A 56,628-nucleotide genomic window follows, 5' to 3' on the forward strand; every position below is an offset into this window, starting at 1 on the left:
ATAAGGGAGCGGCCATGATGTTTGCGATGCGCGCATATATTTGCCTGACTGCCCTCGCCATGCTCGTCCTGCCCTTTCCTGTCTGCGCTGCGGATCAGGAGGCACAGCCCTGGCTCAGCACCGGCGGTGTCGCGCAGATCGACGATAATGACCGGATTGGCATCGACCTAAGCTATCGCCTGCGGCCGGCCGACGACCAGCTGCTGCAACGGATCACCCTGGACCATCGGATCGCCGATGGCGTGCAACTGGGCGGCGGCTTTGCCTTCGTCACCAGCCGGAAGCAGAAGGAGATGCGCTTCCACCAGCAGCTGATCGTGGATCTGGGCGTGCTGCAGAGCCGCACCCGGCTGGAACAGCGCTACATAGACAGCGCCGCGCAGCCAGCCTGGCGCCTGCGCGAACGCATTCAGCTCGACATCCCGCTGGAAAAGCAGCGCAAATGGTTCCTCCTGACCTCCGCCGAATTTTTCTTCGAACTGCACAAACCAAGCGCGGTCCAGGACAGCGAACTTGTCACCACGCGGCAACTGATCGGCCTGCGTCATGTGCTGACGCCGCGACTCGGCATCCAGCTCAGCTATATGCGCCAGCATAGTTTCCCCGACGACCGACCCAATGAGGTCGTCCATGTCCCCTGGCTGGCGATCGCCTGGCGGCTCTGACGATTTGCCAGAACGGCAAGAGCGGTTAAGGACGCTCCATGGCCCGCGCTCGTGTCCTCCTGCTCAATGCCGCCCTCGGCCCGCTCGACTATCGCATCCCCCATGGCATGACGGCCAGGCCGGGCAGCATCGTGATCGCCCCGCTGGGCCCGCGCCAGCTGGTCGGCGTGGTGTGGGACGAAGAATCCTTCCCGGATGTCGAAACGGTTGGCGACAATCGATTGCGCAACCTGCTGGAAGTGCTGGACGCGCCGCCGCTGCCCGAAACGCTGCGCCGGCTGATCGAATGGACTGCCGACTATTATCTCGCCCCGCCCGCCGCCGTACTGCGCATGGCGCTGGCGTCGATGTCCGCGCTGGAGGGCACGCGCACCGTCATCGAATATCGTGTCACCGGCCAGTTGCCCGATCGCATGACCGAACAGCGAACCCAGGCGATGGAACGGATCGGCGACCGGCAGGGGCTGGTGCGCGAACTGGCGATGATCGGCGGGGTCAGCGACACGGTGATCCGCGGTCTGGTGAAGGCCGGCGCGTTCGAACCGGTCGAGGTCAGCGTCGACACCCCTTTCCCCGAACCCGATCCAGATCATGCCCCGCCGGCTCTGTCCGACCAGCAGATGGCCGCAGCCACCGACATGGCAGACGCGGTGCGCGCCCACGCCTTCGCGCCCTTCCTGCTCGACGGCGTCACCGGATCGGGCAAGACCGAGGTCTATTTCGAGGCGATCGCCGCAGCCATCCGCGCCGGCAAGCAGACCTTGGTGCTGCTGCCCGAAATAGCCCTGACCGAACCCTTTCTGGAGCGGTTCGAGAAGCGCTTCGGCACGGTGCCGGTCAACTGGCATAGCGGCCTGCGCCAGAGCGAGCGACGCCGCGCCTGGCGCGCGATCGCCGCGGGCGAGGCCCGCGTCGTCGTCGGTGCCCGCTCCGCTTTGTTCTTGCCCTATCCCAATCTGGGCCTGATCGTCGTCGACGAGGCGCATGAAGCGAGCTTCAAGCAGGAGGAAGGCGTCCATTATCATGCACGCGACGTCGCCGTGATGCGGGGCCTTATCGAACATTTCCCGGTCGTTCTGGCCTCCGCCACGCCGGCGATCGAGACACGGCACCAGGTCGACCTTGGCCGCTATCGCGAGATCAAGCTGCCGGCCCGTTTCGGCGGCGCACAGATGCCCGATATCGAGGGCATCAACCTGCTGACCGATCCGCCCGAGCGCGGCCGCTGGATCGCGCCGCCGCTGGTGGTGGCGATGGAGGAAGTGCTGGCCAAGGGCGAGCAGAGCCTGCTCTTCCTCAACCGACGCGGCTATGCCCCGCTGACGCTTTGCCGCCATTGCGGCTATCGCTTCCAATGCCCCAATTGCACCAGCTGGATGGTCGAACATCGGCTGACCAAGCGGCTGGCCTGCCACCATTGCGGCCATGTCATCCCGGCGCCGCGCTTCTGCCCCGAATGCAAGGAAGAGGACAGCCTGGTCGCCTGCGGCCCCGGCGTCGAGCGCATCGCCGACGAGGTGAAGGCGCTGTGGCCACAGGCGCGGGTCGCCATCGCCACGTCAGACACGCTGCACTCGCCCGCCCGCGCCGCCGATTTCGTGAAGTCGGTCGAGGCCGGCGACATCGACATCATCGTCGGCACCCAGCTCATCACCAAGGGCTATCATTTCCCAAACCTGACCCTGGTCGGCGTGATCGACGCGGACCTTGGGCTGGAGGGCGGTGATTTGCGCGCGTCCGAACGCACCTTCCAGCAGATCATGCAGGTCGCCGGCCGCGCCGGGCGCGGCGAAAAGCCGGGCCATGTCTTCATCCAGACCCGCATGCCCGATGCCGAAGTGATCCAGGCGCTGATCGCCGGCGACAGCGAGCGCTTCTATCTGATCGAGACCGAAAATCGCCGCCGCGCCAATGCCCCGCCCTTCGGCCGTTTCGCCGCGATCATCATCTCCAGCGAGGATAGCGACGAAGCCGCCCAGACCGCGCGGCTGATCGGCAAGTCGGCGCCGCAAGTGGAGGGCATGCGGGTCTATGGCCCCGCCCCTGCGCCGCTTTCCGTGCTGCGCGGCCGCCATCGCCACCGGCTGCTGATCCATGCCACGCGCCAGATCGACATCCAGTCGGTGATCCGCGAATGGCTGGGCAATCTGGTGTGGAAATCGACCACCCGCGTCGCGGTGGACGTCGATCCCTACAGCTTCATGTAATGGTCGCGCCGATCGAGAGCCCCTGCCGCAATCTCTGTTCGCTCGATGCGGAACGGAGAGGCTGCACCGGCTGCGGCCGCACCCTCGGCGAAATCGTCCACTGGCGCAGCATGACCGACGCCCAGCGCGCCGCCGTCATGGCGCGGGTGCAGGATTTCGAGCCAATCCGTCGTTAAAGCGGCATGGCGTCACGCGGCGCAACGATGATCACCACGCGGCGGTTTTCCTGACGGCCGACCTCGCTATCGTTGCTTGCCACCGGCACCCGCAGGCCCATGCCCACCGGATGCAGCGCCGCCGGCGCCATGCCCCCCGCCGCCAGCGCGTCGGCAACGGCCTGCGCCCGCTTCTGCGACAATTGCTCATTATAGGCGGCCGTGCCGGTATTGTCGGTATGCCCCTCCACCTTGGCGCCGCGCACTTCGACGGCGACCAGCGCGCTCGCGATTCGGCTGATCACGTCGCGCTGCGCCGGGATCAGCACGCTCTGGTCGGTAGCGAACAGCAGCCGGTCGGCCATGCCGAATTCCCAGTTGCTGCCGACCGGCTGGAAACCATTGGCGCGCAACACCGTCTTCTGTGCTTCGGTGAAACCATCACTCGGCTGCACTGTCTGACAGGCCGCCAGCAGCGTCAGCGCCAGGAGGGAAAGAAGCTTTCGCATATTGTTCCTCATCATCAATTCCTGCCGCCGCTCCGCGCCTTGGCCGCATACATGGCCGCGTCAGCGTGGCGCAGCAGTGCGCGCGGATCGGCGCTGTCCTGCGGATAGAGGGCGCTGCCGATGCTCAGCGACGATCGGATGCTGGCGCCGTTCGGCAGCATGATCGGCTGGGTCATGCCAGCCCCGATCTGCGCCGACATCTGATCGGCCTCGGCTTGGGTTGCTCCTGCCGCCAGGATCAACGCAAACTCGTCACCGCCCAAACGGAAGGCCATGTCGCCCGATCGCAAGGCCATGCGCAACCGCGCGGCGATGACGATCAGCATGACGTCGCCGGCATCATGGCCATGGCTGTCATTGACCTGCTTGAAGCGGTTCACATCGACATAGATGACCGCGAAGGATGTGTCATCTTCATCGGCCCGCGCCATGGTTGCCGCCAATTCCCGCTCGAACATCGCACGATTGCCAAGGCCGGTCAGCGGATCGCGCGTCGCCTGGCGCTCCAGGATACGGTTCTCGTTCAAAATGCCGGTGTGCCATTCGTCCAGCTCGTCCAGCTCGTCCAGCAGGGCGTTGAAATCGCGTGCGAACTGATCGATTTCATGGATGCCGGCCACGGGCACGCGACGATCGAACTGGCGGTCGGTGCGGACCGCATGGGCGACTTGTGCGATATGGGCCAGTGGCCCCGTCACGTCGCGCTGCAAGCGCCGGGCCAGCAACTGGGTCGCAACGATCGTCAACCCCAGGCAGGCCAGCGCAGTGGCAATTCCCGACAGGATATAGCGCCCCAGGCCACCGGCATCGCCGAATACCTGCACTTCGGCCACGACGACCGGCCCATGATGGACCGGCACTCGCACAGGGCTGGGCCAGAACAGAGCATCCACAGTCCGCGAGAGTCCCCCGGCCATTCCGCGATCGGGCCGGTTCCAGGCCGCGATCAGCCGTCCATCGCGATCATGGAGTTCGACCGATCGCACGCTTTCGGAGGCAGCGACCGTGGCGATCCCCCGCCGCGCCGCGTCGATATCATCGAACACCAGGGCCGGCTCGACCGTATAGGCGACGGTCTGCGCGATCAGGGTCAGGTTGCGGGCGGCATAGCCGCGAATGACCGTGACGCCTGTCACCATCAGGGTCAGACCCGCCATCAGCACGGCAAACAGGATCAGGCGCAGATGCGCCCGCGCCAGCAACTGGCGCAAGGTCGGTATCCCGGTCGGGCTTGGTTCGGCCATGGTCAATAGCCCCCCTTCGCCACGCGCAGCACGCGCGGATCGACCCGCACCGCAGACCGCGACACTGCATCGATGTTGAGCTGGAAGGACAGGGTCTGCGGCGCGAACAACAGGCAGAACATAGCCCCGCCCGCGCAGTCGCGATCATTCTCCGCGATCGTCACCACCGCATTGCCGCGCACGGCGGCAATCAACCGCTGGCGCACCAGCGCATCCAGGCTTCCAAGGTAAAGCGCATCACAGCGCGCGGCCGGCGCGGCCTCGTCGGCGGCCAGCGCCACCGTGGCGATCCGTGCCCCGTTCGTCAGGCTGATTTCGCCCAGTTGATCACCATGAGCGACAGCCCCTGCCATGCACATGCGCACGACCGGCCGATCGGTCGGCCAGCGGGTAAATTCCAGGATCGACCCGACCATGCGCGCGACGCCAGCGGCCATCCGGTCCGGACCGGGGCCGATCGGCATCGCCACCGGCCGTGCCAGCGGCAATGCCACTGTCATGGTCGGCGTCATCAGCAACAGCCAGAACAACAGACTACGCAAGCCCAACCGCCCCCATCGAAGAAGGCGCGAGCCTATAGTTAATCAAAAGTTAAATTACGAGAATATTGTGACGCAAGCGGATCGAGAAAGGATCATTCACCTGTCGCCTTCGCTGTCATCTTCACGCGTCGTTCCCGGTCCAGCAGACTGCGCTTGCGATCGACTCCATAGGCATAGCCGCCCAGGCTTCCATCGCTGCGCAACACACGGTGGCACGGCACCAATATTGCCAGGCCATTGTCGCCACAGGCCGTCCCGGCCGCCCGCATCGCCCCCGGCCGGCCGATCGCAGCGGCGATCTCACCATAGCTGCGGGTCTCGCCAGCCGGGATCGCCCGCAAGGCGGCCCAGACCGCTTGCTGGAAGGCCGTTCCGCCGACATCGGTCGGCAGGTCAGCGCCCGCCCCCGGATTGTCCACCAGTGCAGCCACGGCACTCGCCCAGCGATCCAGCGCGGCGTCCGAGGGCAACAGAGTCGCGTTGGGGTATCGGCGGCGCAGGTCTGCCTCCCCTTCGTCAAAGGCGATGCGGCACAGGCCGCGCTCGGTCGCCGCGACCAGCAGCGCGCCCAGGCTCGTCTCGATCACGGCATGGCGGATATCGACGCCGCGCCCGCCCTCGCGCCAGGCGCTGGGCGTCATGCCCAGATGCCGTTCCGCATCGGCATAGGCCCGGCTCGGCGCGTTATAGCCGGCCTCATAGATCGCATCGGTCACGCTGCCGGGCGTCGCCAGCGCCGCCTTCAGCCGCTCGGTGCGCAGATCGCGGGCATAGGCGGCCGGGGTCAGGCCGGTGATCCGCTTGAACAAGCGATGGAAATGATGCGGCGCATAGCCGACATGCTCGGCCATCTCCTCCAGTCGAGGCGGCATTTCGGCGGCGCGGATCAGGCGGATCGCCGCCTCCACTGCCTGCTGGTCGCGCCCCACCTCATCCGGCCGGCAGCGCAGGCAGGCGCGGAAGCCCGCCGCACGGGCCGCCGCCCCGTCGGGCAGGAAGATCATATTCTCCCGCTTCGGGTGCCGGGCCGGGCAGCTCGGCTTGCAATAGATGCCGGTGGTCAGCACCGCCCCGACGAAGCAGCCATCCTGCCGGCGATCGCGCGCCAGAAAGGCGGTCCAGCAGTCTGCGGCATCGGGCATGGCGGCCGGGACAGGTTCGGGGCGTGTCATCTGGTTCATGAATATGGGGTAATCGAAACGGCTTGGCGAGGCTTCCCGTCGCTTGCGGTCAAAAGCACACGGCCCGTCGCATCCGCTTTTTCCCGATTGCCTAAAGCGGGCCTTCGCATATGTATGCGCCTCCTATGGTCGCCCTTTTCCGTCGCCTTCGCCCGATCGCCGCGCTTGTCGCGTCCCTCGTCCTGCTCAGCCCCGCACGGGCCGAACAGCAGGATATCACCGCCGCCGCGCGCAGCGTGGTGCGCGTCGCCCTGGTCGCGACCAATGGCGCGGACGCCTATTTCGTGGGCCATGGCAGCGGCATCGCGATCGCCCCGGACAAGGTGCTGACCAACGCCCATGTCGTCGAACTGGCGCGCGAGGAGAAGGATCTCGTCATCGGCGTGATCCCGTCGGAGGGCAAGAAAAGCTATGGCGGGCGGATCATCGCCTATTCGCCGGGCAACGACCTGGCCCTGATCCAGCTGGAGGAAGGCAGCCTGCCGGTCGCCACCTTCTATGCCGGGGCGGTCGATGACGGCCAGCATGTCACCGCCATCGGCTATCCCGGCACCGTCGATCGCGCCCAGGGCCTCAGCCTCAAGCAGCTGGTCGAACCGCTCGGCACGGTGAAGACCAGCGGCAGCATCTCGTCCGGCCGCTCCAGCCAGAGCTTCGACACCATCCTGCACACCGCTCCACTTGCCGCCGGCAACAGCGGCGGCCCGCTGGTCGACGATTGCGGCCGGGTGCTGGGCGTCAACAGCTTCGGCTCGATCTCGGACGGCAATGATGCCGAATTCGGCTTTGCCGTATCCTGGCGCGAAGTCGCCTCCTTCCTGCGCCAGGCCGGCGTGTCCTCGCTCCACACCGTCGTCGCCTGCCGCACCATGGCCGAAGCCGACGCGGCCGAAGCCTCGATCACCCAGCGCGAATCGCAGCTGACCGAACAGAATGACCGCGCCGCCGCCGACAAGCGCGAGCAGGCGCTGCAGCAGGCCCGCGACACCGCCGAGCGCGACGTCATTTCCGGCCGCGAAAATGCGATGGCGGGCGCCGCCGTGCTGCTGGCCCTCGCCGTGTTGGGCCTGGGTGCCGGCGGCCTCTTCTACAGCCAGGGCCGCGAAAAGCGTGCCACCTGGTTCATCGCCGGTGGCGGCATCCTGCTGATGGGCGCGCTTGGCCTGTTCGTCTTCAAGCCCAGCTTTGCCAGCATCGACGAGCGGGTGAAGCTGCCCGAGGACCAGAGCGTGGTCAGCAACAAGGCCTTTGCCTGGGCCGGCGACAATATCTGCCGGATCGACCTCAACCGCAGCCGACTGACCGTGTCGCAGCCCAATGATGTCGGCCTGAACTGGGCCGAGGGCGGCTGCGTCAACGGCGACACCCAATATCAGGCGACCGGCACGACCTGGCAGCGCGCCCATGTGCCCGACGAGGGCAATTATGTCAGCCGCAGCGAATTCGACCCGGCCACCGGCCTGTTGCGGGTGCAGCGCTGGCTGCCCGACGGCGACACGATGGACAAGGCCCGCGCCCTGCTGAAGGATGGCGCGATCAAGGGATGCAGCAGCGATTCCACGATGTTGACCCGGATCGCGACGCTCCAGTCAGACCTCGCCGCGCTGCTGCCGCCCCAGCCGAACGAGCGGCTGGTCTATCATTGCCAAAAAGGACGGCTTGCCCCCGCAGACCCCGCCCCCTAGCCTGTCCGTTTTCCCGAAAAACTCAGTCAAATTGGCTTGATTTCGTCGATGCGATGGAATCGTGTCACATGACTTGCATAGTCATATTGGCACTGCTAACCGGCCCGACAACAGGGGACGGTTATTACTGCTCCCCCTCTTTTTGCATGACCGGCAAATCAAGTTGGAGGACGGTAAGCGCGTGGAGACTACCGGCGGTATTCAGGCCAGCCTCAGCGGCCGCTATGCGGTGGCGCTGTTCGATCTGGCCCGCGACGGCAAGACGCTCGACACCGTCGCAGCGAGCCTCGCGGCAATCAAGGCGGCGATCGCAGAATCGTCTGATTTCAAGGGCCTGATCAATAGTCCCGTTCTCAGCCGCGACGCAGCGGGTAAGACGATCGCGGCGGTTGCATCCGCCATGTCGATCGATCCGCTGACGACGAATTTCCTGGGCGTGCTCGCCCAGAACCGTCGCCTCTCGCAGCTTCCCGCGGTCATCCGCGCCTATGAGACGCTGCTGTCGAATCACAAGGGCGAGGCCCGCGCCGAAGTGACGAGCGCGCATCCGCTCACCAAGACTCAACTGACCGCGCTGGCCAAGGGCCTCAAGGCGCGCGTCGGCCGCGACGTCGCCGTCGAGGCCAAGGTCGATCCCGCGATCCTGGGTGGGCTGGTCGTCAAGATCGGCAGCCAGATGATCGATTCCTCCATCCGCACCCGTTTGAATAGTCTCGCCCTGGCGATGAAAGGCTGAACATGGATATCAACGCCGCAGAAATTTCGAAGGTCATCAAGGACCAGATCGCCAATTTCGGCACCGAAGCGCAGGTCAGCGAAGTCGGTTCCGTTCTGACCGTGGGTGACGGCATCGCCCGCGTCCATGGCCTCGACAACGTCCAGGCGGGCGAAATGGTCGAGTTCGCCAATGGCGTTCAGGGCATGGCACTCAACCTCGAAGCCGACAATGTCGGTATCGTGATCTTCGGCTCGGACGCCGAGATCAAGGAAGGCGACACCGTCAAGCGCACCGGCACCATCGTCGACGTTCCCGTCGGCAAGGGTCTGCTGGGCCGCGTCGTCGACGGCCTCGGCAACCCGATCGATGGCAAGGGCCCGATCGAATATACCGAGCGCAAGCGCGTCGAAGTCAAGGCGCCGGGCATCATCCCCCGCAAGTCGGTGCACGAACCCGTGCAGACCGGCCTGAAGGCGATCGACGCCCTCGTCCCCGTCGGCCGTGGCCAGCGCGAGCTGATCATCGGTGACCGCCAGACCGGCAAGACCGCCGTCGCGATCGATACCTTCATCAACCAGAAGGGCATCAACGCGGGCGACGACGAGAGCAAGAAGCTCTACTGCATCTACGTCGCCGTCGGCCAGAAGCGTTCGACCGTCGCGCAGATCGTCAAGCAGCTCGAAGAAAATGGCGCGATGGAATATTCGATCGTCGTCGCCGCGACCGCTTCGGAGCCCGCTCCGCTCCAGTATCTGGCGCCCTATACCGGCGTCACCATGGGCGAGTTCTTCCGCGACAACGGCATGCACGCCGTGATCGTGTATGACGACCTTTCCAAGCAGGCCGTCGCCTATCGCCAAATGTCGCTGCTGCTGCGCCGCCCGCCGGGCCGTGAAGCCTATCCGGGCGACGTCTTCTATCTCCACAGCCGCCTGCTGGAACGCGCTGCGAAGATGAACGACGCCAATGGCAATGGCTCGCTGACCGCGCTGCCGATCATCGAGACCCAGGCGGGCGACGTGTCGGCCTATATTCCGACCAACGTGATCTCGATCACCGACGGCCAGATCTTCCTCGAAACCAACCTCTTCTACCAGGGCATCCGTCCGGCCATCAACGTCGGCCTGTCGGTGTCGCGCGTCGGCTCGGCCGCGCAGACCAAGGCGATGAAGAAGGTTTCGGGCTCGATCAAGCTGGAACTGGCCCAGTATCGCGAAATGGCGGCCTTCGCCCAGTTCGGCTCGGACCTCGACGCCTCGACCCAGAAGCTGCTGAACCGCGGCGCGCGCCTGACCGAGCTGCTGAAGCAGGGCCAGTTCTCGCCGCTGCCGTTCGAAGAGCAGACCGCGTCGATCTTCGCCGGCACCAACGGCTATCTGGACGGCATCCCGGTCAAGGACGTGACCCGTTATGAAGAGCTGATGCTCGCCTATCTGCGTCACGACCACCCCGAAGTGCTGACCGCGATCCGCGACAGCAAGGATCTGGGCGACGACGCCAAGGGCAAGCTGAAGGCTGCGCTGGACTCGTTCGGCAAGACCTTCGCTTAAGACGCTGTGCTGACCGCCCATTCCCTTCTTGCCTGGACCGTGATGTCGATCGGTCTGGTGCTGCTGCCGGGGCCGGACACCATGTTGGTGGCCGGCCACGCGGCGCGCCGCGGCTTCAAGGCGGGAATGGCGGCGATCGGCGGCATCCAGCTCGGCGGCCTGTTCTACATGCTGTTGTGCGGCTTCGGCTTCCTCAGCGTGCTGAATGCGGTGCCGGGGCTGTTCTTGGGCGTTAAGATCGCCGGTGCCCTCTATCTGGCCTGGATGGGCTTTGGCCTGCTGCGCGGTGCGATCAAGCCGGCGCCGGCAAGCGAAACGCCCAAGGTCCGGATCGGCGGATCGCCCTTCGCCCAGGGCCTGGTCAGCACGGTGCTGAACCCCAAGGTTGCGATCTTCTTCCTCGCCGCGCTGCCGCAGTTCGTGGGCACTGGTCCGGATGCGCCGTGGCAGGGCATGCTGCTGATCGCAATCGTCTATGGGCTCGGTTTCCTGTGGTGCGCCCTGCTCGCGCTGCTCGCCACCAAGGCAGGCCGCAAGGTCGGTCAAAGCAGCGCGATGCGCTGGTTCGAAGGCGCCATGGGCGTCGGTTTCTTTGGTCTCGCGGGCCGTCTGGCCCTTGCTCGGAATATTTGAACTATGGCTAGCCTCAAGGAACTGAAGCTGCGCATCGGGTCGGTGAAGTCGACCCAGAAGATCACCAAGGCGAAGCAGATGGTCGCCGCGGCCAAGCTGCGCAAGGCGCAGGCCGCTGCCGAAGCTGCCCGCCCCTATAGCGAGCGACTGGAAGCGGTCGTCGCGAGCCTGGCGACCAAGATCGCCGGCGGCTCGGGCGAAGGCGCTTCGCCGCTGCTCGCCGGCACCGGCAAGAACGAAGTCCATCTGCTGGTCGTCGCCAATAGCGATCGCGGCCTTGCCGGCGCGTTCAACGCCAATATCGTGAAGGCCGCGCTGGCCAAGGCCCGCGCGCTGGAGCTGGATGGCAAGAAGGTGCTGTTCTACCTGATCGGCCGCAAGGGCCGTCCGGTCATCAACCGCACCTATCCCGGTAAGATCGTCGCCAATTACGACACCACCGGTGCCAAGGAGCCGGGCTTTGCCCAGGCCCAGGCGGTGGCGCAGGAACTCAGCCAGATGTTCCTCGACGGCAAGTTCGACGTCGCCCATCTTTTCTATTCGCGCTTCAAGTCGGCGCTCGCGCAGATCCCGACCGAACAGCAGATCATCCCGGTGAAGATCCCCGCCGACGCCGACCGCAACGCGATCGCCGCGACGGTGGAATATGAGCCGAGCGAGGAAGCGATCCTCGACGACCTGCTGCCGCGCAACGTGACGGTGCAGCTCTTCAAGGCGCTGCTGGAAAACAACGCGTCCGAACAGGGTGCGTCGATGACCGCGATGGACAATGCGACCCGCAATGCCGGCGACCTCATCAACAAGCTGACGATCCAGTATAACCGCAGCCGCCAGGCCGCGATCACCACCGAACTCGTCGAAATCATCTCGGGCGCCGAAGCCCTCTAAGGACAAGCAGGCAAGGACATAGTCATGGCAACCACCAACAATGTAGGCCGCATCTCGCAGGTCATCGGCGCCGTCGTCGACGTGACCTTCCCCGATGCGCTCCCGGCGATCCTTTCGGCGCTGGAAACCAGCAACAACGGCCAGCGCCTGGTGCTGGAAGTCGCCCAGCATCTGGGTGAGAACACCGTCCGCACCATCGCGATGGACTCGACCGACGGTCTGACCCGCGGCCAGGAAGTCACCGACACCGGCGCGCAGATCTCGGTTCCGGTCGGCCCGGCCACCCTCGGCCGCATCCTGAACGTCGTCGGCGAGCCGATCGACGAACGCGGCCCGGTCGCCACCGAACTGCGTTCGCCGATCCATGCCAAGGCACCCGAGTTCGTCGACCAGTCGACCGACGCGTCGATCCTGGTCACCGGCATCAAGGTCATTGACCTTCTGGCCCCCTATGCCAAGGGCGGCAAGATCGGCCTGTTCGGCGGCGCCGGCGTGGGCAAGACCGTTCTCATCCAGGAACTGATCAACAACATCGCCAAGGGCCATGGCGGCACCTCGGTCTTCGCGGGCGTGGGCGAACGCACCCGTGAAGGTAACGATCTGTACCATGAATTCCTCGACGCCAACGTGATCGCCAAGGATGCCGACGGCAACGCGATCAGCGAAGGTTCGAAGGTGGCCCTGGTTTATGGCCAGATGAACGAACCGCCGGGCGCCCGTGCCCGCGTCGCCCTGTCGGGCCTGACGATCGCCGAATATTTCCGCGACGTCGAGAACCAGGACGTGCTGTTCTTCGTCGACAACATCTTCCGCTTCACCCAGGCGGGCGCGGAAGTGTCGGCTCTGCTCGGCCGTATTCCTTCGGCCGTGGGCTATCAGCCGACCCTGGCGACCGACATGGGTCAGCTGCAGGAACGCATCACTTCGACCAACAAGGGCTCGATCACCTCGGTCCAGGCCGTCTACGTCCCCGCGGACGATCTTACCGACCCGGCGCCGGCGACCTCGTTCGCGCATCTTGACGCCACCACCGTTCTCAACCGCGCCATTTCGGAACTGGGCATCTATCCGGCGGTCGATCCGCTGGACTCGACCAGCCGCGTTCTGGAACCCCGCGTCGTCGGCCAGGAACATTACGACACCGCCCGTGCCGTCCAGTCGATCCTGCAGAAGTACAAGTCGCTGCAGGACATCATCGCGATCCTGGGCATGGACGAGCTGTCGGAAGAGGACAAGATCACCGTCGCCCGCGCGCGCAAGATCCAGAAGTTCCTGTCGCAGCCGTTCCACGTCGCCGAAGTCTTCACCGGCATCTCGGGCAAGTTCGTCCAGATCGAAGACACGGTGAAGTCGTTCAAGGCCGTGGTCGATGGTGAATATGACCATCTGCCCGAAAACGCCTTCTACATGGTCGGCGGCATCGACGAAGCCATCGAAAAGGCGAAGAAGCTGGCTGCCGAAGCAGCCTAAGCAACAAACCCTCCCCTCCCTTCCAAGGGAGGGGATTGAGGAGTGGGTAGCGAGCCAAGCGCGCTTCCTGCCTCTCGGCTAGGGCGCAGGCCATCGCATCGCGATGGCACCCACCCCCGGCCCCTCCCTGGAAGGGAGGGGGGAGATTTTAGAATGGCACTGCATTTCGAACTCGTGACCCCTGAAAAGCTCGTCCGCTCGGAAGAGGTCTATCAGGTCGTCGTTCCCGGCACCGATGGCGACTTTGGCGTGCTGGAGGGCCATGCGCCCTTCATGTCGACCGTGCGCGATGGCGCGATCCAGATCTTCGCATCGGCTGGCGCCGCACCAGAAATCATCCCGGTCGAGGGCGGCTTTGCCGAGGTCAATGAAAAGGGCCTGACGGTTCTCGCCGAAAAGGCGGGCTAATCACCCTGATGTGCGGGAACTTGGAAGAGCTCTTCTCTTTCCAGCCCACCGCATTCATGCCAGACAAACGGACCAAGGGGCGCGCTTTGCGCCCCTTTTTCTTGTGAGTGCCGTGCGCCGATGACCGCCCTCCCCTTTACCGCACCCTCCCAGGATGAACCCGCCTTCACTCCGCCGCCGGCGAGCGAATCGCCGTCTTGGCTGGCACACCAACTACCCGCGGGCTGGCTCATCGCAGCGCTGCTTTTGTGGCTTGGGCTGGACCAGCTTCTGCTGTGGCGGTTTCTCGATATCATGCCCGTCTGGGCCTATCCGCTCGGGATGCTGCTGATCGTCGGACTGTGCGTCGCGACCGTGCGCGCCATGCCCGATCACCGAGGGCCAACAGTCGCGATTCTGATCGCCTGCCTGGCCGTCGCATTGATCCTGCTGATGCTGGGGGGCGAAGGCCACTTCTTCTACGCTAATATCGACTGGCAGGTTCGCTTTGCGGTGCTGCGCGATATGGGCCTGCATCCTTGGCCGTTCGTCTATGGCGATCAGCCGGTGCCCGCATTGCTGCGCGCGCCCATCGGCATGTTCCTGGTCCCGGCGCTGGCAGCCAAGGCAGCGGGCGACCGCGCCGGCGACCTCGCCCTGCTGATCCAGAACAGTCTGATGCTCGCCGCCATGCTCAGCCTCGGCGCCACACTGTTCGATACCCGCCGTGCCCGGCTGATCGCCCTCCTCATCTTCCTGGCATTTAGCGGCCTGGACGCCCTGGGCCGGATGCTCTTTCGCGGTGGCCTGTCGGACCATCTCGAAAACTGGGCCTATCTCCAATATAGTTCCACCATCACCCTTGCCTTCTGGGTGCCCAATCATGCGCTGTCCGGCTGGATCGGCGCGCTGGGCTATCTGTTATGGCGACGCGATCGCCTGCCCCTCGCCACCTATCTCAGCCTGCTGCCGCTGACCGCCCTCTGGTCGCCGCTGGGACTGATGGGGGCGATGCCCTTCGCCGCACTGGCGGCAATTCGCACATTGCGCCAATGTGCATTGGCGCCCGCCACCCTCCTCTATCCTGCCTTGGCCACCCTGCTGGCGGTGCCCGGCCTGGCATATATGAGCGCGGCGCCCGCCGATGTCGGTGCCAGGATCGTGGCGCTGGCGCCGCTGCAATGGGGGCTGTTTGAACTGCTGGAGGTGCTGGTCTACGCCCTGCCCCTGGCATGGCTGGGCCGATCTAACCGTTTTGGGCTGGACACGCTGCTGGTCGCGACAGCTTGGCTATTGCTCATTCCCTTCGTCCAGATCGGCTGGTCGACCGACTTCATGATGCGCGGTTCGATCAGCGCGCTCGCGATCCTGGCCGTCATGCTGGTCGATGCACTGGGGCAGGGCGGCATGGGCCGTCGCTGGCTGATCGCCATGCTGTTGATCGGCAGCATCACCGGCCTTGCCGAAATTCGCCGTGCATTGGCCTATCCGGCAGCGCCGCAGGTCCGATGCAGCTTTTCCGGGGCCTGGGACCAGAGCTTCGGCAGCTTCCCCAAAGGGTCCTATCTGGCCCCCCTGCCCGCGATGCCGGCCTGGGTTCGTCCGGCCAATCCCGCGCGCATCCACAGCGTCGATCCCACTCGATGCTGGGATGGGGCATGGCACCATCCGGACAAGCCGGATGCGCCGACCTCAGACCGACAGGATCGCGTAGAGTGACAGGCCGATCGGAAAGCGGATGCGCCCCAGCAGATGCCGTTCCCAGGCAAAGATGCGCCGCAGCAATCCGTTGACCGGCGGCGAGGGCTGGACATCACTCTCGCTCTTGCGCTTCAACAGCCGCTGCGCCATCCGCGTGGTCATCGCCAGCGGAAACAACAGGCTGTTGAAATAGCCCACGGCCTCGACCGTCAGACCGGCTTCACGTGCCACCCGGACCAGGCTGGCCCGCGTATAGCGGCGCTTGTGATGATGCAGAACATCATGATCCGACCAGAGCCAGGGCACGGCCGGCACCGTCAGCAATATCCGCCCACCCGATGCGAGCCGCGTCCGCAATGCGGCCAGCGATGCCCGATCCTGCTCGACATGTTCCAGCACATCGAGCACCGCGATCAGATCATAGCTGTCTTCATCAAAGCCGATCTTATGGGGCAGCATGCCCGGTTCGACCCGGCCGATCCCGCGCGCGCGCGCCAGGGCTCGGGCGCCGGCATCATATTCCAGCGCGTCCACTGTACCGTGTGCCGCCAGCATCGCCAGATTGCCGCCAGTGCCGCATCCCGCCTCCAATATTCGGGCACCTTGCGGGGGCGCAATGCTCGACCGGATCAGCGTTTCCAATATGGCCCGCCGGGCCACGAACCACCAATGTTCGCCTTCCTGGGCGCTCATGCTCGCATAGGCTGATTGGTCCATGTCCCCTGATCCTCCCCAGATAGCGCCGCAACCGACACCGGCGCGGGCACGCCGCTGCCCTGCTCGTCCGCAATCACATAGAGCGGCCGCTGCCGCACTTCGCGTGCGACACGGCCCAGATATTCGCCGATGATTCCCAGACTCATCAGATTGAGCCCGCCCAGCCCCAGCACCGCCACCATGATCGATGCATAGCCGGGCGTATCGACCCCGGTGACGAGCGTATGCACGACCAGGAAGGCCGCATAGGCAAAGGCCAGCAACGCGATGCCACCACCGATATAGGACCAGATGCGCAGCGGCATGGTGGTCGACGCGGTAATGCCGTCCACCGCCAACGACCAGAGCTTGCCCAGCCGCCATTTGGTGGTGCCCGCTTCCCGGCGCGCGCGGCTATAGTCGACCGTCGCGACGCGAAAGCCGATCCAGCTGAAAAGCCCCTTGTTGAACCGTGCCTGCTCGCCCAACTGCTTGACGACATCGACGGCCTGTCGGTCGAGAAGTCGGAAATCGCCGACATTTTCAGGGATGGGATAATCGGACAGGCGATTGAGCAGGCGATAGAAGCTGCGCGCGCTCCAGCGCTTGAACCAGCCGTCGGTCGACCGATCGACCCGCCGCGCATTGACGACCTGCGCGCCGGCCAGCCAATATCGCACCATCTCCACGATCACCGCCGGCGGATCCTGCAGGTCGACGTCGATCGGGATGACGGCGTCGCCCCGAGCATGGTCGATCCCGGCGGCCAAGGCCGCTTCCTTGCCGAAATTGCGGGACAGGGTGATGCAGCGGACATCGCTGTTCAGGCGCGACAGGATCGCCAGTACGTCGGCTGTGCGGTCCGTGCTGCCATCGTCGACGAACAAATATTCAGCCTGCGCGCCCGGCCCGATCAGCGCCAACGCATCGGCAAGCGCAGGACGCGCCGCATCCAGAAACAGCGACAGGCTGTCCTGCTCGTTGAAAACGGGAATGACGATCGACACGGTTCGCATGGCGCGTGGATATCCTGCCAGACACTTATGCTCGCTATCGGCCAGAATGGTTAATGACGGGTAACCGCCAAACAGGACTTACGCTTCGTTTACCCTATTGCGGCATCAGGGCGGTCATGCGCTTCGCCTCCGGCCTTCTTCGTCACCCCATGGCCATATTGGCCACGCTGGGCATTCTGTTGATGCTGCCCTCCTTCCTGTTCGGCCCAGGGGCCAGCCATTCCTATCTCTATAATTATATGTGGACCGGTCATTTCGGCGAGCAAATGGCGGCAGGGCATGTGTATGAACGCTGGCTTCCCCGTAGCTTCGAAGGACTGGGCAGCCCGACCTTCTATTTCTATCCGCCGCTCGCCTATTGGCTGTCCGGCGGCCTCGCGGCGATCGGCCTTTCGGTTCTCCAGGCGATCAATGTCGCCGCGCTCCTGCTGCTGGTCGCATCGGGCATGGCGATGTATCGCTGGCTCGCGTCGCGCGGCACACATCCGCTGCTGGGCGCCGCCCTCTATATGCTGGCCCCCTATCATCTCCATGATTTTTATGTGCGCGGCGCCCTCGCCGAATTTGCCGCCTTCATCTGGCTGCCGCTGATCGCCCTGGGGATTGCGCGCCTGCCCTCTCGCGGCGGCATCGCGCTGCTCGCACTCAGCTATGGCGCGCTCATTCTCACCCATCTGCCGGTGGCCACCCTCACCGGTCTGTTCCTGATCGCGCCGCTCATGCTGCATCGGATATGGCAGGATCGCGCGACGCTGGTTCCCGGACTGATCGCGGGCATCCTGGCCTTTGCTCTGGCCGCCTTCTACCTGTTGCCCGCCGCCACGCTGCAGGCGCATATGTCGACTGCCTTGCTGTGGACCGGCAAATATCACGCCGCCAACTGGTCGATCTGGCGCGAAGATTTTGTACTGTTCCCCTGCATCGCGCTGGGGCTGGGGCTGTTGGCCTGGCCCGCCCGGTCAATCTGGTCGGGGATCGCCATCGTCACCGCCCTGGCGTCGATCAACCTCATCCCGTTCCTCTGGCAGATCGGCCTGCTGGACAAGACGCAATTCCCCTGGCGGACGCTGGGCATCGTCGAATTTGCGACCGTCACCGCGCTAGCGTCCTATCGCCCTCGCCCCGTCCTGCTGGCGGGTGCGGGCGTGCTGCTGCTGTTCCCCTATCTGGTAAGCGGCGCCATCACCCGCGCCAATCTGCGTCTGCCGATCGACTATGGCCGGCTCGACCGGACCGTCCCCGATGCCCCCGAATATCTTCCGTCCGGTTTCGACATTGCCCGCGTCAATCGCTATGACCGCTCAACCGACCTGCGCCCCTGGCGCGCTCTGCCGCGCGGCGACCGGATTGTCGTCACCCATCCCGGCCCCGTGACCATGGGGCATGCCGCCTTCCCGATCTGGCAGGTGACGCGCAACGGTCAGCCAGTACCTTCCCATGGCCCGCTCATCAGCTTCGATGCGCAACCCGGCACCTACCGGATCGAACGCGTCCGCCTGTGGCAGGAATATCTCGGCACGGCCATCAGCCTAGCCGCCGCGCTGATGCTGGCGCTGCTTCTGTGGCGCCGGCCCATTAGCCATTTGTCAAAGTTTCCGGCTTATTCACCTTTTCCAGCCATGTTGAATCGGCCCATTTTGGGGTGGCTGGCCCGATCGCAAAATTCTGGCGGAGAGTTATGAGCGCATTTGGACGGAAAAATGGACCTGCCGGTATCAAGCCGGGTTTCGGCGTCGCCCGACCGATGCACAGCGCGGGCGGCGCCCGTGAGGACGCACCGCGTGGTGGCGACCAGTTCCCCCCGCTCGATCTGGCCACCTTGCCCGGTGACGCGCCGCTCGATCCGCTGTCGGCACCGACCAGTCAGATGCAGCGCAATGCGGACGCCATGTCGCGCCTGTCGGAACGCGCCAATGCCGAACATATCGCCGATGCCGGCCCGCAGGGGTTCGAGGCGTCGGTTCACAAGATCAAGGAACAGGTGCTTCCCCGCCTGCTCGAACGCGTCGATCCCGAAGCGGCCGCGACCCTCACCAAGGATGAACTGGCGGAGGAATTCCGGCCGATCATCATGGAAGTGCTGGCCGAGCTGAAGCTGACGCTCAACCGGCGCGAGCAGTTCGCGCTGGAAAAGGTGCTGGTCGACGAGCTTCTGGGCCTTGGCCCGCTCGAGGAATTGCTGGCCGACCCCGATGTCAGCGATATCATGGTCAACGGCCCGGAACAGACCTATATCGAAAAGAAGGGCAAGCTCCAGATCGCGCCGATCAAGTTCCGCGATGAAGAGCATCTGTTCCAGATCGCCCAGCGCATCGTGAACAAGGTCGGCCGCCGCGTCGACCAGACCACGCCGCTGGCCGACGCCCGCCTGCCCGACGGTTCGCGTGTCAACGTGATCGTGCCGCCGCTCAGCCTCAAGGGCACGGCCATCTCGATCCGTAAATTCTCGGCCAAGCCGATCACCATCGACATGCTCGCCCAATGGGGCGCCATGAGCCAGAAGATGGCGACGGCGCTCAAGATCGCCGGTGCGTGCCGTTTCAATATCGTCATTTCGGGCGGCACCGGTTCGGGCAAGACGACGATGCTCAATGCGCTGTCGAAGATGATCGATCCGGGCGAGCGCGTGCTGACCATCGAGGACGCGGCCGAACTGCGCCTGCAGCAGCCGCACTGGCTGCCGCTCGAAACCCGCCCGCCCAATCTGGAAGGCCAGGGCGCGATCACCATCGGCGACCTCGTCAAGAACGCCCTGCGTATGCGTCCTGATCGCATCATCCTGGGCGAAATTCGTGGCGCGGAATGTTTCGACCTGCTCGCCGCGATGAACACCGGCCATGACGGCTCCATGTGTACGCTCCACAGCAACAGCCCGCGCGAATGCCTGGGCCGTATGGAGAACATGATCCTGATGGGCGACATCAAGATCCCGAAGGAAGCCATTTCCAAGCAGATCGCCGACTCGGTCGACCTGATCGTCCAGGTGAAGCGCCTGCGCGACGGTTCGCGCCGCGTCACCAACGTGACCGAGGTGATCGGCATGGAAGGCGACGTCATCGTCACCCAGGAACTGTTCAAGTTCGAATATCATGACGAGGATGACAGCGGTAAGATCATCGGCGAATATCGCTCGATGGGCCTGCGCCCCTATACGCTCGACAAGGCCCGCATGTTCGGCTTCGATCAGCCTTTCCTGGAAGCCTGTCTCTGACCCTCAGGGAATAAGGGCGCCCGCTCCCGCGTAGACGGGATGTGAATCCTCACATCCTCATCGCGGGAGCAGCCTTTCTTGTCCGTTCGATCCCTTTCCCGCCATGGTCTTGCCGCCATGGCGAGCGCCTTTCTGGGCGATGCCGCACTGGCGTCCGACGCCTATCCCGACGTGCCCGAGCCGATGATCTTCGACATGATGCGGCCGCTGGGCGCCAAGCGCGGCGAACTGGAGGTCAATACGCTGGCGACCGTTCCGCTGTCGGGCAATGACGACGCCGTCCATTGGGCACCGGAAATCGAATATGCCTTTGCCGACGGCTTCGCGATCGAGGGCGAACTGCCCTTCGTCAACGGCCGGCTTGCTGAACTGAAGCTGGGCCTGCAGGCGAGTTTCGGCACCACAGGCGGCGGACGCACCGGTCATGGCGTCCAATATCTCGGCATCTATAACCGCCGCGCCAAACAATATCGCAGCAGTTTCGCCTATATGGTGGCCCATCGCTACAACAGCCGCTGGAGCAGCGTGACGATGGCAGGGCTTGCCGACGTAAAGCTGTCGGGCGGCCATGGCCGCAACGGCGTGATCCTCAACCACTCTGCCTTCTATGACAGCCGCGAAGGCCAGGTATTGGGGCTGGAGATCAATTATCAGGGCGGCAGCGAGGGCGGCCTGCTGCTGATGCCGCAATTGCACCAGCAACTGGGCGGCAATTTCGCCATGCAGGCGGGCCTTGGCGCGGAACGGCCGCGCGGCGATGTCTTCCGTCCCACCGCCGGCCTGCGCATCATTCGTCAATTTTAATTGGCCATCGATGGAATAGGCGCGATCCGACAAGCGTATGCGGGGCATGACGCTGCATTCCCCGCTCTCTTCCCTTCGCGCCCATATTCATGCCGCCCTGCCGGTCGCCGCGGCGCCGGCATCATCCCGGCCGCTGAAGATCGCGCTGTTTTCGGGCAATTATGATTGCGTGCGCGATGGCGCGAACCGGGCACTCAACCGTCTGGTCCGGCATATGCTGGACGAGCACAAGGCAGAGGTGCGCATCTATTCGCCGACCGCACCGACGCCGGCCTTCGCCTCGGCCGGCGATGTCCGATCAGTGCGCTCGCTCTGCATTCCCGGTCGCCCGGAATATCGGCTCGCGATCGGCCTGACCCGTGCCGCCCGCGCCGATCTGGAGGCGTTCCAGCCTGACATCGTGCATCTGTCCGCGCCCGACCTGCTCGGCCGGCAGGCGCTGAACTGGGCGCGGCGCAACGCCGTACCGACCGTCGCCAGCCTGCACACCCGGTTCGAGACCTATCTTGCTTATTATCGCCTCGCCTTCCTGCGCCCGAAGGTCGAGGCCTATCTCGATCGCTTCTATGGCGATTGCGACCGTATCCTCGCCCCGACCCCGCCGATCGCTGCGGACCTCACCGCCATCCATGGCGCCGAGCGCATTGCCCTCTGGAGCCGGGGCGTCGATCGATCCGTCTTTCATCCGGCGATGCGAGATGAAAGCCTGCGCGCCCAGCTTGGCTATGCGCCCGACGATGTCGTGCCGCTCTTCTTCGGCCGGCTGGTCCGGGAAAAGGGGCTCGACATCTTCGCCGACGCCATCATGGCGGCGCGCGCCAACGGCCTGTCGCTGCGCCCCCTGATCCTGGGTGATGGCCCGGCGCGCGATGCCCTCGCCCGCCATCTGCCCAATGCCGGCTTCGCCGGCCATGTCGAAGGGGCGCGTCTCGGCGCGCTGGTCGCCAGCGCCGACATCTTGGTCAATCCCAGCGTCACGGAGGCGTTCGGCAACGTCAATCTGGAGGCAATGGCCAGCGGTCTTGCCGTCCTGTCGGCCGACGTCCCCAGCGCATCCGCCCTGATCGATAATGGCGTCAACGGACTGCTGGTGCCGCCGGGCGACGTTGGCGCCTATGCCGGCGGCCTGGCTTCCCTCGTCCGCGACACCGGCCTAAGGCGGCGGCTTGGCCACGCGGCGGAGGCTACGGCAGGCGACTATCGCTGGGACCATGTCCTGGATTCGGTGGCGCGCGTCTATCGCGAACTGGCGGGCGCCCCAATGGAATGATGTGGATGACGGGCAAGCCGACGGACATGGAAATGGAGGCGGACCTGCGCGCCATGCGCCGCTATGCCCGCGCCCTGTCGCGCGACCATGTCGTCGCCGACGATGTGGTGCAGGACGCCGTGATGCGCGCGATCGAACGGCGCGACCAGTTCCAGCCCGATCGCAGCCGCCGCCGCTGGCTGCTGGCCATCGTCCACAATGTCTTCATCTCGGCCAAGCGGCGCGAGGCGGCGGAAACGCGCCGCAATCTGGCCTTTGCCCAGATCCAGGTCGATCATGCCGATCCCGACCAGGAGGTGCGCGCCGACCTGATGCAGGTCGCCCGCGCCTTTGCCGACCTGCCCGACCATCAGCGCGCCGTCATGCACCTGACCGTGGTCGAAGGGCTGAGCTATCAGGAAAGCGCCGACCTTCTGGGCATAGCGGTCGGCACGGTGATGTCGCGCCTTGCCCGTGCGCGGGCGACATTGCGACAGGACAGGGACAGGCAGCCGCGCGATCGGCTGCGCATCGTGGGAGGACAGGATGAGTGAGGATCCTTCGGAGATCGAACTGATGGCCTATGTCGACGGCCAGCTCGATCCCGGCCGACGCTTTGCGGTGGAAACCCGCCTGTCGCGCCGGCCCGACCTCGCCGCGCAGGTAATGGGCGACCTCAGCGCCCGCACCGGACTGCGCCTGTTGGCGCAGGACCGCGCGCCCCTGTCCGAAGCCATGGCGGCACAGGCGAGCGCGCTCCACCCGCCCGCCACGCGCCATCGTCGCTTTGCGATCAGCGCCGGCGGCGGCCTTGCCCTGCTGGCGGCAAGCTTCGTTGCCCTGCTCATGGTGCGCGACGGGCCGCCCGCCTATGTCGTCGATGCCGCGACCTCCCACCGCGTCGCCATGATCCGCGCCCGGATGCAGGGGCAGATCGAATCGCCCAGCTTCGACCCGCGCGAGATATTGGCCAGCACCCATATCGACATTCCCGGCCTGCCCGCCGACTGGCGCGTGACCGATGTCCAGCTCTTCCCCGGTGAACGCACCCCCGCGCTGCTGATCGCGCTGCGCACGCCCGAAGGGCGCGACCTGTCCATCTATGCCATGCACCAGCGCACCGACGCGCCCGAGCGGCCGGATTCGGTGCGCGAGGGCGCCCAGTCGGTGGCCTATTGGCGGCGCGGCGACATGTCCTATGCCCTGACTGGCGAGGATGAACCGGCCGCGATCGACGCCACGGCGGAATCGATCGCGGGCAGCTGGTCCTGACCGGCCCGTCCCTAACCACCGGATTTCCTTGCCAGTGGGACGCGGGCACGGCACACCCTGCGCTCCAGATCCGTTGAGAGGTTGCCCATGTCCGCTTTCCCCCGCCGATCGATCGCGCTTGCCGCTGCCCTTGCCCTCCTGCCGCTGGGCGCGGCTGTCGCCCAGCATGCCGGCCATGGCGCCGATCCGGTGGCAGCCGCCATCGGCGCGTCCAGCCGCACCCCGGCCAATGTCGCCCGCGACAAATATCGCCATCCGCAGGAAACATTGGCCTTCTTTGGCGTGACGCCGACCCAGACGGTGGTGGAATGGGCGCCGAGCGGCGGCTGGTACACGGAAATCCTGGCGCCGCTGCTGCGCGACAAGGGCAGCTTCTACGCGCTCCAGCCCACCGGCCGCTATCTTGACGGCTACAAGAAGTTCCTGGCCGAAAAACCGCAGGCCTATGACAAGGTGAAGCTGGTCGCCTATCCCGAGGAAGTCGCCAGCATCCCGGCCAACAGCGTCGACACCGTGCTGACCTTCCGCAATGTCCACAACATGGTCATGGGCGGCAGCGAGGATGCGACCTTCAAGGCCTTTTTCGCCATGCTCAAGCCCGGCGGCACGCTGGGCATCGTCGACCATCGCCTGCCCGAAGATCGCGACACGGCGCTGGAAAAGAGCAGCGGCTACCTCAAGGTCTCGACCATCCGCCGTATCGCGGAAGGCGCGGGCTTCGAATATGTCGGCGCATCGGAAGTGAACGCCAATCCCAAGGACACGGCCGACTGGGAAAAGGGCGTCTGGACGCTGCCGCCTACGCTGCGTAACGGCGAAGTTGACAGGGCGAAGTATCTTGCGATCGGCGAAAGCGACCGCATGACGCTGAAATTCCGCAAACCCAAGTAACTGGCCGCTCAAGTAAGAAACCGCATCCAGCCCGGTTGCGCCATCGCGTAACCGGGTTAAGGAAACGGCGTGTCCAGCGCCGCCGCCCCGTCCCGCCCGCATCGCCCGCTCTTCGCCATCGGCCTGCGCCTGGTCGCGGTCATCTGCCTGGCGGTGATGTTCGTGACCGGCCGGGTCGCCGACGCCCATGGCGTCCATCTGGTCGAAACCCTCTTCTACCGTCAGGCGCTTGCCCTTCCCGTGGTCTTCGCCTGGCTGGCGATGAGCAGCGGCATCGGCGCCATCCGCACCCGTCGGATCAGTGTCCATGCGACCCGCATGGTCATCGGCCTCACCGGCATGGCGCTCAATTTCCTCTCCTACATCCTGTTGCCGCCGGCCGAGGCGACGACGATCGGCTTCACCATGCCGATCTTCGGCACGATCCTGTCGGCGCTGATCCTGCGCGAGCCGACCGGCATCCATCGCTGGGCCGCGGTACTGATCGGCTTTCTGGGCGTCCTCATCATGGTCCGGCCCGAAGGCGGCCATTTTCCGCCCATGGGCGTTGCCGTCGCCATCACCGCCGCGCTGGTGACGGCCAGCGTCAGCCTGGTGCTGCGCGAGCTTGGACGTACCGAGAGCGCGGGAGTCGTCGTCTTCTGGTTCACCGCCCTGTCGGTGCCGCCGCTCGGCATCGGCATGCTTTTTCATGGTCAGGCGCATGACGCGCAGACCTGGGGCCTGTTGCTGATGATCGGCCTGTTCGGCGGCATCGCGCAGCTTTGCCTGACCGCCGCGCTGCGCTGGGCACCGGTGTCGGTGGTGCTGCCGATGGATTATAGCTCGATCCTGTGGACCACCCTGCTGGGCTGGGCCATCTGGGGCGACTGGCCGATGTGGACCACCTGGGTCGGCGCCGCGCTGATCATCGCCAGCGGTCTCTATATCGCCTGGCGTGAACATCGCCACGCCAGGCGTATCGCCGCGGGTTAGACCAGCAGTTCCGCGTCCAGGCTGATATCGGCCTTCAGCAGTTTCGATACCGGGCATCCGGCCTTCGCCTTGGCGGCCAGTTCCTGGAAAGTCGCGTCGTCGGCGCCGGGAATCTTGGCCTTCAACGTCAGCTTGCTCGCAGTGATGGCAAAGCCGCCCTCCCGCTGCTCCAGCGTGACGACCGCGCTCGTTTCCATCTTCTCCGCCGTCAGCCCGGCTTCGCCCAGGATCAGCGACAATGCCATGGTGAAGCAGGAAGCATGAGCCGCCGCGATCAGTTCTTCCGGATTGCTGCCCGGCATGCCCTCGAACCGGGTGGCGAAGCCATAGGGATAGGCGTCGAGCGCGCCGCTCTGGGTCGAGATCGTGCCCTTGCCGTCCTTCAGGCCGCCGCTCCAGGCCGCCGAACCGCTGCGATTGATCTTCATGCCGATGCTCCTTGCTGTGAAGCGGAGGAACCCCAGCGGTTCCCCATGGTTGCATCAGAATAGAATGTTTTTGCAGGAGAGTGACAATGGCCGAGATGATGAGCGCGCATCGCCATGACCTGATCGCATCCGACCGGGTCGAGGGCACCGCCGTCTACAACCGCCAGGGCGACAGGCTTGGCAAGATATCCCATTTCATGGTCGACAAGCGCAGCGGCCATGTGCGCTATGCCCTGCTGTCCTTCGGCGGCTTCCTGGGCATGGGCAATGAACATTATCCCCTGCCCTGGTCGATGCTGGCCTATGATATGGACAAGGGCGGCTATGTGATCGAACTGGCCAAGGAGGTGCTGGAACAGGCGCCCCACTATCTGGACGAGGACCGGCCGGCCTTCGACGATGCCTATGGCCGCAACGTCTACCAATATTATGGGCTGATCTACCCCTGGTAGTTTTCCCTGCCCGTTCAGGGGCTTGATGCGGGCGCGCGGCCATGGGGTCGACGCGCCCGTTTATCTGCCATTCAGGTTGCCCAGATTCTGACACATTTCGGCGCTCGCCCATTGTCTACCATATGAATAGTATTATTTTGGGAGGCTCAGAATATAGGACGAGGATAAGGATAATGGAGCGATTCGGACATTCGGGTGACGCGCGCCAGCCGGTCGTGCTGACCATCCCCGGCCTCAACAACAGCGGCCCGGATCATTGGCAGACATTGTGGGACAGCGGACGCGGCGATTGCCAGCGCGTCGATCTGGGCAGCTGGGCCAGCCCCAATCGCAATGCCTGGGTCACGCGGCTCGACGCTGCCATTCGCCAGGCGGACGGCCCGGTCATCCTGGCGGCGCACAGCCTGGGCTGCCTCGCCGTCGCCTGGTGGGGCGCCCTGCAAAGCCAGGCCTATGGCTGGCCGGTGACCGGCGCGCTGCTGGTCGCGCCGCCCGATTGCGACCGGATGGAAACGCCCGAGACGATCGGCGGATTCGGCCCGACGCCGCGTACGCCCCTGCCCTTCCCGTCGATCCTCGTCGCCAGTCGCAACGATCCCTATATCTTTTTCGAACGCGCTCACAGCATCGGCAAGAATTGGGGCAGCCAGTTCGTCGATGCCGGCCATAGCGGCCATATCAACGCGGATTCGGGGCTGGGCGCCTGGGGCTTTGGCCAGGCGCTGCTGGAACGGCTGATCGACAATGCGCAGGAACAGGCGTCCGCCGTGCGCCAGATGCGCCCGGCCATGCCGATGGCGCGGCTCGATCGCCCGTCCGACGGGCTGCGCATGACCAGCTGATATCGGCCCCAGACATCGCCGGGGCGCGACAAGAGAATCTTGCGCGCCCCTTATATTTGCTTTTTTGTCTACTAATGCAGTTGAGTTAAAACGCGGCCAGAGGGATGAACATGACCGAACATAGAACCATCGAACTTCGCCACAGCCGCGCCGAAGGCCAGCGCCCCGACATCATCGCCAGCATCGACAAGGTGCGCGACGTGCTGGAAGGGCTGCGCTTCGGCTCCATCACATTGACCGTCCACGACGCCCGCGTCGTGCAGATCGACGTCACCGAAAAGACGCGCCTGACCGCCTGACCGATCAAGGGAGGGCAAGCGCATAGATCAGGGCTGTCGGGGATGGCATGCCGATGCGGCACTGGGGACGCCGCATCACCAGAAACGACCCCAGCACGGCTTTGACCGGACCACCGGAAACGCCGCGATCAAAACTCACCGGACCTCCGGAACCAAGGGGAAGAACATGATTGCGCGTTTTCTGTTGCTCGCCAGCGTGGCGAGCGCGTCATTCGTCACGACTGCCGCCTTTGCGGCTGAAGCCGCCCAACCCGCCGTTGACGGCGAAGAGCAGGCAGCCAATCCGCGCGGCGACGTGATCGTCGTCACCGCCCGCCGCCGCCAGGAGACCGCGCAGGAAGTGCCCCTGGCCATTTCCGTGGTCAAGGGCGACAGCATCGAGGCGACCGGCAATTTCAACATCGTGAAGCTGCAGCAGCTCGCGCCGACGCTGCAGGTCTACACCACCAATCCGCGCAACACCTCGGTCAACATCCGTGGCCTTGGCGTGCCCTTCGGCCTTACCAGCGACGGCTTCGAACAGGGCGTCGGCATCTATGTCGACGATGTCTATAACAGCCGCGTCGCCGCCGCGACCTTCGACTTTCTCGACGTCAACCAGGTGGAAGTGCTGCGCGGCCCCCAGGGCACGCTCTATGGCAAGAACACCACGGCGGGCGCGATCAACATCACGACCAACCAGCCGACCTTCGACTTCGAGGGCCGCGCCGAACTGACGGTCGGCAATTTGAACTACAAGCAGGCGAAGGCCGCCGTCTCTGGCCCGCTGACCGACACGATCGCCGCCCGCATCGCCGTCGCCGCCACCAGCCGCCGCGGCACACTCTACAATGTGACCAGCCAGCGCTGGATCAACGAGCAGGACAATCTGGGCATTCGCGGCCAGTTGCTGTTCCAGCCGACCGAGGATTTCAGCCTCACCTTGTCGGGCGACTATAGCAAGCAGGATCCAGAATGCTGCGGCACCACCTTCGTTCGCGTCGGCAAGACCCAGCGTCCGCTCAATCGCCAATATGATGCGCTCGCCGCTGCGCAGGGCTATGTCGTGCCCAGCCGCAACCCCTATGACCGGCTGACGGATCTCGATTCCAACCTCAATGCCGGCAACAAGATTGGCGGCGTGTCGGCCAAGATCAAATGGGATGTCGGCCCCGGCACGCTGACCTCGGTCACCGCCTGGCGCTTCTGGGACTGGAAGCCGGAAAATGACCGCGACTTCACCGGCCTGTCGATCGTCTCCAAGTCGCAGAACCCGTCGCAGCAGGACCAGTATAGCCAGGAATTCCGCTATAATTACGAGAGCAAGGACATCGACTTCGTCGTCGGCCTGTTCGGCTTCAAGCAGCGGATCGACACCCAGGGCACCGAACAGCAGGGCGAAGATGCCGCCCAGTGGAGCCTTGCCCCCTCGACCGACCCGAACAACCCCGCCAACATTCCGGCCACTCTGGCCGGCCTGACCGCCAGCAACACGCAATGGCTCAAGGCCGACAGCGCCGCCCTGTTCGGCCAGCTCAGCTGGAAGGTCACGGACGCCCTGACCATCCAGCCCGGCGTGCGCCTGAACTATGACAAGAAGTCCGGTTTCTACCAGCGTGTCGTCACCAATGCGCAGGGCCAGGCCATCAGCTGCACGACGGTCGCGGAACCCGGCACCATCAAGGGCACAACCCAGCAGTGCGGCGTCTATCAGCCCCAGGTCAGTTCCCCGTCCGACAGCGCCTGGAACTTCACCTATGACTTCAACGTCAACTACAAGATCGCGCCGGACGTGCTGGCCTATGCGACCTATGCGAAGAGCTTCAAGACGCTGGGCATCAACCAGAATGGCCTGCCGCTCAACGCCGACAACACGGTCAATTACGACGCCAGCACGGTGAAGCCGGAATCGGTCAATCATTATGAGATCGGCCTCAAGACCCAGTTCCTGGATCGCCGGGCGACCTTCAACCTCACCGCCTTCCGCACCGACATCAAGAATTTCCAGGCGACCGTGAATGGCGGCCAGTTCGGCACGGTGCGCGGCTATCTCGCCAATGCCGGCAAGGTCCGCTCGCAGGGGATCGAGGCAGATTTCAAGATCGTCGCCAGCGACCGCTTCACCGCCTATGCCAATGGCGCCTTCACCGACGCCAAATACAAGAAGTTCGTCGACGCCCCCTGCCCGCCCGAATTGTCCGGCGGCACCTACCAGCCGTCGGGCGCCACCCCGGATTATTCGCAGCCCGGCGTTCCCGGCGCACTCAGCCCGCGCCAGTGCGACATTTCCGGTCAGGATCTGCCCGGCGTGTCGAAATGGGCTTTCTCCTACGGCGCGGAATATAACATCCCGGTCACGCTGCTGGCGAAGGACGGGCAGCTCTATCTGGGCGTCGACGGCAATTATCGTTCGCACTGGAACAGCAATGCCTCGCCATCCATCTACACCGAAGTGAAGGGCTATGCCCTGACCAACGTCCGCGCCGGCTTCCGCGGCGAAGGATTCGATGTGTTCGGCTGGGTGCGCAACGCCTTCGACGTCAACTATATCGAAAATCTTCAGGTCGCGCCGGGCAATACCGGCCTGATCGCCGGCCAGGTCGGCGATCCGCAGACCTGGGGCGGCACGATCAAATTCTCCTTCTGATCCGATCGGACACGGACAGGACGGCCGGCCGGCGCGCGCATCATGCCGCACCGGCCGGTCTGGCATTTGCACGCCGCCCCGCGCTGGGCTAGACCGCGCCCATGTCCACGACCTTCACGCTCGACACCGCGACCAGCCGCGCCAATCCCACGCCCGCGCCGATGAAGCGGCTGACCGTGCCCCAGATCCAGCGCCGCAAGTTCGAGGGCAAGACCGACGAGCCGCTGGTGATGCTGACCGCCTATACCGCGCGTCAGGCGCAACTGCTCGATCCGCATTGCGACATGCTGCTGGTCGGCGATTCGCTGGCGCAGGTCATCTATGGCCTGCCCTCCACCCTGCCGGTCACGCTCGACATGATGATCGCCCATGGCGCCGCCGTGGTGCGCGGCAGCTATCACAGCGTCGTCCTGGTCGACATGCCGTTCGGCTCCTATGAGGCATCGCCCCAGCAGGCCTTTGCCAGTGCCAGCCGCGTCATGGCCGAAACCGGCTGCGCCGGCGTCAAGCTGGAAGGCGGCGAGGCGATGGCGGAAACGATCCGCTTCCTCACCCAGCGCGGCATCCCGGTGATGGCCCATATCGGCCTGACGCCGCAGGCGGTGAATGCGCTGGGCGGCTATGGCGCGCGCGGCAAGAGCCAGGAGGAACATGCCAAGATATTGGGCGACGCCAAGGCCGTGGCCGCCGCCGGCGCCTTCGGCATGGTGGTCGAAGGGGTGATGGAGGAACTGGCCGACATCATTACGACCAGCGTCGACATACCCGTGATCGGCATCGGCGCATCGGCCCGGTGCGATGGCCAGGTGCTGGTGGCGGAGGACATGCTGGGCATGTTCGAACGCACCGCGCGCTTCGTGAAACGCTACGCCAACCTTGCCGAAACGATCAGCCAGGCGGCGGAAAGCTATGCCGCGGAGGTGCGCAATCGCAGCTTTCCGGGCGATGATCAGGTCTATCGGCCGAAAAAGTGATTTGCGAGTCTCTGCCACGCCGCTAATGATCCCGCCTTCCGGCTGCCCCTAATGACCATTTTTCGGAGATTCCCGTGGCCCTGACGCCGCAAAACAGCGAAGCCTTCATGCGGGAGGTCGATGACGCCGTCCGCCAGGACCAGCTCCTGACCTTCTGGCAGCGTTATGGCCGCGCCCTGGCCGTCCTGCTGATCGTCGGCCTCGCCGCCTTTGGCGGCTGGCTCTACTGGCAGCATTACAGCAAGACCCAGTCGGAAGCCGTGTCCGAACAGATGGACAAGATGCTGGCGACGGCGGTCGGTGGTGGCACGCCCGATGCCAAGGATGTCGATGCCCTGGCCAAGGCCAGCCAGCCCGGCTATCGCGCCTCCGCCCTGCTGGTGAAGGCCGGCCTCGCCGCGCGCAAGGGCGACAACAAGGCCGCGATCGAAGCCTACAAGGCTTTGGCGGCAGACAGCTCGCTCGACCAGCCCTATCGCGACCTGGCCCTGATCCGTCAGACCACGATCGAATTCGATGCGCTCAAGCCGCAGCAGGTGGTCGATCGCCTCAAGCCCCTCGCCGTCGAGGGCGCGCCCTGGTTCGGCAGCGCCGGTGAACTGGTTGCCATCGCCTATATGAAGATGCGCAAGCCCGAACTGGCCGGCCCGATGTTCGCGGCCATGGCCAAGGACGAGAATGTGCCCCAGTCGATCCGTTCACGTGCGCGACAGATGGCGGGGCTATTGGGAATTGATGCGGTCGAAACGCCCGCCGAACCGGTACAGGGATAAGCAAGCGCATGGCTAAGCACAGCATCACGAAATTCGGCTCGATGGGCCGTACCCTGACCACCGTTGCCCTGGTAGCGATGCTGGCGGGCTGCGGCGTGGTCGGCGGCAAGAAGGGCGGCCCCAAGACCCCGGTGGTCGGCAACCGCACCTCTATCCTGTCGAACGAGCAGGGGATCGAAGTCGATCCGACCCTGGCCGACGTGCCCGTCACCCTGCCCGAATCCTACGCCAATGACCAATGGTCGCAGCCGGGCGGCGATCCGTCCAAGGCGATGGGCCATCTGGCGCTGGGCGCAGCGCCGCAGCAGGCCTGGACTGCATCGATCGAAGGCAGCACGCCCCAGGCGCGCCTGGCCTCCGCCCCCGTCGTGTCCGGCGGCAAGCTGTTCGTGATCGACGCCGGCGCCCATGTCATCGCCATGGATGCCAACACCGGCCAGAAGCTGTGGCAGACCAGCCTTCCGGCCGAAGGCAATGGCCGCGCCCTGTTCGGCGGCGGCGTCAGCGTCCTGGGCGACAAGCTGTTCGCCAGCACCGGCGTGGGCGACGTCGTGTCGATGAACGTCGCCGACGGCTCGATCGGGTGGAAGGTCCATCCCGGCGGCCCGCTGCGCGGCGCCCCGACGCTGGAAAATGGCCATGTCTATGTGATGGGCCAGGACAACCAGATCTTCGCCCTCAACCAGAGCGACGGCGCCACCCAGTGGACCGACAGCGGCACACTGCAGGTGACCGGCATTTTCGGCGTGGCCGCTCCGGCCGCCGCGCAGGGCACGGTGATCGCAGGCTACAGCTCTGGCGAAATCAACGCCTATCGCTATGAAAATGGCCGTACCCTGTGGGGCGATGCGCTCTCGCGCACCAGCATCTCCACCGCCGTTGCCTCGCTGACCGACATCGACGCCGATCCGGTGATCGACCGCGGCCGCGTCTTCGCGATCGGCCAGGGCGGCCGCATGGCCTCCTATGAACTCACCAGCGGCCAGCGCCTGTGGGAAATCAACATCGCCGGCATCTCCACTCCGTGGATCGCGGGTGAATGGGTATTTGCCGTCACCAGCGACGCCAAGCTGCTCTGCGTCGCCCGTGCGACCGGCAAGATCCGCTGGATCAGCCAGCTGCGCCGCTGGCAGAAGGAAAAGAAGAAGGACAAGGCGATCCGCTGGACCGGCCCGGTCCTTGCCGGTGGCCGCCTGATTCTGGTATCGACCCATGGCGATCTCAACTATGTCGATCCGGCGACCGGCACCATCCAGCAGGCAGTGGACATGAACAAGTCCATGTCGCTCTCGCCGGTGGTCGCCAACAACATGCTCTACATCCTTGCCGATGACGGCAAGCTGACGGCGCTGCGTTAAGGGCAGCGATAGAAAGGAAACGGGCCCACATCATGCTGCCCACAGTTGCCATTGTCGGGCGGCCCAATGTGGGCAAGTCCACCCTGTTCAACCGCCTGGTCGGCAAGAAGCTGGCGCTGGTCGATGACCAGCCCGGCGTCACCCGCGACCGGCGCGAGGGCGAGGCTCATCTTCTGGGCCTCGACTTCACCATCATCGACACCGCCGGCTATGAGGATGAGGATCCCCACAGCCTGCCCGGCCGCATGCGCATGCAGACCCAGGCGGCGGTCGAGAATTGCGACGTCGCCCTGTTCATGGTCGATGCCCGCGCCGGCATCACCCCGCTGGACGAGGAAATCGCCCGCTGGCTGCGCGAGGGCGATGCCCCGGTGATCCTGGTCGCCAACAAGGCCGAGGGCAAGGCGACCGAAGCCGGCGTCATGGAAGCCTTCATACTGGGCCTGGGCGAACCCATCCCCTTCTCCGCCGAACATGGCCAGGGTCTGGCCGACCTGTTCCAGGCGCTGCTCCCCTATCTCGAGCGCGAGGATGGCGAAGAGCATGAGAAGGAATTTTACGAGGACGAAGAGAGCGCGCCGCTCAAGCTCGCGATCGTTGGCCGCCCCAATGCCGGCAAGTCGACCCTCATCAACCGGCTGCTCGGCGAGAATCGCCTGCTGACCGGCCCGGAAGCCGGCATCACCCGCGACAGCATTGCCGTCGACTGGATGTGGACCAGCTATGAGGGCGAGGAACGCCCGGTCCGCCTGATCGACACCGCCGGCATGCGCAAGCGCGCCAAGGTGCAGGACAAGCTGGAAAAGCTGGCCGTGTCCGATGGCCTGAACGCCGTGAACTTCGCCGAAGTCGTGGTGCTGCTGCTCGACGCCACCCGCGGGCTGGAGGCGCAGGATCTGCGCATCGCCGACAAGGTGCTGGAGGAAGGCCGCGCCCTCATCGTCGCCCTCAACAAATGGGATACGGTGGAACATGGCTCGGCCCTTTATCAGGGCATCAAGCAGGCGCTGTTCGACGGCCTGGCACAGGTGCGCGGCGTGCCGATCATGACCGTGTCGGCCGCCACCGGAAAGGGGCTCGATGACCTGATCAAGGTCGCGTTCGAAACCCGCACCGCCTGGTCGCAGCGCATTTCGACCGGCGTGCTCAACCGCTGGTTCGAAGCCGCGCTGGAGGCCAACCCGCCCCCGGCACCGGGTGGCAAGCGGATCAAGTTGCGCTACATCACCCAGAACAAGACGCGCCCGCCGACGTTCGTGCTGTTCGGCACGCGGCTCGACGAATTGCCCGAAAGCTATCGCCGCTATCTGGTGAACGGCATCCGCAAGGAACTGGGCTTCGGCGCCGTGCCGGTGCGCCTGACGCTGCGCAGCGCCAAGAACCCCTATGCCAAATGAGGGGGGCGGCCCTGAGGCCGCCCCCCTCCATATCGACGCCAGGGGCATGAAATGTCCCTGGCCCGTCCTGCGCGCCGCCCGAGCGATGCGTGACGCAGATCATGTGACGATCGATGCCGACGACGCTATCGCCCCACGCGAACTGGCAGCGCTGGCGCAGCAGCATGGATGGCAATTTTCCGCCCTTTCCCCGCAGCGTTTCGCACTCAGCAAGGTGCCGGCTTAACCGGCTGTTTACGCCCGCCGGCTAATCTCGCGAGCGTCAGGAAAGGAGTGCGCAGGTGCCCGAACACGCTACCGAACTGGTGGACTGGAACGATTTTGCCCGGACCCGCACGGAGCTGGGTACGGCTTTCATGCGCATTCTGGGCTATTTCCGCGAAGATGGCGAAAAGGCGATCGGCAGCATCGAGCAGGCCTTTCGCGATCGCGATGCCGTGTCCCTCGTCCGTCCGGCCCATACGCTGAAGGGCGAATCGGCTCAGTTCGGCGCCCATCGGCTCAGCGCCATGGCCGAGGAGATCGAAATGGTCGCACGCCGCTGCGTCGAATTTCGCGAGAGCCCGGACGAACTGATCGAGACCGTGGTCGCGCTGCGCCCCTGCTTTACCGAGACCATGGCCCTGCTCGATCGCGACGCCAATCCGCTGGTCGCGCGCCGCCCCACCTTCGGCCGCCGCGTCGAACCACAGGGCTTTGGTCGCGCCGGCTGATATTCGGTATTGAAATAAAACTGACCATGGCCCCATATGGCGGCCATGACCCGCTTCTCTGTCCTTGATCTCGTTCCTGTCCGCGAAGGCAGCGACGTGTCCGCCGCCCTTGCCGACGCTGCCAATCTGGCCGCCCATGTCGAAGCATTGGGCTATCACCGCCTCTGGGTGGCCGAACATCATGGCATGCCCGGCATCGCGTCGGCCGCCACCGCCGTCGTGCTCGCCCATATCGGCCAGGCGACTTCATCCATCCGCATCGGCGCAGGCGGCATCATGTTGCCCAACCACGCGCCCCTGCTGATCGCGGAACAATTCGGCACGCTCGACGCGCTGTTCCCCGGCCGCATCGACCTGGGCCTGGGCCGCGCGCCCGGCTCGGACCAGAAAGTATCGCAGGCCATCCGTCGCGGCCTCAGCGGCGCCGCCGACCAGTTCCCCCGCGACGTGGTCGAACTCCAGGCCTATTTCGCCGGCGACGATCGACTGGGCATTCAGGCCACGCCAGGCGAAGGCGCCAATGTCCCGCTCTGGATTCTCGGCTCCAGCCTCTACGGCGCACAACTGGCGGCCGCGCTCGGCCTGCCCTATGCCTTTGCCTCCCATTTCGCTCCGGCCGCGCTGGACGAGGCGCTGGCCATCTATCGCCGCGACTTCCGCCCTTCGGCCCAGCTTGACCGCCCCTATGCCATGGCCGGCTATAATGTCTTCGCGGCCGACAGTGCGGCGGAGGCCGAACTGGTCGCCAGTTCGATGCAGCAGGCCTTCGTGCGGCTGCGCACCGGCCAGCCCGGCAAGCTGCAACCGCCGCTGACAGGCTATTATGACAGCCTGCCGATGCAGGCCCGCGCCATGCTGTCCGATGTCCTGAGCGCCTCCAGCATCGGCACCCAGGCAGATGTCGAGCGCGACCTGGCCGCCTTCATCGATCGCACCGGCGTGGATGAGGTGATCATCGCCGCCCAGATCTTCGATCCGGCGGCACGCAAGCGCAGCTATGAGATCGCCATGGCAGCGGCACAGGCGATCGGCGCCCGCGAACTGGCCTGATGCCTCAGGTGGCGGCCAGCCGGCCGCCACTCATCAGCCCGGCCATGGTCGGCGACAGGCGCTGCATCAGGTTGCCGATCAGGATCACCACCGCCAGCACCAGGAAGGGCTGGGCGATCAGATAGAGCGGATAGAGCGGCGATCCGAGCGGACCGAACAATTGCCCCAGTAGCGGCCCGCCCAGCCAGATCAGGATCAGATGGGCGCAGAAGAGGAAGAAGGCATAGGGTTCGACCCGCATCAGCAGGCCCCGCGCCGGGCTTTCCGCCAGTGCCCAGGCCAAGCGCCAGAAACAGAGCGATGCGGCCATGCGCACGGCCATGTCGAGGCACGCCAGGGCCAGCGGCGCCAGCCCCGCCCCGCCCTTGAGCGAGACATAGAGCTGCGCGCCCATCAGCAGGCCGAAGGGCAAGGAAGCCGCCAGCATTGGCACCGCCGCCGCCCGGTCCGCCCAGCCCTCGCGCCGCACCAATATGCCGATGGTGAAGAAGAAGAGGATCGACGGACGCATCAGCACTGGCGGCCCAAGCCCGGCAATCTGGCATGACAGCGCCACCAGCGCGACCGCCATCAGCATCCAGTTGGGCAACCGCACCAATAATGGCGCGGCGACCATGCACAGGAACAGGTCACGCAGGAACGGCATCTGGACATTGATGTCCGGATTGCGGTTGATGATGAACAATTCCTCGGCGATCCAGCCGCCCGATTGCGGCACCGGCGCCGACAGGCCCAGCAGCCAGGCTGCGCCCGATACCAGCAGGATCGCCACCGCATTCCACAACAGCATCGGCAGCAGGATCGTCCGCGCCTTGCGCCCAACATGATCGAACCAGTTGCGCGTGCGCGCCGACCCGCCGACCAGCCAGCCGGAGATCAGGCCCAGCAGCGGCACCGCGCTGCGGCCGAAAATCTCCATCAGCACCCAGCGCAGCCCTTCCTGCGGGGAGCCACGCAGCAATTCCAGATCCTGGCCATTCCGTCCGGTCCAGGCATGGACATAGACGACACCCAGAATGCAGATCACACGCGCAATCGCGATCGCGTCGGAACGGCGCGTCGCATTGGCCAAGACGATATCGGGCAAGCGAAAATCCTGATTGTGGCAGGCTTCCAATGCCTCAAACTCCCCTCTGTTCCCTGCCCTGCGCGTTGGAGCGAGCCGCAAGCGGGATCATGCGATGCCCAGTCGGGTAATCCAATATTTACCTCCCATGGATACCAAGCTGTTGGGTTGCCGGGCCATCCGGCAACGGGGGGACAATAGAGGCACATGACCCAGATGCCGGGCGCACAACAATTTTCGCACGACAGGGCGCCTGCCTCATCGCCGCCAGCCCCCGGCCTGATCCAGCCGCTCGGCATGGTATTCCAGATCGCCGGCTCCAGTTCGAAGGTAATGGTCGATCCCCAATGCCTTTCCGCCTTCACCCATGATCTTGATCCCTGCATCGCGATGGCCGGCCAGGTTGGCAGCCAGGTCAAGATGCGCGTCGGCGAGCGCTGGCTGATCGCCAATATCCGTTCACTCGTCCTCGACCGCAGCAATGGCGGCGCGATCATTGCCGACATCGATTTCCTGGGCGAAGGCGACGAGGAGAAGCTGACGGGCCGAATCTACGGCTTCCGGCGCGGCGTCACCCGTTACCCTACGCCCGGCACCGACATCTATCCGGTGTCGAGTTACGACATGCAGCAGATATATGCCGCCGACGATCGCCCCCATGTGCAGATCGGCACCGTCTATCCGACCATGGACACCCGCGCCGCCCTCTATGTCGATTCAATGCTGGGCAAGCATTTCGCGCTCCTGGGTTCGACAGGCACCGGCAAGTCGACCAGCGCGGCGCTGATCCTGCACCGTATCTGCGACCTGTCGCCGCAAGGGCATATCGTCATGATCGATCCCCATGGCGAATATGGTGCCGCCTTTCAGCAGAATGGCGCGGTGTTCGACGTGAACAACCTCGCCCTGCCCTATTGGCTGATGAATTTCGAGGAACATTGCGAGGTGTTCGTCACCTCGGAGGGCGCCGAACGGACGCAGGATTGCGACATTCTCGCCAAGTGCCTGCTCGCCGCACGAATGAAGAACCGCCTGGCCGAGAGCATCGGCCGCCTGACGGTGGATTCGCCCGTCCCCTATCTTCTGTCCGATCTGACCGCGATCCTGCAGAATGAGATGGGCAAGCTGGAAAAGGGTACTGGTTCCCTTCCCTATATCCGCCTCAAGTCCAAGGTCGACGAGATCAAGGGCGATCCGCGTTATTCCTTCATGTTCTCCGGCATGCTGGTGGCGGATTCGATGCAGGCCTTCCTGGCCAAGATCTTCCGCCTGCCCTCAGGCGGCAAACCGATCTCGATCATCGACGTGTCCTCCATGCCCTCCGACATCACCTCGGTGGTCGTCTCGGTGCTATCGCGGCTGGTGTTCGACTATGCGCTGTGGGCGCGCGACGAACCGCAGCGGCCGATCCTCCTGGTCTGCGAGGAAGCCCATCGCTACATCCCCGCCAGCACCGCCGGCGGCGGCCAGGCTGTGCGCCGCATCCTGGAGCGGATCGCCAAGGAAGGCCGCAAATATGGCGTCTCGCTGGGCCTCATCACCCAGCGTCCGTCGGACCTGGCCGAGGGCGTGCTGTCGCAGTGCGGCACCATCATCTCGATGCGCCTCAACAACGACCGCGACCAGGCCTTCGTGAAGGCGGCCATGCCCGAAGGCGCGCGTGGCTTCCTCGATTCGATTCCTGCCCTGCGCAACCGGGAGGCGATCATCTGCGGCGAAGGCGTCGCCGTGCCGATCCGCGTCGCGCTCGACAATCTGGAAGAAACGCGGCGCCCCGCCTCGGGCGATCCAAGCTTCACCCAGCTCTGGCGCCAGGCCGGCGGCGAGGACGACATCCTTACCCGCACCATCACCCGCTGGCGCAACCAGGGCCGTTGAGCGGCGCTCCGGCTTCAGCCGGTCGGCGCGATCCGACCGGCCGGCTCGGTCTCGCTATGCACCGCCTCGCGGCATTCCTCTTCATGCATCGGCACCATCAGCTTGGCCTTGCGCCAGCCGCCCTGCCAATAGACCAGAGCCGCGAGCGTCAGTGACACCGCCGACCCCACCGGGAAGCTCAGCCACAGCGCATCCGCGCCGATCCGGGGATAGGCGAGATAATAGAAGCCCAGCCGCACCGCGAAGAGGGTGAAGACCAGGATCAGCAGCGGCGCCACCACCACGCCATTGGCGCGCATCACCCCAAACAGGATCATGGTGCAGCCGAACAGCATGAAGCTCCAGCTCGCCAGCAACTGCATGTTCCAGGCCGCATCGATCACCGCCTGGTTATGGCTCAGGAACAGCGCCAGCAGCGCTTCATGGAAGATCAGGATGACGACAACCATCGCGCCGGTGATGGCCAGCAGATAGGATATGCCATAGCCGGTGATCCGGCTGATCCGGTCCCAGCGTCCTGCGCCGATATTCTGCGCTGCCATGGCGCTGACCGCCGCCCCCATCGCCATCGCCGGCATCTGCAGATAGGTCCAGATCTGCTGCGCCGCGCCATAGGCCGCCGTCACCAGAAACCCCTCGCGATTGACCAGGCCGATCATCACCAGGCCGGACGTCGACATGACGATCATCTGCAGGCCCATCGGCAGGCCCTTGGTCGACAGCACCCGCATCTCGTCCATCGCGGGCCTGAGATAGCCAAGCTCGGCGCCGCGAAGCCGCAACGGCAGATCCTTGGCATAGGTATAGATGACCAGCGCGATCAGGCTGACGAACCCCGCCGCCGCCGTTGCCGCCGCCGAACCGCCAATGCCCATGGCCGGGATCGGACCCAGCCCCAGGATCAGCACCGGATTGAGCACCAGGTCGATCGCCACCGACAGGATCATGAAGATCAACGGCGTGCGCGCGTCGCCGGTGCCGCGCAGCCCCATCATCATCATCACGCTCAGCAGCGAGGCCGGCATCGCGACGAAGATGACGCGCAAATAGGTCAGTGCCATATCAAATGCTTCGGGAGGGGTCGCCAGCAGATGGAGCAGCGCCGGCCCACCGAACCAGCCCGCCACCGCGACGCCCATGGCCAGCAGGAAGCAGAAGCCGACCGCCGAACCAAACGCCCGCCGCGCCGCATCCATGTCGCGCGCGCCGACCGCCTGCGCGATCATCACTGTCGACGCCATGCCGAAGCCGAACACGACGGAGAACATCAGGAACATGATGATATTGGCGTTCGCCGTCGCGGCGAGCGCCTGTGGCCCCAGGAAGCGACCGACCCAGATCGCGTTGATCGATCCGTTCAGCGACTGGAGGATATTGGACGCCAGCGTCGGGATGGCGAATGTCAGCAAGGTGGAGGCGATCGGCCCCTGTGTCAGGTCCCGCGCCCCTTGTGCCCCTGCTGCCATTCGCCCTTACCCCTTATCCCCGATTGCGGCGCAGGCTAGGCGGCTCAGCCCAGCCGGTCCAGTGCCGCCTTCAGCCTTTCCGCCTCGGCGGTCTTTTCGGCATGATCCTCGCGCGCCTTGGCAACGGCCTCGGGCTTGGCCTTCTCGACAAAGGCCGGGTTGGACAGGCGACCGCCCAGCGAATCCCGCTCCTTAGCCGCCGCTGCCAGCGCCTTTTCGAGGCGGGTCTTTTCCGCCGCAATGTCGATCACGCCTTCCAGCGGCAGGATGAAGGTCGCCTCGTCGACGACGATCTGCGCCGCGCCGCCGGCGACATCCTCGCCAAAGGCCAGACTCTCGATCCGGCCCAGACGCGCCAGCGCCGCGCCCTGGCGATCCAGGCGGCCACGGGTTGCGTCCGCCGCATCGCGCACGACCATGCGCAGCTTGGCGCCCGGCGGCACGTTGAGTTCGGTCCGCGCGGTGCGGATCGCGCTCACCAGCCGGATCAGCCAGTCGATCTCGCCCTGTGCATCGGTGTCGACCTCATAGAGAGCGACCGGCCATTCCGCGACGATCAGTTCCTGCGCGCGCTGCCCGGTCAGCTGCCACAATTCTTCGGTGATGAAGGGCATGAAGGGGTGCAGCATCACCAGGATCTGGTCGAACGCCCAGCCGGCAACGGCCTTCGTCTCGTCGTCCATCGAACCCTTGGTCAGTTCGATATACCAGTCGCAATACTGGTCCCAGACGAAGTGATAGATGGCGTTGGCGCCCGCGTCGAAGCGCAGTTCGGCCATGGCGGTGTCGATCGCCTGCACCGTCGCCACCGTTTCGGCGATGATCCAGCGGTTGACCGGCAGCGTGGCATGCGGCGCTTCGCGGCTGGTCGAGGCCGTGACGCCATTGGCCTGCAGGAAGCGCGCCGCGTTCCACAGCTTGGTCGCGAAGTTGCGATAGCCCTCGACCCGCTTCTCATCCATCTTCACGTCGCGGCCCTGACTTTCCATCGCCGCCATGAAGAAGCGCAGCGCATCCGCGCCGAACTTTTCGATCAGGCCCAGCGGATCGACGACATTGCCCTTGGACTTGGACATTTTCTGGCCGTCGGCTGCGCGCACCAGGCCATGGAGATAGAGCTTCTTCCACGGCACATCGCCCATGAACTCCATGCCCTGCATCGCCATGCGCGCATCCCAGAAGAACAGGATGTCGAAGCCGGAGATCAGCAGGTCATTGGGATAATGGCGGCTGAGCGTCTCGCTCTGTTCCGGCCAGCCCAGCGTGCCGAACGGCCACAAGGCGGACGAGAACCAGGTGTCGAGAACGTCAGGGTCGCGGACCAGCTTCTTGTTGCCGGCCTGCAGCTGCGCCTCTTCCTCGGTCTCGGCGACATAGGCATTGCCTTCATCATCAAACCAGGCCGGGATCTGATGGCCCCACCAGAGCTGGCGCGACACGCACCAGGGCTGGATATTCTCCATCCAGTTGAAGAAGGTCTTTTCCCAACTCTTGGGGACGATCTCGATCCGGCCGTCGCGCACCGCCTGCATCGGCGCCACCGCCAGCTTGCCGGCGTCGACATACCATTGATCCGTCAGCCAGGGCTCGATCACCACGCCCGAACGGTCGCCATAGGGTGTCTGGATCGTGCGCGGCTCGAAATCGGCGGCGACGTCCTCGCCTTCCTTGTTCTTGGTGACGTGCGGAACCAGCAGGCCCAGCGCCTTCATCTCGGCGACGACGATTTCGCGCGCGCCGTCCACGCCGTCCTTCTTGAAGCGGTGCAGCCCCAGGAAACGATCGGGGATCAGGCCGTCGGCGGTCTGCACGACATTGGCGTCGGCATCGAACATGTTGAGCATGTCCGCGGCCTTCATGCCCGCGCGCTTGCCGACCTCGAAATCGTTGAAGTCATGGCCCGGCGTGATCTTGACCGCGCCCGAACCCAGTTCCGGATCGGCATGTTCGTCGGCGACGATCTTGAAGCGGCGGCCGGTGATCGGCTGGAGAATCTCCTTGCCAATGACCGCCTGATAGCGGGCATCGTCGGGATGCACGGCGATCGCCATGTCGGCCAGCATGGTTTCCGGCCGGGTGGTAGCGACGACGATATGGTCGCTGCCATCGGCCAGGGTCACGCCGTCCGCCAGCGGATAGCGGAAGCGCCAGAAGCCGCCTTGCGTTTCCTTGGTCTCGACTTCCAGGTCGGAAATGGCCGAGCGGAAATGCGGGTCCCAATTGACCAGACGCTTGTCGCGATAGAGCAGGCCGCGCTGGTGCAGCTCCACGAACACCTTGATGACGGCCTTGGAAAAGCCCTCGTCCATGGTGAAGCGCTCATTGGCCCAGTCCATCGAACAGCCGAGGCGCCGTAGCTGGCTGGTGATCGCGCCGCCGCTTTCCGCCTTCCAGTCCCACACCTTGGCGACGAAATCGTCGCGGCTGAAATCGGTGCGCTTCTGCCCGGCCGCGTTCAACTGCCGCTCGACCACCATCTGGGTCGCGATGCCGGCATGGTCGGTGCCGACCACCCACAACGCATCCTTGCCGCGCAGCCGCTCGTAACGCACGACGATGTCCTGCAGCGTATTGTCGAGCGCATGGCCGACATGCAGGCTGCCGGTCACGTTCGGCGGCGGATTGACGATGGTGAAGGGTTCCGCGCCCGGACGGTCCGGACGGAACAGGCCATTGGCCTCCCAATGCTGGTACCAGCGGGTCTCGATGGCGGCGGGGTCAAAGGTTTTGGGCAGTTCGGTCATGATCGCGCTTTAACGCCTGCCGCACGACACGCAAGGCATGGCGCGCGTCAGATCAGGCTATCCATGACTTCCGAAGGCAGGCCAGCGCGGATCGTGATGCTGCCATCCCCCTTTCGGGCGACCAGTTGCGGTTCGCTCAGGCTGTTGTCGAACACCCAGGCCCGATCCGCCTGGTCGAAGAACCAGCGCAGTTGCGCGAAGGATCTTATGCGCCGCGCCGCCACCTTGTCGGCCGGCACATCATGCCCGCCCTTCGCCACGCGATAGGCGATCCGTTCCAGCTGGCGCTCCACCGAATCCAGATAGACATAGATCAGCCGTATCTCGAAGCCGCGCGCCCGTGCCTTCTCCACCAACCGCCGATATTTGGGACTGGACAGCACAGTCTCGACGCCGATGGTCTGATGTACGTCGATCGACGCATCCAGCCAGGCCTCGATCCTCTGCACGGCCGCCAGATTGGCGGCATCCTGCACCAATCCTTCGCTTTCCCGCAACCGGGCGGTCAGCAGATCGGGATTGATGATCCAGACCGAACCATCAAATTCGGCCACGTCGCTGCGACCATAGGCCGAGCTTTTGCCACAGCCATTGGGGCCTGCGACGATCCACAGGCGCGGCCGCGCATGGCCCTTGCCGATCAAATCTTGTCCCTGATCGCCTTATTCTCTTCCCGCGCCTTGCGAACGCTGGCGCGGAAGGAGGCGAGGAATTCGGCCTCGAACTGCGGGCTGTCGGCATCGACCACCCGCAGCTTGACGGTCTTGCCGTCCTTGTGGACGGTCCGGTATCTGGGCTTGCCCGGCTTGCCGAGGTCGATGGGACCATCGACGATATCGACCTTCATCTTTGCCATGGGGTCAATATAGCAGGCCGGGCCAGGCCCTCAAAGGCTCATTTCTCCTTGGCCGCGCCGGTCCACTGGTCCAGCCAGCCCAGCGCCTCGTCATACCATTGCAGCGAGTTCTTGGGCTTCAGCACCCAGTGATTCTCGTCCGGGAAGACGACTAGGCGCGACGGAATCTCCCGCCGCTGCAAGGCGGTGAAGGCGGCCAGCCCCTGGGTATAGGGAATGCGGAAATCCTTCTCGCCGGTCACGACCAGCATCGGCGTCTTCCACTGGGCGACATGATTGACCGGGTTCCATTTCTCGAACTCCTCCGGCTTCTCATAATAGGGGCCGCCATGCTCCCATTCGTCGAACCACAGTTCCTCGGTCTCATAGGCCATGGCGCGGGCGTCGAACACGCCGTCATGCTGGACGATGCACTTGAAGCCGTCGGCCCACTGCCCCTCGATCCAGTTCATCATATAACCGCCATAGCTGGCGCCGAGCGCACAGCCATTCTTGGCATCGACATTGGCGTCCTTCGCCGCCGCCGCTGCCAGGCCCAGCTTCAGATCCTCCAGCGGCTTGCCGCCCCAGTCCTGGTTGATCGCATCGGTGAAGGCCTGGCCATAGCCGGTCGAGCCATGGAAATCGACGATCACCGCGGCATAGCCATGGGCCGCGAACGCCTTGGGGTTCCAGCGATAGGACCAGCTGTCATTGAAGCTGCCCTGCGGCCCGCCATGCACCAGGAAGGCGACCGGCAGCTTGCCCTTAGCGCCCATGGGCTTCACGATCTGCCCCCACACGGTGTCGCCATTGGCGCCCTTGAAGCTGAAGCGCTGGACCGACACGTCGTCCACCCCGGCCAGCTTCTGCGCGTTGACATTCGTCAGGCGCACCGGCTTGCCTTTCGCCGGCATCTTCCAGAAATCGGCCGGCGACTGGATGCTGTCCAGCGCATAGACGAAACCGCCATCGGGCAGCGGCACGACGCTGCCGGCATGGCCCTTTTCGGTGAGGCGCGTCACCTTGCCCGATGCGGCGTCCACCCGGAACACCGGATTGTCGAGCACGTCATTGGCAGTGACCAGCAGCCCCTTGCCATGCGCTTCCCAGGCGATCGACCCGATCGAACGATCCCAGCCCTCGGTCAGCGCGCGCGTCTCGCCTGTGGCGATGTTGCGCAGCATCAGCACCAACCGATCGGCCTCATAGCCCGGCCGCTTCATCGCGGCATAGGCCAGCCATTTGCCGTCGGGCGACACCACCGGCATCGTGTCGGTCGCATCATTGGCGTCGGTCAGGTTGACCGGCTTGGCGCTGCCGTCGGCCGGTACGCTGAAGATGTTGAGGTTGGTCGACAGCGGCTCGATCCGCCCCGCCTCGCGCAGGGTGAAGAACAGCGTCTTGCCATCCGCGCTCCAGGCCAGTTCCTCGGCACCGCCAAAGGGCTTGGACGGGCTGTCACCGACCAGGCCGCCCATCACCGACACCGCCTTGCCGCCCGCGACCGGCATGACGAATATCTGCGAGCGCTGGCCATCGCTCCACGTATCCCAGTGGCGCACGAACAGCTGGTCATAGACCCGGCCGCTGCCCGCGCTCGGCGGGGTCGGCGCCTGCACATCGTCGATCGTGCGCGCACCGACCGGCCGGTCGGCCCATAGCGCCACCTTGTCACCTTGGGGATTCAGCAAGAAACCGGAAATGCCACCGGGCGCCTTGCTGATCTGCACCGGCTGACCCCCCGCGATCGGCGCGCGCCACAACTGGTCGTCGCCGCTGGCGTTGGAGACATAATAAAGCGCGCCGCCGTCGGCCGAAAAGACCGGCGACGCCTCATTCTTGTCGGGCACCGATGCGATCAGCCGGGGCACCTGCCCCGCCTTGTCGATCGCCAGCAGATACAGGTCGGTGCGGCCGCGATTATTGGCGAGATCCGTACTGCGCAGCTGATAGGCCATCCACTTGCCGTCCGGCGACACGGTCGGCGACGACACCCGGTCCAGCGACACCATGTCATTGGGCGTGAAGGGACGGGCAGCCGCCGGCGCCACCAGCGCAGACGACAGCATCGGCGACAGGGCCAATGCGCCAAGGCCGGCAAGCAGGATATGTTTCATGGAAAAATCACCCTCGGATCGAAAACACGGCGTGCCGGCGCATGCGATGCACGGCCGGGCGCGTCGATGAGATGATCCGTGGTCTAGGCGTGCCTTACGCCCCCGGCAAGAGGCCGGCGCGCGATCGCCGGCCTGTCGGCCTCAGCGGCCGGTGATGCGGGAGATTTCCTTGGCGACCATGTCCTCGACCAGCGCGGGCAGGCGCGCGTCGAGCCATTCCTTGAGCATCGGCCGCAGCATCGAGCGAACCAGAGCCTCCAGCGTATTGTCCTCGCCCTCGCGCGGGCTGACCAGCATGGTGGACAGGGCCGAGAGCGAATGACGCGCGGCCACTTCGCTTTCCACCGACAGGATCGAGTCGCCGTCCGATTCGGACGGGGCCACGGCCTTCACGGCGCGGGTCGACTTGGGCGCGGGCATCACTTCCTCCACCGGAATCTCGTCGGTCAGTTCCAGCACTTCCTCGACCTCGGCCGACATCACCGCATGGGACGCGGCACTCAGGTCGATCGGGGTCTTCTGGCGGCGCTGCGGCGCGGCCTGAACGGCATCCTCGCCCTCTTCGGCGATGATCCGCTTGATGGACGAGAGTATCTCTTCCATCGAGGGTTCCTTGGTCATGTCACCCATGGATAATTCCCGTCCAAATTTCATTCCGCACCTATTCCGCCAAGATTACCTGTTCAGGTTAACAAGCGGTTAAGGCTGCGCGGCATCGACTTTGGCGTTTTGAGCCGGCGTGTCAACGGTACGTGTCGAAACCGCCTGGGGCTTGCCGTCATAGTCCCAGTCGAACCACTTGCCCTCGACCCGGTCATAATTGACCATCGGGTCATAGAGGGTGCCGCTCTCCAGGCCAAGATCGTCGGCCTCGGCATGGCCCATCGCGGCCAGCAGGGTGAAGCCGGCGACATAGGCATTGCGGCGCGCGGTCACCAGTTCGACCTTGGCGTTGAGCGATTCCTGCTCGGCATTGAGGATGTCGAGGATGGTGCGGCTGCCGACCGAATTTTCCGCGCGCACGCCTTCCAGCGACAGTTCGGCGGCATCGACCGCCTTCTGGCTCGACTGGATCGTGCGCAGCGACGCCTGCAGCGCGGCATAGGCGGCGCGCGCCTGCGAGATCACGCCGCGCTCGACCTCGATCTGCCGTTCGATCGACTGCGACTCGAGCGCCTGGCTCTGGCGCACCTGGGCGGCCGGGCGACCGCCCTGGTAGAAGGGAATGGTCAGGGTCGCACCAACGGCCGCCTGCTTGTTGGCCGCAATGTCCTTGTCCATATAGTCGGTATAGCTACCCTGGCTGAAACCGCTCAGGGTCGGCAGCGTGGCGCCCTTGGCCGCCTTCACGTCATAACGCGCAGCCTCACGCGACTTCTGCGCGGCGAGGATATCGGGATTATCGGCCAGCGCGACGCGCACGGCACTGTCGGGATCGGCCGGCAGGCCCGGCAGAGCGGGCGGCGATTCCAGATCGACCGGCGCCTCGCCGACCATCGCGATATAATTTTCGCGGCTGGTGATCAGGTTGGATTCGGCGCGCTGCAGGTCGGACCGGGCCAGCTCCAGACGCGATTCCGACTGGGCTACGTCGGTGCGGGTGACATCGCCGACCTCGAACCGGTCGTTGGTCGCCTGGAGATTGACCTCCAGCACCTTCACATTCGCCGCGTTGAGCGACACCAGCGCGCTGTCGCGGATCACGTCCATATAGGCGGCGACCGTCTGCGAGAACACGCTCGCCTCGGTCCCGCGCAGATTGGCCTGGCCCGATTCGACGCGCGTTTCCGCTGCCTTCACGCTGTTGCGGACGGTGCCGCCGGAATAGATGGGCACATCGATGCTGGCACTGGCATTGGCCGAACGATGCGGCGCCAGGAAGCTGTTCGACGGGCGCACCACCAGTTCCTGGAACTGGAGCTGCGAATTGGCCGTGGGCCGCCCCGCCGCCTTCTGGATCGGGACATTCTCGTCCGTCGCCCGCTGACCGGCGCGTGCGCCGGTCAGGGTCGGATTGGTGCGATAGGCCTTGGCCAGCGCGCCCTGCAGGGTTTCGGCATGCGCCACCCCTGCCATGGAAGAGGATAGCAACAGCAAGGCTGTAGCGGCTTGGCGCCGAAGGGTCATACGCTTTGCTGTCATCTATCCTGTCTCAAAAAACGAATTGCTCCGGCGCGGCGAAACCGGGAAGCACGACCATTTCCATGTCGGTAAGGCTGGCGAGACCCAGCACGCCCGCCACCGCGCGGCCGCTGCACAGGCGAGCGACACCGCGTTCGACGACGCCTGTCACCACCCGTCCCCCATCGACTAGCTGCTGGACGAGCGCAGCGGGAACTTCCTCCACCGCGCCGTCAATGAAAAGAACATCATAGGGCGCACCGGCCGATGCGCCGGCGGCCAGCGGGCCACGCACCACGGTCACCCCGGGCACCGCGATCTCCGCGCCACCCTCGACCTCGACCGCCGTCACCTGCGCACCCAGCTCAGCGAGCAGCGCCGCGCTGTAACCGGTCGCCGCGCCGATCAGCAGCACCTTCTCGCCGGCCTGGACATCGGCTTCCTTGAGCAGACGGCCAGTGACCAGCGGCGGGTTCAGCGCACGGTCGCCGTCCAGCGGGATCGGGCGATCGACATAGGTCATGGCCCGACGCTCGGCGGGGACATAGTCCTCGCGCGGCACCTTGGCCATCACGGCGATCACGCGCTGATCGTCCACGGCGCTGGTGCGCAGCTGGCTCTCGACCATGGCGGTCCGCATCGAAGAAAAGTTCTGCTCGGTCACGATAGTTCCTCGCTTGGCACAACTGTATTGGCAATGCAATACAGTGAAGGGATTACCGGACCTCTAAATCAGCATTTCCCCCGCGCCAAGCGGCTTTCCACGATGGAGAGCGAGATTCTTGGGATTGTTCCCCTTCCTGCGCTTGACTTTGCGATCAAAGGCGGACATTTGCCGCCTCCACCGCACGGAAGGCCCGATGGCGGAGTGGTGACGCAGAGGACTGCAAATCCTTGCACGCCGGTTCGATTCCGGCTCGGGCCTCCATTTTCCAGACAGATGCGATCCGTGCCGAATCCAGGCAGCAGCCTTGTTCAGGCTGCGCTGCGTCGCATCGCCTGTCGCCAGCGCCAATAGCCCAGCAGCGCCAGTCCGATCATTGCGGCATAGAGGCCGGCCGTCAGCCACAATCCCTTGAACGCGAACATGCCGACATAGAAAATGTCGACCGCGATCCACAGCAGCCAGCTCGCCGCATGGCGCCGCGCCGTCCAATATTGGGCGACCAGGCTGAAACTGCTCAGCGCCGAATCCATCCAGGGCAGCGCCGCATCGGTGTAATGATGGATGAACCAGCCGATCGCGCCGGCACAGAGTGCCCCCAGCGCCACCCCCTTGGCGGCCCGCATCGGCGGCAGCGGCACCACCCTTACCTCGCCCTCGTCGCGCTTGCCCCGTGCCCAGCCGACCCAGCCATATACGATGGCGATGCCGAACAGCCCCTGCAGCACCATGTCGGCATAGAGGCGCACGTCCAGGAACAGCTTGGCATACAGGGCGCAGGCCATCAGGTTGATCGGCCAGCACAGCAAATGCCGCCGCGCCGTCAGCCAGATGCCAAGGAAGCTGATGATGACGGCAATGATCTCCAGCACAGACATCAGCCGGCCACTCCCTGATGGAGCCGCGCCAGAAAGCCCTGCCCCTCGTCGGACAGGAACCAGTCGGCATGGCCGACCAGATAGGCCTGCCAGGCCAGCATCGCGCCTTCGCGATCGGCCAATATGCTGAAGAAATAGTCGATCTCGGTCAGGGCGAATTCGATATGGACCAGCGGCAGCAGGTGCAGCAGCGTATCGATCTCGGCAGGCGCCAGCGCCAGCACACTGCAATAGCCCGCCAGCAAGGCCAGCGCGCCCTCCACATCCGCCGGCTCGGCCAGCCGCCCCTGATCCAGCGTCAGCCAGGGAATCGCCGTCCGCTCGATCGCGGTGGCCAGATCATGCAGGGCGCAGCTGCGGGTCGACAGGCCGAAATCGAAGATGCTGCTCACCACGCCTTGCGCCGACCACAGCAGGTTGGAAGGGTGCCAGTCATTATGGGTCCAGAGCGCAGGCAGCTCCGCCAGCCGCGGCGCCAGCCCCTGCCCCAGTGCCGCGAACAGCCGCCCCAGTTCCGACCGCCAGGGCATGTCCGCCAGGAAGGCCGCCACCGCGGGCCGTGCCGCGACATAGGCGTCCGCTGCGGCCAGCGGATCAACGGCGGGCAAGATCGTGAAGCTCGACACCAGCGGATGCGCTCCGCGTGCCGGCGCATCGAAACCGGCTGCCGCCCGATGCAGTTGCGCCAGCGCGACACCAGCCGCAAAGGCGTGATCGGGCGACAGGAAGGGCGTCCAGGACTGGCGATCGCGATAGAGATCGAGGCCCGGTGCCTGGCGATGCAGCTCATAGCTCCATTCGCCCAGCGCAATCGCGCCGGCGCCATCGGTGGCGCACAGCACATCGGGCACCGCCAGCCCGGCACCGCGCAGATGCGCCATATAGCCATGCTCCTCGGCCAGCGCCGCCGGCGTGCGCAAGCGCTGGTGATGCCGCTTCAGGAACAGCGGGCCGCGATCCGTCTCGACCAGCGCTGCCGCCGAAAAGGGGCGCGGCGAATGCCAGGCCAGCGCCGCCAGCCGGCCAGCGTCGGGAAAATGGGCCAGCACCGCCGCTGCCTCGTCCACAGTGATCGCCGGCCAGGCCGGCGCCTCCAGCGCCAGCCCCATGCCATGGACCAGATGCGGAGTGGCGGCGCTCATCGTCAGAAGGCGCGCGACAGCGTCGCCACCACGGCGCGCCCGCTGCCGACATAATAGGTCGGCGCCGAACCGGCGATCAGCGTGCCGTTGCGCCCGACCGTATCCTGCGCGTTGGTGCTGATCGAATAGACGCCCGACAGGACACGCGGATTGGTGACGTTGATCGCGTTGATGCGCAGATCCATCACCTGCGCATCGATCAGCCCGGCCAGATGGACGCCCACCGACAGGTCCAGCGTGGCATAGCCCTTGATGCTCTCGTCATTCATGAAGGTCGCATATTGGCGGCCGACATATTTGAGCGCGCTGCTGCCGAACAGCCGGCCATCATCATAGGTGCTGCCCAGCGCGAACTGGAAGCTGGGGGCCGATACCGCCCGCTTGCCCCTGGTCGGCAGATAATCGCCGTTGATCGCCAGATCGTCGTTCAGGCGCGTGTGCAGATATTCGGCCGAAGCATAGATGCTCATCCCCTTGGCCGGGCGATAGTCGATCTCGCCATCCAGGCCATAGCTGCTCTGGCTGCCGGCGTTGATGGTCGAATTGACCAGCGCGCCGCCGCTGTCGATCACCGTCGCCACCTGGCGGTTGCGGAAATGATAATGGAAACCGGTCAGCGAGAAGGACAGGCTGGGGCCGATATAGCGATAGCCCAGCTCCTGCGAGATCGAATATTCATTCTTCAGGCCGTCGGTGCCCTGGCTCACCAGTTCGCCGCCATAATAGCTGTTGTAGAGCGCAAACTCGTTGGGCGTGCGGAAATTGGTGGTGATGTTGGCGAACAGCTGCTGCCGGTCGTCCAGCTGATAATGGATCGCCGCCCGCGGCAGCGCGGCAAAGCTGTCGATCCGCACCGTCGATTGCGGGCCGGGCAGATAATTGCGGCCGTTGCGCAGCAGGTTGACGCCCTTGAAACCGATGTCGATGCCCAGCTTGGGCGTCACCGCAATGCTGTCGGACAGGAAGAAGCCCTTGGTGACCGTCTCCGTGCGCTGATTTTCATAAGCCAGCAGCCGCCCGTCGGCGGTGCGGATCGCCTTGTCCTGATAGCCCCACGGGTCCACCGGCCGGCCATCGGCATCGATCGACGTATAGGATTGCGTCACCCGGTCTGTGCCATAGTCGAACCACAGGCCAGCCACGATCCGATGCGCGCCGGCCTGCAGAGTCAGCTTGCTGACGTCGCCGACGCGGAACTGCTTGCCGGTCCAGTTGCCCAGCACCGTGGCGACGCCATCGACCGCACCGGGCAGGTCGATCGGCTGGGTCAGTTCCTCGGTGCCCAGATAATTGCCGGTGGTGGCGAGCTGCGTGCCATAGGGCGAATTGCCATGCCCCATCTGCAGATAGGCGCTGCTGTCGAAGCTCAGCGTGTCACTCAGCTTCAGGTGGACGGGCGCCGCGACATAGAAATTGCGGAACGGCGCGCGATAGAGGCGCCAGTAGTTGGTATTCCCCTCGCTATAGGCCTCGTCGAAATTATAGCCCCGGCCAGAGGCTTCCCAGTCCGTCTTGCTGGGGCTGGGATAGGTCGATGTCTTGGCGTCGTTGAAGGAAAAGGCGATGCTCGCCCGGTTGCCCTCGCCCCATTCGTTCAGCAGCTTGGCATCGATATGCTGGCGCTGGTCATGTCCCGCCCCGCGCCAGTTGTCGGCACGGTTGTTGGAATAGGAAATGAAAGCCTTCAGCCCGGTCGACCCGATCCGTCCCGTGTCGATCCGCGCAAAGACGCGCCGTTCGTCATAGGAACCGACCGACAGGTTGACGAGGCCGCCCGCCTCGGCCCTGGGATCATCCAGCGTCAGCGACAACAGGCCACCGGCCGCCGCCACCACCGGCGAGTCAATGTCTGCCGCGCCCTGCGCCAGCATCACCTGCCGCACATTCTCCGCATCGGCGAATTGCGAGGGATAGGCATAATAATAGCCGATGTCGTTCTGCGGCGCGCCTTCCATCAGCACGCCGATCTGGTCCTGGCCCAGGCCGCGCAGCGTCAGGCTGGACGATGCCGACAGGCCATAGGGGTCGCTGGACGAGACATTGGCGCCGGGCAGCAGGTTGACCAGCTGGAACGCATTGAGCGTCGGCGCCTGCTTGATGATGAAGTCGGTGGAGATCGCGCTGACCGCCTTGGGCGCGCTCTGGTCGGGCAACAGGCCTTCGGGGTCGGGATGGCCGACGACCTGGATATTGGTCGACTGGTCCAGCTCATCCTCCGCCATCGCGGGCGATGCGATCATCAACAGGGCCAGCGTCAGGCAGGCGCTTCCAACATGGGGCAATCGGGCAGTCTTCATCTCACGTCCACTCCACAGGAGGGACGACGGACCTGCCGCCTTGCCCTCCCTACGCCGGTATCAGCCGGATCAGGTTCAGCGGGTCGTGGTCTGCTGACCACCTCTCAGCCGCGCATGAGCGGCCCCCCGGGGATGGCCGCCCCTTAGGCGTTTCGACGCGAAGTGGAAAGCCCTCTCTATCGGCTCTCGACTTATCGAAGCCCGCCCGGCTAAGACATGGCCATGATGAAGCTGTTCATTGGCAACAAGGCCTATTCGAGCTGGTCACTGCGCGGCTGGCTGGCATGCAAGCTGTCCGGCCTTCCGTTCGAGGAAGTGGTGGTCCCCCTCTATGACGAGGAATGGGAAAAGCGTCGCGAGGGCGATGAGTTCGCCCCCTCCTCCGGCAAGGTGCCGATCCTGTGGGATGGCGACGACATCGTCGTGTGGGACAGCCTGGCCATCGTCGAATATCTCAATGAAAAGGCCGGGGGCGACCAGTTCTGGCCGACCGATCCAGGCGCTCGCGCCATGGCTCGCTCGATGGCAGCCGAAATGCACAGCAGCTTCGCCGCGCTCCGCCGCGAGCACAGCATGAACATCCGCCAGATCTATGATCCGGTCCCGCCGTCGGAAGCCGTCGCCCACGACATCAGCCGGATCATGCAGCTCTGGGCCCAGGCCCGCGCCCGTTATGGTGGCGAGGGCGATTTACTTTTCGGCGAGTTCGGCGCCGTCGACCTGATGTTCGCGCCGGTCGTTACCCGCTTCATCACCTATCAGCTGCCGGTCGCCCGCTTTGCCGAAGCCTATATGCGCGCGATCATCGCCCATCCCTGGATGCAGGAATGGATCGGCGAGGCGCAGGCCGAGGAATGGGTGATCGACAAGTTCGAAGTCCCGCCACAGACGGCCTGATCCGATGAGCGACAGCCCCGAGGCCAAGCAGGAGACCCGCAAGGAGGAAGCCGCCCGTATCCGCCGACGCTGGATCACGCTTGGTGAGTTGCTGGCGGTGGCCGCCGTGCTGATCTCCGCCCTCACCCTCTATCTCAACTGGGCCGACAAGAAGGACGAGCGCGCCAGCAAGGCCGCCGAAAGCAGCAAGGCCTCCGCCCGCGCCGCCCGGCTGGTGCTGAACGCCGCAGCCGATGGCGACAGCCGGCTGACGCTCAAGCCCGCCGATCCCGATCAGCTGGTGCAGAGCCAGACCATCCATTTCCCCAGGGCGCTCGGCATCGCCCCGGTCGACACCACCGGCGAACCGCGGATCGAGGCCGGCTGGTTCGAGGATGCCCTGAAAAAGGCGCGCAACGCCGCCAAGCTGCCCGACGACAGCATCGGCGACGAGAAACTGCCGGTGACCATCGTCACCCAGTTCGTCGTCAATGGCGACACGCACAGCGATTCCACCGTCTACGACATCGGCTATGGCATCGCCGGCAAATGGCTGTCCGGCCACAAGCTGACCCTGCGCGGCCTGTCCCTGGTCAGCCACGCCCAGGGCGCCGACGCCCAGGCAAAGATCGACGCCCGCTGGGCCCGCCAGACAAAAGGCTAGGGCTGCACGGCCAAGTTCGGACAGGCCGCAAGCTGACGTCTCAGTTCCTCCCCAAGCTTGCTTGGGGAGGATTACGGACAGTCGCCTACCACCGATCATCCCCAGCAACAAAAAACCCGGCCGCTCCTTGGGGGAGCGCCGGGCCTTTTGCTCGTCCGGGGACGGGTGTCGGGTTTAGCCGACGATTTCTTCGGGCTTGAAGAAATAGGCGATCTCGATCGCGGCATTTTCTTCGCTGTCCGAACCATGGACCGAATTGGCTTCGATCGATTCGGCCAGTTCCTTGCGGATGGTGCCGGCGTCGGCATTGGCCGGATTGGTGGCGCCCATGATGTCGCGGTTGCGGGTCACGGCGTTTTCGCCTTCCAGAACCTGGACGACGACCGGGCCCGAGATCATGAAGGCGACCAGGTCAGCAAAGAAGGGGCGTTCCTTGTGAACGGCATAGAAGCCTTCAGCCTGTTCGCGGCTCATGCGGATGCGCTTGGAAGCGACGACGCGCAGGCCGGCTTCTTCCAGCATCTTGGTGACGGCGCCGGTCAGGTTGCGACGGGTTGCGTCGGGCTTGATGATCGAAAAAGTGCGCGTGACGGCCATGGCCCTCATAACTCCGGATTGTTGGAATAAAGTTGCGCGCCCTTTAGACCGGGGCGAATGACTTCGCAAGAGGGGGGCAAGGGGCCTTCGTATCAGCCCCTATTTCCCGGCGTTCAGGGCCCCTGCACCCATTTGCGGCCTTCCTGCCGCCAGAAGCGCGGGGTCACGCCCTCGCGCTTGCTAAGCGCGCGCCAACTGGCCCGCGCCCCGTCGATCGTGTCCGCGTCGAAGAAATAGAAGGCGCGATCGAAGCCCAGCGCCTCCTCGCGCCACACCCCATCCGCCAGCGCGATATGCCTGGCGCCATTGGCCGCATCGCAGCTCTGCGCCAGCAGCACCGGCTGGGCGGCGTCCACCCCGTCGCCTGCCAGGCCGTTGGCCAGGAAGCTTTCGGGTGGCCCCGCCCATAGCCCCGCCGATATGCGGGCCAGCCGTTCCGGCTCGTCGGCCACCACCAGCAGCCGCGCGCCCATGTCCAGGATGCGCGCCGCGATCGCAGGCAGCACCCCTTCCACGGGATCCCGGCTCAGCTGGTAGAAGTCGACCTGCACCGGCTTCAGCGCTCGAACTTGTCGGCCACCAGCTGGTCGATCAGGCGCACGCCATAGCCGGTCGCGCCCTTGTCGGCGGTGGCGCCGGGCTTGTCCGACCAGACCATGCCGGCAATGTCGAGATGCGCCCACTTCACGCCGTCATTGACGAAGCGCTTGATGAACTGG

55 protein-coding genes, 1 tRNA gene and 1 riboswitch (1 of these 57 cut by a window edge) are annotated in these 56,628 nt (G+C 65.1%); of the genes, 34 read left to right on the forward strand and 22 right to left on the reverse strand.

What is annotated here, in order from left to right:
- Nucleotides 1-14: 14 nt before the first annotated feature.
- The 3 genes from N6H05_RS22870 to N6H05_RS22880 are packed head-to-tail and all read left to right on the forward strand — an operon-like array spanning nt 15 to nt 3,048.
- Nucleotides 15-665 (forward strand): DUF2490 domain-containing protein, encoded by a 651-nt coding sequence (locus tag N6H05_RS22870; RefSeq protein WP_284111800.1) that lies wholly within the window; start codon nt 15-17, stop codon nt 663-665.
- A gap of 38 nt (nt 666-703) precedes the next feature.
- Entirely contained in the window at nt 704-2,872 is a 2,169-nt protein-coding gene (locus tag N6H05_RS22875; RefSeq protein ID WP_284111801.1) for a primosomal protein N', read from the forward strand.
- Nucleotides 2,872-3,048, forward strand: a complete 177-nt coding sequence (locus N6H05_RS22880) for a DUF1289 domain-containing protein (protein ID WP_284111802.1) — start codon at nt 2,872-2,874, stop codon at nt 3,046-3,048. Before N6H05_RS22875 ends, N6H05_RS22880 begins: the two co-directional genes overlap by 1 nt.
- On the opposite strand, the gene yfiB is transcribed toward N6H05_RS22880, so the two are convergent.
- The 4 genes from yfiB to ada form a co-directional block, all read right to left on the reverse strand.
- Complete coding sequence (gene yfiB / locus N6H05_RS22885; protein WP_284111803.1) at nt 3,045-3,536, reverse strand: outer membrane lipoprotein YfiB; 492 nt, start codon at nt 3,534-3,536, stop codon at nt 3,045-3,047. The genes N6H05_RS22880 and yfiB overlap by 4 nt on opposite strands.
- 14 nt (nt 3,537-3,550) lie before the next feature.
- Nucleotides 3,551-4,780, reverse strand: a complete 1,230-nt coding sequence (gene dgcN / locus N6H05_RS22890; RefSeq protein ID WP_284111804.1) for a diguanylate cyclase DgcN/YfiN — start codon at nt 4,778-4,780, stop codon at nt 3,551-3,553.
- Nucleotides 4,781-4,782: 2 nt separating this feature from the next.
- Nucleotides 4,783-5,322 carry a regulatory sequestration protein YfiR gene (yfiR, locus tag N6H05_RS22895; protein WP_284111806.1) on the reverse strand — a complete coding sequence of 180 codons (540 nt, stop codon included), beginning with the start codon at nt 5,320-5,322 and terminating at the stop codon, nt 4,783-4,785.
- A gap of 92 nt (nt 5,323-5,414) precedes the next feature.
- A complete protein-coding gene (gene ada / locus N6H05_RS22900; protein WP_284111807.1) occupies nt 5,415-6,503 on the reverse strand; it encodes a bifunctional DNA-binding transcriptional regulator/O6-methylguanine-DNA methyltransferase Ada in 1,089 nt (362 codons plus the stop codon).
- 125 nt (nt 6,504-6,628) lie between these two features.
- Between ada and N6H05_RS22905 the strand changes: the two genes are divergently transcribed.
- From N6H05_RS22905 to N6H05_RS22940, 8 genes are all read left to right on the forward strand, one after another.
- Nucleotides 6,629-8,188 carry a S1C family serine protease gene (locus tag N6H05_RS22905; RefSeq protein ID WP_284111808.1) on the forward strand — a complete coding sequence of 520 codons (1,560 nt, stop codon included), beginning with the start codon at nt 6,629-6,631 and terminating at the stop codon, nt 8,186-8,188.
- 181 nt (nt 8,189-8,369) lie between these two features.
- Nucleotides 8,370-8,924, forward strand: a complete 555-nt coding sequence (locus tag N6H05_RS22910) for a F0F1 ATP synthase subunit delta (protein WP_004210769.1) — start codon at nt 8,370-8,372, stop codon at nt 8,922-8,924.
- A gap of 2 nt (nt 8,925-8,926) precedes the next feature.
- The gene (gene atpA, locus N6H05_RS22915; RefSeq protein WP_004210768.1) at nt 8,927-10,456 is read left to right on the forward strand and encodes a F0F1 ATP synthase subunit alpha; all 1,530 of its coding nucleotides are present in this window, start codon (nt 8,927-8,929) and stop codon (nt 10,454-10,456) included.
- 42 nt (nt 10,457-10,498) lie between these two features.
- The gene (locus tag N6H05_RS22920; RefSeq protein WP_037511450.1) at nt 10,499-11,089 is read left to right on the forward strand and encodes a LysE family translocator; all 591 of its coding nucleotides are present in this window, start codon (nt 10,499-10,501) and stop codon (nt 11,087-11,089) included.
- A 3-nt stretch (nt 11,090-11,092) separates the two neighbouring features.
- Nucleotides 11,093-11,977, forward strand: a complete 885-nt coding sequence (locus N6H05_RS22925) for a F0F1 ATP synthase subunit gamma (protein WP_284111809.1) — start codon at nt 11,093-11,095, stop codon at nt 11,975-11,977.
- A gap of 24 nt (nt 11,978-12,001) precedes the next feature.
- The gene (atpD, locus tag N6H05_RS22930; protein ID WP_004210765.1) at nt 12,002-13,447 is read left to right on the forward strand and encodes a F0F1 ATP synthase subunit beta; all 1,446 of its coding nucleotides are present in this window, start codon (nt 12,002-12,004) and stop codon (nt 13,445-13,447) included.
- Nucleotides 13,448-13,600: 153 nt separating this feature from the next.
- Nucleotides 13,601-13,855: an ATP synthase F1 subunit epsilon gene (locus N6H05_RS22935; RefSeq protein ID WP_004210764.1), complete on the forward strand. Its 255-nt coding sequence runs from the start codon at nt 13,601-13,603 to the stop codon at nt 13,853-13,855.
- A gap of 120 nt (nt 13,856-13,975) precedes the next feature.
- Nucleotides 13,976-15,553, forward strand: coding sequence for a hypothetical protein (locus tag N6H05_RS22940; RefSeq protein ID WP_284111812.1), 1,578 nt, complete (start codon nt 13,976-13,978; stop codon nt 15,551-15,553).
- On the opposite strand, the gene N6H05_RS22945 is transcribed toward N6H05_RS22940, so the two are convergent.
- Nucleotides 15,527-16,252 carry a class I SAM-dependent methyltransferase gene (locus tag N6H05_RS22945; RefSeq protein WP_284111813.1) on the reverse strand — a complete coding sequence of 242 codons (726 nt, stop codon included), beginning with the start codon at nt 16,250-16,252 and terminating at the stop codon, nt 15,527-15,529. The genes N6H05_RS22940 and N6H05_RS22945 overlap by 27 nt on opposite strands.
- Nucleotides 16,225-17,247 carry a glycosyltransferase family 2 protein gene (locus N6H05_RS22950; protein WP_284111814.1) on the reverse strand — a complete coding sequence of 341 codons (1,023 nt, stop codon included), beginning with the start codon at nt 17,245-17,247 and terminating at the stop codon, nt 16,225-16,227. Before N6H05_RS22950 ends, N6H05_RS22945 begins: the two co-directional genes overlap by 28 nt.
- Before the next feature lie 116 nt (nt 17,248-17,363).
- Between N6H05_RS22950 and N6H05_RS22955 the strand changes: the two genes are divergently transcribed.
- The 8 genes from N6H05_RS22955 (at nt 17,364) to N6H05_RS22990 (ending at nt 25,649) form a co-directional block, all read left to right on the forward strand.
- Nucleotides 17,364-18,929, forward strand: a complete 1,566-nt coding sequence (locus tag N6H05_RS22955; protein WP_284111815.1) for a putative glycosyltransferase family protein — start codon at nt 17,364-17,366, stop codon at nt 18,927-18,929.
- Nucleotides 18,926-20,458: a TadA family conjugal transfer-associated ATPase gene (locus N6H05_RS22960; protein ID WP_284111816.1), complete on the forward strand. Its 1,533-nt coding sequence runs from the start codon at nt 18,926-18,928 to the stop codon at nt 20,456-20,458. The genes N6H05_RS22955 and N6H05_RS22960 overlap by 4 nt, the downstream gene beginning before the upstream one ends.
- A gap of 78 nt (nt 20,459-20,536) precedes the next feature.
- A complete protein-coding gene (locus tag N6H05_RS22965; RefSeq protein ID WP_284111817.1) occupies nt 20,537-21,262 on the forward strand; it encodes a hypothetical protein in 726 nt (241 codons plus the stop codon).
- 46 nt (nt 21,263-21,308) lie between these two features.
- Nucleotides 21,309-22,532, forward strand: a complete 1,224-nt coding sequence (locus N6H05_RS22970) for a glycosyltransferase family 4 protein (protein WP_284111818.1) — start codon at nt 21,309-21,311, stop codon at nt 22,530-22,532.
- Between the two features lie 5 nt (nt 22,533-22,537).
- Nucleotides 22,538-23,065 carry a sigma-70 family RNA polymerase sigma factor gene (locus N6H05_RS22975; RefSeq protein WP_284111820.1) on the forward strand — a complete coding sequence of 176 codons (528 nt, stop codon included), beginning with the start codon at nt 22,538-22,540 and terminating at the stop codon, nt 23,063-23,065.
- On the forward strand, nt 23,058-23,783 hold the full coding sequence (locus tag N6H05_RS22980; protein WP_284111821.1) for an anti-sigma factor family protein: 726 nt from the start codon (nt 23,058-23,060) through the stop codon (nt 23,781-23,783). The genes N6H05_RS22975 and N6H05_RS22980 overlap by 8 nt, the downstream gene beginning before the upstream one ends.
- 87 nt (nt 23,784-23,870) lie before the next feature.
- A complete protein-coding gene (locus N6H05_RS22985) occupies nt 23,871-24,674 on the forward strand; it encodes a class I SAM-dependent methyltransferase (RefSeq protein ID WP_284111822.1) in 804 nt (267 codons plus the stop codon).
- 69 nt (nt 24,675-24,743) lie between these two features.
- Entirely contained in the window at nt 24,744-25,649 is a 906-nt protein-coding gene (locus N6H05_RS22990) for a DMT family transporter (RefSeq protein ID WP_284111823.1), read from the forward strand.
- Here N6H05_RS22990 and N6H05_RS22995 read toward each other — a convergent pair.
- Complete coding sequence (locus N6H05_RS22995) at nt 25,646-26,077, reverse strand: OsmC family protein (RefSeq protein ID WP_284111824.1); 432 nt, start codon at nt 26,075-26,077, stop codon at nt 25,646-25,648. The genes N6H05_RS22990 and N6H05_RS22995 overlap by 4 nt on opposite strands.
- An 86-nt stretch (nt 26,078-26,163) precedes the next feature.
- On the opposite strand from N6H05_RS22995, the gene N6H05_RS23000 reads away from it, so the two are divergent.
- The 11 genes from N6H05_RS23000 to N6H05_RS23050 all read left to right on the forward strand — a co-directional run bounded on the left by N6H05_RS23000 (nt 26,164) and on the right by N6H05_RS23050 (nt 36,561).
- A complete protein-coding gene (locus N6H05_RS23000; protein ID WP_004210742.1) occupies nt 26,164-26,529 on the forward strand; it encodes a PRC-barrel domain-containing protein in 366 nt (121 codons plus the stop codon).
- A 173-nt stretch (nt 26,530-26,702) separates the two neighbouring features.
- Nucleotides 26,703-27,371 (forward strand): RBBP9/YdeN family alpha/beta hydrolase, encoded by a 669-nt coding sequence (locus N6H05_RS23005; protein ID WP_010338566.1) that lies wholly within the window; start codon nt 26,703-26,705, stop codon nt 27,369-27,371.
- A 110-nt stretch (nt 27,372-27,481) separates the two neighbouring features.
- Nucleotides 27,482-27,670: a YezD family protein gene (locus N6H05_RS23010; protein WP_004210739.1), complete on the forward strand. Its 189-nt coding sequence runs from the start codon at nt 27,482-27,484 to the stop codon at nt 27,668-27,670.
- Between the two features lie 166 nt (nt 27,671-27,836).
- On the forward strand, nt 27,837-30,296 hold the full coding sequence (locus N6H05_RS23015) for a TonB-dependent receptor (protein ID WP_284111825.1): 2,460 nt from the start codon (nt 27,837-27,839) through the stop codon (nt 30,294-30,296).
- Between the two features lie 101 nt (nt 30,297-30,397).
- A complete protein-coding gene (gene panB / locus N6H05_RS23020; protein WP_004210735.1) occupies nt 30,398-31,270 on the forward strand; it encodes a 3-methyl-2-oxobutanoate hydroxymethyltransferase in 873 nt (290 codons plus the stop codon).
- A 74-nt stretch (nt 31,271-31,344) separates the two neighbouring features.
- The gene (locus N6H05_RS23025; protein WP_037516363.1) at nt 31,345-32,043 is read left to right on the forward strand and encodes a tetratricopeptide repeat protein; all 699 of its coding nucleotides are present in this window, start codon (nt 31,345-31,347) and stop codon (nt 32,041-32,043) included.
- Between the two features lie 8 nt (nt 32,044-32,051).
- Nucleotides 32,052-33,401: an outer membrane protein assembly factor BamB family protein gene (locus tag N6H05_RS23030; protein ID WP_284111826.1), complete on the forward strand. Its 1,350-nt coding sequence runs from the start codon at nt 32,052-32,054 to the stop codon at nt 33,399-33,401.
- A gap of 32 nt (nt 33,402-33,433) precedes the next feature.
- Complete coding sequence (gene der / locus N6H05_RS23035) at nt 33,434-34,798, forward strand: ribosome biogenesis GTPase Der (RefSeq protein WP_010338561.1); 1,365 nt, start codon at nt 33,434-33,436, stop codon at nt 34,796-34,798.
- The gene (locus tag N6H05_RS23040) at nt 34,788-35,024 is read left to right on the forward strand and encodes a sulfurtransferase TusA family protein (protein WP_284111827.1); all 237 of its coding nucleotides are present in this window, start codon (nt 34,788-34,790) and stop codon (nt 35,022-35,024) included. Before der ends, N6H05_RS23040 begins: the two co-directional genes overlap by 11 nt.
- 55 nt (nt 35,025-35,079) lie before the next feature.
- Nucleotides 35,080-35,511, forward strand: coding sequence for an Hpt domain-containing protein (locus tag N6H05_RS23045; RefSeq protein WP_010338559.1), 432 nt, complete (start codon nt 35,080-35,082; stop codon nt 35,509-35,511).
- Between the two features lie 45 nt (nt 35,512-35,556).
- Nucleotides 35,557-36,561, forward strand: coding sequence for an LLM class flavin-dependent oxidoreductase (locus tag N6H05_RS23050; protein WP_284111829.1), 1,005 nt, complete (start codon nt 35,557-35,559; stop codon nt 36,559-36,561).
- Nucleotides 36,562-36,565: 4 nt separating this feature from the next.
- Here the strand turns inward: N6H05_RS23050 and N6H05_RS23055 are convergent, their stop codons facing one another.
- Complete coding sequence (locus N6H05_RS23055; protein ID WP_284111830.1) at nt 36,566-37,648, reverse strand: acyltransferase family protein; 1,083 nt, start codon at nt 37,646-37,648, stop codon at nt 36,566-36,568.
- A gap of 186 nt (nt 37,649-37,834) precedes the next feature.
- Here N6H05_RS23055 and N6H05_RS23060 point away from each other — a divergent pair, with 186 nt between their 5' ends.
- Entirely contained in the window at nt 37,835-39,505 is a 1,671-nt protein-coding gene (locus N6H05_RS23060; RefSeq protein WP_284111831.1) for an ATP-binding protein, read from the forward strand.
- A 14-nt stretch (nt 39,506-39,519) separates the two neighbouring features.
- Here N6H05_RS23060 and N6H05_RS23065 read toward each other — a convergent pair whose 3' ends face one another.
- The 8 genes from N6H05_RS23065 to N6H05_RS23100 all read right to left on the reverse strand — a co-directional run bounded on the left by N6H05_RS23065 (nt 39,520) and on the right by N6H05_RS23100 (nt 49,455).
- A complete protein-coding gene (locus tag N6H05_RS23065; protein ID WP_048938582.1) occupies nt 39,520-40,971 on the reverse strand; it encodes an MATE family efflux transporter in 1,452 nt (483 codons plus the stop codon).
- Between the two features lie 44 nt (nt 40,972-41,015).
- Complete coding sequence (locus N6H05_RS23070; RefSeq protein ID WP_284111833.1) at nt 41,016-43,715, reverse strand: valine--tRNA ligase; 2,700 nt, start codon at nt 43,713-43,715, stop codon at nt 41,016-41,018.
- A 47-nt stretch (nt 43,716-43,762) separates the two neighbouring features.
- The gene (locus N6H05_RS23075) at nt 43,763-44,359 is read right to left on the reverse strand and encodes an ATPase (RefSeq protein WP_284111834.1); all 597 of its coding nucleotides are present in this window, start codon (nt 44,357-44,359) and stop codon (nt 43,763-43,765) included.
- Entirely contained in the window at nt 44,356-44,571 is a 216-nt protein-coding gene (locus N6H05_RS23080) for a hypothetical protein (protein ID WP_284111835.1), read from the reverse strand. The genes N6H05_RS23075 and N6H05_RS23080 overlap by 4 nt, the downstream gene beginning before the upstream one ends.
- Nucleotides 44,572-44,609: 38 nt before the next feature.
- Nucleotides 44,610-46,670, reverse strand: coding sequence for an alpha/beta hydrolase family protein (locus N6H05_RS23085; RefSeq protein ID WP_284111836.1), 2,061 nt, complete (start codon nt 46,668-46,670; stop codon nt 44,610-44,612).
- Nucleotides 46,671-46,811: 141 nt separating this feature from the next.
- Nucleotides 46,812-47,300, reverse strand: a complete 489-nt coding sequence (locus N6H05_RS23090; protein ID WP_004210714.1) for a DUF2497 domain-containing protein — start codon at nt 47,298-47,300, stop codon at nt 46,812-46,814.
- A 69-nt stretch (nt 47,301-47,369) separates the two neighbouring features.
- Entirely contained in the window at nt 47,370-48,812 is a 1,443-nt protein-coding gene (locus tag N6H05_RS23095; protein WP_502958948.1) for a TolC family outer membrane protein, read from the reverse strand.
- 10 nt (nt 48,813-48,822) lie between these two features.
- Nucleotides 48,823-49,455 (reverse strand): protein-L-isoaspartate O-methyltransferase family protein, encoded by a 633-nt coding sequence (locus tag N6H05_RS23100; RefSeq protein WP_004210712.1) that lies wholly within the window; start codon nt 49,453-49,455, stop codon nt 48,823-48,825.
- A gap of 190 nt (nt 49,456-49,645) precedes the next feature.
- Between N6H05_RS23100 and N6H05_RS23105 the strand changes: the two genes are divergently transcribed.
- Nucleotides 49,646-49,719: transfer RNA gene (locus tag N6H05_RS23105), tRNA-Cys, on the forward strand.
- Nucleotides 49,720-49,766: 47 nt separating this feature from the next.
- Here the strand turns inward: N6H05_RS23105 and pnuC are convergent.
- From pnuC to N6H05_RS23120, 3 genes are read right to left on the reverse strand one after another with little or no spacing between them, the layout of a single operon-like run.
- Nucleotides 49,767-50,333, reverse strand: a complete 567-nt coding sequence (pnuC, locus tag N6H05_RS23110) for a nicotinamide riboside transporter PnuC (RefSeq protein WP_284111838.1) — start codon at nt 50,331-50,333, stop codon at nt 49,767-49,769.
- Entirely contained in the window at nt 50,333-51,475 is a 1,143-nt protein-coding gene (locus tag N6H05_RS23115; protein ID WP_284111839.1) for a phosphotransferase enzyme family protein, read from the reverse strand. Before N6H05_RS23115 ends, pnuC begins: the two co-directional genes overlap by 1 nt.
- 2 nt (nt 51,476-51,477) lie before the next feature.
- Nucleotides 51,478-53,772, reverse strand: coding sequence for a TonB-dependent receptor (locus N6H05_RS23120; RefSeq protein ID WP_284111840.1), 2,295 nt, complete (start codon nt 53,770-53,772; stop codon nt 51,478-51,480).
- Nucleotides 53,773-53,801: 29 nt separating this feature from the next.
- Nucleotides 53,802-53,911, reverse strand: a riboswitch (TPP riboswitch).
- Between the two features lie 83 nt (nt 53,912-53,994).
- Between N6H05_RS23120 and N6H05_RS23125 the strand changes: the two genes are divergently transcribed.
- Nucleotides 53,995-54,669: a glutathione S-transferase family protein gene (locus N6H05_RS23125; RefSeq protein WP_284111842.1), complete on the forward strand. Its 675-nt coding sequence runs from the start codon at nt 53,995-53,997 to the stop codon at nt 54,667-54,669.
- A gap of 4 nt (nt 54,670-54,673) precedes the next feature.
- The gene (locus N6H05_RS23130; protein ID WP_284111843.1) at nt 54,674-55,312 is read left to right on the forward strand and encodes a hypothetical protein; all 639 of its coding nucleotides are present in this window, start codon (nt 54,674-54,676) and stop codon (nt 55,310-55,312) included.
- A gap of 174 nt (nt 55,313-55,486) precedes the next feature.
- Here the strand turns inward: N6H05_RS23130 and ndk are convergent, their stop codons facing one another.
- The 3 genes from ndk to N6H05_RS23145 form a co-directional block, all read right to left on the reverse strand.
- Complete coding sequence (gene ndk, locus N6H05_RS23135) at nt 55,487-55,909, reverse strand: nucleoside-diphosphate kinase (protein ID WP_004210674.1); 423 nt, start codon at nt 55,907-55,909, stop codon at nt 55,487-55,489.
- 113 nt (nt 55,910-56,022) lie between these two features.
- Complete coding sequence (locus tag N6H05_RS23140; RefSeq protein ID WP_037511516.1) at nt 56,023-56,460, reverse strand: DNA polymerase III subunit chi; 438 nt, start codon at nt 56,458-56,460, stop codon at nt 56,023-56,025.
- A gap of 5 nt (nt 56,461-56,465) precedes the next feature.
- On the reverse strand, nt 56,466-56,628 hold the 3' portion of the coding sequence (locus tag N6H05_RS23145) for a leucyl aminopeptidase (RefSeq protein ID WP_284111844.1). It continues 1,283 nt past the right edge of the window; only the last 163 of its 1,446 coding nucleotides appear in the window; its start codon lies off the right edge, out of view; its stop codon occupies nt 56,466-56,468.

Origin of the sequence: Sphingobium sp. WTD-1, from assembly GCF_030128825.1 — a bacterium.
Classification (GTDB): Bacteria; Pseudomonadota; Alphaproteobacteria; order Sphingomonadales; family Sphingomonadaceae; genus Sphingobium.

Bases quoted from the DNA above. Each gene is read 5' to 3' on its own strand.
- N6H05_RS22870 (WP_284111800.1), top strand. From the start codon at position 15: ATGATGTTTGCGATGCGCGCATATATTTGCCTGACTGCCCTCGCCATG.
- N6H05_RS22875 (WP_284111801.1), top strand. From the start codon at position 704: ATGGCCCGCGCTCGTGTCCTCCTGCTCAATGCCGCCCTCGGCCCGCTC.
- N6H05_RS22880 (WP_284111802.1), top strand. From the start codon at position 2,872: ATGGTCGCGCCGATCGAGAGCCCCTGCCGCAATCTCTGTTCGCTCGAT.
- yfiB (WP_284111803.1), bottom strand. From the start codon at position 3,536: ATGCGAAAGCTTCTTTCCCTCCTGGCGCTGACGCTGCTGGCGGCCTGT.
- dgcN (WP_284111804.1), bottom strand. From the start codon at position 4,780: ATGGCCGAACCAAGCCCGACCGGGATACCGACCTTGCGCCAGTTGCTG.
- ada (WP_284111807.1), bottom strand. From the start codon at position 6,503: ATGAACCAGATGACACGCCCCGAACCTGTCCCGGCCGCCATGCCCGAT.
- N6H05_RS22905 (WP_284111808.1), top strand. From the start codon at position 6,629: ATGGTCGCCCTTTTCCGTCGCCTTCGCCCGATCGCCGCGCTTGTCGCG.
- atpA (WP_004210768.1), top strand. From the start codon at position 8,927: ATGGATATCAACGCCGCAGAAATTTCGAAGGTCATCAAGGACCAGATC.
- N6H05_RS22920 (WP_037511450.1), top strand. From the start codon at position 10,499: ATGTCGATCGGTCTGGTGCTGCTGCCGGGGCCGGACACCATGTTGGTG.
- N6H05_RS22925 (WP_284111809.1), top strand. From the start codon at position 11,093: ATGGCTAGCCTCAAGGAACTGAAGCTGCGCATCGGGTCGGTGAAGTCG.
- atpD (WP_004210765.1), top strand. From the start codon at position 12,002: ATGGCAACCACCAACAATGTAGGCCGCATCTCGCAGGTCATCGGCGCC.
- N6H05_RS22935 (WP_004210764.1), top strand. From the start codon at position 13,601: ATGGCACTGCATTTCGAACTCGTGACCCCTGAAAAGCTCGTCCGCTCG.
- N6H05_RS22940 (WP_284111812.1), top strand. From the start codon at position 13,976: ATGACCGCCCTCCCCTTTACCGCACCCTCCCAGGATGAACCCGCCTTC.
- N6H05_RS22945 (WP_284111813.1), bottom strand. From the start codon at position 16,252: ATGGACCAATCAGCCTATGCGAGCATGAGCGCCCAGGAAGGCGAACAT.
- N6H05_RS22950 (WP_284111814.1), bottom strand. From the start codon at position 17,247: ATGCGAACCGTGTCGATCGTCATTCCCGTTTTCAACGAGCAGGACAGC.
- N6H05_RS22955 (WP_284111815.1), top strand. From the start codon at position 17,364: ATGCGCTTCGCCTCCGGCCTTCTTCGTCACCCCATGGCCATATTGGCC.
- N6H05_RS22960 (WP_284111816.1), top strand. From the start codon at position 18,926: ATGAGCGCATTTGGACGGAAAAATGGACCTGCCGGTATCAAGCCGGGT.
- N6H05_RS22970 (WP_284111818.1), top strand. From the start codon at position 21,309: ATGACGCTGCATTCCCCGCTCTCTTCCCTTCGCGCCCATATTCATGCC.
- N6H05_RS22975 (WP_284111820.1), top strand. From the start codon at position 22,538: ATGACGGGCAAGCCGACGGACATGGAAATGGAGGCGGACCTGCGCGCC.
- N6H05_RS22980 (WP_284111821.1), top strand. From the start codon at position 23,058: ATGAGTGAGGATCCTTCGGAGATCGAACTGATGGCCTATGTCGACGGC.
- N6H05_RS22985 (WP_284111822.1), top strand. From the start codon at position 23,871: ATGTCCGCTTTCCCCCGCCGATCGATCGCGCTTGCCGCTGCCCTTGCC.
- N6H05_RS22995 (WP_284111824.1), bottom strand. From the start codon at position 26,077: ATGAAGATCAATCGCAGCGGTTCGGCGGCCTGGAGCGGCGGCCTGAAG.
- N6H05_RS23000 (WP_004210742.1), top strand. From the start codon at position 26,164: ATGGCCGAGATGATGAGCGCGCATCGCCATGACCTGATCGCATCCGAC.
- N6H05_RS23005 (WP_010338566.1), top strand. From the start codon at position 26,703: ATGGAGCGATTCGGACATTCGGGTGACGCGCGCCAGCCGGTCGTGCTG.
- N6H05_RS23010 (WP_004210739.1), top strand. From the start codon at position 27,482: ATGACCGAACATAGAACCATCGAACTTCGCCACAGCCGCGCCGAAGGC.
- N6H05_RS23015 (WP_284111825.1), top strand. From the start codon at position 27,837: ATGATTGCGCGTTTTCTGTTGCTCGCCAGCGTGGCGAGCGCGTCATTC.
- panB (WP_004210735.1), top strand. From the start codon at position 30,398: ATGTCCACGACCTTCACGCTCGACACCGCGACCAGCCGCGCCAATCCC.
- N6H05_RS23030 (WP_284111826.1), top strand. From the start codon at position 32,052: ATGGCTAAGCACAGCATCACGAAATTCGGCTCGATGGGCCGTACCCTG.
- der (WP_010338561.1), top strand. From the start codon at position 33,434: ATGCTGCCCACAGTTGCCATTGTCGGGCGGCCCAATGTGGGCAAGTCC.
- N6H05_RS23040 (WP_284111827.1), top strand. From the start codon at position 34,788: ATGCCAAATGAGGGGGGCGGCCCTGAGGCCGCCCCCCTCCATATCGAC.
- N6H05_RS23050 (WP_284111829.1), top strand. From the start codon at position 35,557: ATGACCCGCTTCTCTGTCCTTGATCTCGTTCCTGTCCGCGAAGGCAGC.
- N6H05_RS23060 (WP_284111831.1), top strand. From the start codon at position 37,835: ATGACCCAGATGCCGGGCGCACAACAATTTTCGCACGACAGGGCGCCT.
- N6H05_RS23065 (WP_048938582.1), bottom strand. From the start codon at position 40,971: ATGGCAGCAGGGGCACAAGGGGCGCGGGACCTGACACAGGGGCCGATC.
- N6H05_RS23070 (WP_284111833.1), bottom strand. From the start codon at position 43,715: ATGACCGAACTGCCCAAAACCTTTGACCCCGCCGCCATCGAGACCCGC.
- N6H05_RS23080 (WP_284111835.1), bottom strand. From the start codon at position 44,571: ATGGCAAAGATGAAGGTCGATATCGTCGATGGTCCCATCGACCTCGGC.
- N6H05_RS23085 (WP_284111836.1), bottom strand. From the start codon at position 46,670: ATGAAACATATCCTGCTTGCCGGCCTTGGCGCATTGGCCCTGTCGCCG.
- N6H05_RS23090 (WP_004210714.1), bottom strand. From the start codon at position 47,300: ATGGGTGACATGACCAAGGAACCCTCGATGGAAGAGATACTCTCGTCC.
- N6H05_RS23095 (WP_502958948.1), bottom strand. From the start codon at position 48,812: ATGACAGCAAAGCGTATGACCCTTCGGCGCCAAGCCGCTACAGCCTTG.
- pnuC (WP_284111838.1), bottom strand. From the start codon at position 50,333: ATGTCTGTGCTGGAGATCATTGCCGTCATCATCAGCTTCCTTGGCATC.
- N6H05_RS23115 (WP_284111839.1), bottom strand. From the start codon at position 51,475: ATGAGCGCCGCCACTCCGCATCTGGTCCATGGCATGGGGCTGGCGCTG.
- N6H05_RS23120 (WP_284111840.1), bottom strand. From the start codon at position 53,772: ATGAAGACTGCCCGATTGCCCCATGTTGGAAGCGCCTGCCTGACGCTG.
- N6H05_RS23125 (WP_284111842.1), top strand. From the start codon at position 53,995: ATGATGAAGCTGTTCATTGGCAACAAGGCCTATTCGAGCTGGTCACTG.
- N6H05_RS23130 (WP_284111843.1), top strand. From the start codon at position 54,674: ATGAGCGACAGCCCCGAGGCCAAGCAGGAGACCCGCAAGGAGGAAGCC.
- ndk (WP_004210674.1), bottom strand. From the start codon at position 55,909: ATGGCCGTCACGCGCACTTTTTCGATCATCAAGCCCGACGCAACCCGT.